We start from the raw sequence: 55969 nt of genomic DNA on the forward strand, positions 1-55969 counted from the left end.
CGCCGATTCCCCGTGCGGCACCCGTGATGGCAACGACTTTGCCCGACATCGACGTGGGCATGGGGCCTCCCTGGCTCGGCGAGCTGGCTACGGCGATGACCGGCCGGAAAGCCGACCGGCTAAGTTACCCATAGTAGGTTACTGTGCCGTAAAGTAAAGAGGGTCGAGCCGAGGAGATGAGCCGCTCGCCGCAGCGGCCACGTGGGCGGCGGAGTCGGATTCCCGGGAGGCGGGGAAACCGGAACGGCGAGCTCGGCTCACCGTGGCTCACCGAGGTTCGCCGTGGTTGTCGGTGGTTGCTGCGGCACCTCGGGCCAGCGGCGCAACGACACCTTGCCTACCGGTGCCGGGGCAGGACCCGCACAGCAACCACCCGACCGAACCGGGCGGGAAGTACTGCTCAGAGCTGCTCGCGCAGCTGCTTCAACTCGTCCAGCTCCTCCTGCCTGGAGTCGAGAATCCGCTGCGCGACGGACTTCACCCGCTCGTCCGACCCCTGGTCGAGCTCGGTCTCGGCCATCTCCACGACCGATTCGTGGTGCTCGATCATGGCCTTGACCCACAGACCGGGGAACTGGCCGCGCTGCGCCTCCTCCAGCTCGGTGATCTCACCGGAGACGTCGGCGCTCGGCATTCGGGTGTTCTGGCCCGCTTCGAGGTCCTCGGCCGTGACCTCGCCCTCACCGCGCTCGGACAGCCAGCTCTCGAGCTGTTCGACGTTCTCGCCGTGCTGCTGCTCGAGCCGCTCGGCGAGATCCGTCACGTTCTGCCTGCTGGCGTTGTTCAGCGCGACCTCGAGCAGCTCCTGCTCGGCCCGGTGGTGGGCCACCATCTGCTGGGCGAACTCCAGGTCGGTGTTGCCGCTGGTCGCCTCGGCGCCCTCGGAGGAGCTCTCCTCCACGGGGGCGATCGCGCTCGCCGGCGGTGGTGTCCCCGCGGCGGGCTTCTGCTCGCTGGCCTGCTCGTAGTTGGGTGAGCAGCCGGTCAGTGCCAGGACCGCAGCGGCCCCCAGGATGCCGATGATCGTGCTGTTGCGCACCGTAGCTTCGCCTCCGGACATGCTGATCCACCCCGAGCGAGCCGAGTGCCGGGCACGTCGACACGCCTGCGGAGCCCTTCGTACCGCTGAAGTTCCGTCCCACCTGCGCGGGTGGTCCACCGTCAGCTTAAGGGGTCCTCTCGGGACGAGTCGCGTAGGTGGTGGGACCCCGGGCGTGTGCGCCCCGCGCTCCAGCGGGGGAGGCGGCGGGCAACCGTCCCGTGCGCAGCGGGTGGAGGCGCCCGAGCAGTGAGCGCGCGGGACTCGTGGCGGGCTCGTGCCTGCTCCGCTCGGCGGAACCGGTCGAAGTGGACGAAAACTCCCCGCGAGCTCCGCGCGCGTGGAGTTCGGGGTGGACCCGTCCGCGCTCGCGTGTTGGCTGGATCTCAGCCCGGGTGCTTCGGGAGAGGACGATGAATAGGGTGACTACGGCCCGGACGCAGCGGAGTTGAGCCTCAGCGCTAATATCCGCAGATGACAGTAACCCAACCGAGCACCGGCAGGCCAAGCTCACCGACGCCGGTTGCGGCGCTGTCATCAGGGTTAGCCGGCCCGTACGGGTCGGGCGGTCCCGTGGTCGGGGCCGACAACGTCTTCGAGGCAGTGCAGGAGGCACCGTGACGGCCGTCGCGCCAGAGCCGATCACTTCGCGCCCCTATCCGGTGCGAAAGACGTCCAAGGGATCCACACTGCTGGGGCTGCTGCGCACCACCGATCCCAAGCAGCTCGGCATTCTGTACCTAGTCACCTCGATGGGCTTCTTCCTGGTCGGCGGTCTGATGGCCATGCTGATCCGTGGTGAGCTCGCGGTGCCGGGGATGCAGTTCCTGTCGCAGGAGCAGTACAACCAGCTGTTCACCATGCACGGCACCATCATGCTGCTGCTGTACGCGACCCCGATCCTGTTCGGGTTCGCCAACTACATCCTGCCGCTGCAGATCGGTGCCCCGGATGTGGCCTTCCCCCGGCTGAACTCGTTCTCCTACTGGCTCTACCTGTTCGGCGGGCTGACCGTGGTGAGCGGCTTCCTCGCTCCCGGTGGCGCCGCCGACTTCGGCTGGTTCGCCTACACGCCGCTGTCCAACGCGCTGCACTCCCCCGGGATCGGCGCGGACCTGTGGATCTCCGGGCTGGTCGTCTCCGGCCTCGGCACGATCCTCGGCGGTGTCAACATGATCACCACCGTCGTGTGCATGCGCGCGCCGGGCATGACCATGTGGCGGATGCCGATCTTCACCTGGAACATCCTGGTCACCAGCGTGCTGATCCTGATGGCCTTCCCCATCCTGACCGCGGCTCTGATGGGGCTGCTGGCCGACCGCCAGTTCGGTGCGCACGTCTTCGACCCCGCCAACGGCGGTGTGATCCTCTGGCAGCACCTGTTCTGGTTCTTCGGCCACCCCGAGGTCTACATCGTCGCGCTGCCGTTCTTCGGCATCGTCACCGAGATCTTCCCGGTGTTCTCCCGCAAGCCGCTGTTCGGCTACACCGGCCTCATCTACGCCACCCTCGGCATCGCCGCGCTGTCCGTGGTGGTCTGGGCCCACCACATGTACGCCACCGGTGCGGTGCTGCTGCCGTTCTTCGCCTTCACCACGTTCCTGATCGCCGTGCCCACCGGTATGAAGTTCTTCAACTGGATCGGCACCATGTGGCGCGGTCAGATCACCTTCGAATCCCCGATGATCTTCTCCGTCGGGTTCCTGGTGACCTTCCTGTTCGGCGGGCTGACCGGCGTGCTGCTCGCCGCCCCGCCGATCGACTTCCACGTCTCGGACACCTACTTCGTGGTGGCGCACTTCCACTACGTGCTCTACGGCACGATCGTGTTCGCCACCTTCGCCGGGATCTACTTCTGGTTCCCCAAGATGACCGGCCGGATGATGGACGAGCGGCTGGGCAAGGTGCACTTCTGGCTGACCTTCATCGGCTTCCACGCCACCTTCCTGGTACAGCACTGGCTGGGCAACGAGGGGATGCCGCGGCGCTACGCCGACTACCTGCCCAGCGACGGGTTCACCACGCTGAACACCATCTCCACCGCGGGAGCCTTCCTGCTCGGCGCCTCGATGCTTCCGTTCCTGTGGAACGTGTTCAAGAGCTACCGCTACGGTGAGATCGCCGATGTGGACGATCCGTGGGGCTACGGGAACTCGCTGGAGTGGGCGACCTCCTGCCCGCCCCCGCGGCACAACTTCACCGAGCTGCCCAGGATCCGCTCCGAGCGCCCGGCCTTCGAGCTGCACTACCCGCACATGAGCGACCGGATGAGGCTGGAGAACCACGTCGGCCTCTCCGGCAAGCCGGTGGCCCACGCGAGCTCGGGAGAGTCCGCCCAGGGGAGCGGTGCTTCCGAGGAGCGCAAGCTCGACGGGAAGTGATATTCGACCTAACGACCCCCTTCACGGGTGTGTCACGGTAAAACCGCTCGACGGGGAGCCCCGGCCGGTCGGACCTTCCGATCGGTCCGGGGCTCTTGTTGTTCGGAAGCTGTTTTCCGAACCCGTAGGGTGGACCGTAGCCGAATATCGAGGGAGTGCCGTCAGTCGTGACCACGTCGAATCCCACCACCGTGCTGATGACCGTTACCGGGACGGACAGACCGGGGGTCACCTCGGTGTTGTTCGCGGCGCTGACCAGGCACGGGGTGGACGTGCTCGATGTCGAGCAGGTCGTGATCCGCGGAAGACTGGTACTCGGTGTGCTCGTCTCCACCGAGTACGACCCCGAGCAGCTGCAGGAGTCGGTCGAGCAGGCCATGGCGACCGTCGGGATGACGGTCGAGGTCGACATCGACGCGGAGGACGGTCAGGCCGACAAGCTCGGCTCGACCCACGTGGTGACCGTGCTGGGACAACCCGTCACCGCGCGCAGCTTCTCGGAGGTCGCCCGCAAACTGGCCGAGACCGACGTCAACATCGATTCCATCCAGCGGGTCGCCGACTACCCGGTGACCGGGCTCCAACTGCACGTGACGGCGGCCGAGACCGGTGAACACACCGACGAGCTGCTCACCGCCGAGATGGCTCAGCTGTCGGAGGGCAGCGGGGTCGATGTCGCGGTGGAGCGCACCGGGCTGTCCCGCAGGGCCAAGCGGTTGGTCGTGTTCGACGTCGACTCGACCCTGGTCCAGGGCGAGGTCATCGAGATGCTCGCGGCGAAGACGGGCCGCGAGGAGGAGGTCCGCAGGGTCACCGAGCAGGCCATGCGCGGAGAGGTCGACTTCGCCGAGTCCCTGCGCCGCAGGGTGGCCGTGTTGGAGGGGCTGCCCGCCTCAGTGCTGGACGAGGTGGGCGCGGAGCTCCAGCTGACCCCGGGCGCCAGGACCACGGTGCGCACGTTGCGGCGGCTCGGTTACCACACCGGCGTCGTCTCCGGAGGTTTCACCAGGATCATCGACCACCTGGTCGACGATCTCGGCCTCGACTTCAGTGCGGCCAACGACCTCGAAGTCGTCGACGGTAAACTCACGGGCCGTGTCGTCGGTGAGATCGTCGACCGCGGGGGCAAGGCGCGTGCGCTGCGGCGCTTCGCCGAGTCCTACGACGTTCCGCTCTCGCAGTGCGTCGCGGTCGGGGACGGGGCCAACGACATGGACATGCTCGCCACGGCCGGGCTGGGTGTGGCGTTCAACGCCAAGCCCGCGCTGCGGGAGATAGCCGACACCGCGCTGTCGCACCCCTTCCTGGATGCGGTGCTGTTCGTCCTGGGCGTGACCAGGGGCGAGGTCGAGGCCGCCGACGCGGAGGACGGGTTCGTCGCGCGCGTGCCGCTGGAAACGTGAGGTGGCTGGGAGATGCTGTCCAGCGGGGCGTGGATCGTGCGCCTGGCGCGGATGTTGCTCGGAGCTCTGGCGGTCGTCGCCGTCGGTAGACAGTTCTTCGCCGAAGTGGGGCTTGCCGACTTCTCGCCGGTGAACTTCTTCAGCTACTTCACGATCCTCAGCAACATAGCCGCCGGGCTGCTGCTGTTCCGGCTCGGGGCCGCGCCCGGCCTGGGTAACCGTGCTGTTCTGGAGTGGCTGCGCGGAGGAATGACCGTCTACATGGCCACCACGGGGGTCGTGTTCGCGCTGCTGCTCGACGACGGGGACCTCGGGCTGACGTTGCCCTGGGTGAACACGGTGATGCACCGGGTGATCCCGCTGGTGATGCTGGTCGACTGGCTGCTGGTCCGGCCCCGTGCGCGGGTGCCCTACGGCCGTGCGGTGATCTGGTTGACCGTTCCGCTGGTGTACGTGGTCTACGCCCTGGGAAGGGGTGCGGTGACCGGCTGGTTCCCGTACCCCTTCCTGCGGCCGGAGCAGGTCGGCGGTGTGGGCGGGGTGCTGTTGCACCTGGTCGCGATGGCCGTGGGCATAGCCGCCGTTTCGCTGCTGGTCGCGTGGTTGGGCAACGTCAGGTTGCGGCGGGAGCGCCCCGAGGTCGGCGTCCCGGCTTAGTCAATGTTCGGCGGTGCGGGTTGCTTGACGGTGCCGGTGGGCAGGGCGGGTGTGAGTACCCGCACTCCCGAGTGAGGTGCACGCGGTGCGCGCGGGACAATCGGCCTCGTGAGTGATCCCGCCGCAGTTCTCCGGCCGCTGACCGATCGTTACGCCTCGTGGCTGTCCCTGCCGGATCATTCGACAGCCGACACCTCGGACGAGGACCCCGAGGACGTGGTGCTGATGCCGATGGTGCTGCGTATCGAGCGCGGCGAACCCCCGGCTCGTACCGAGCTGCTCGAGGCGGCCGCCTCGGCTGCGGTGGCGTTGTGCCTGGACGAGCGGGCCTCGGTGGGCGGCCCCTGGCACGAGGCGGTTTCCGAGTGGGTGAGCGGACGCATCCGCAAGGTCACCCGACGCGCGCGCGGCTCCCACTGGCGCGCCGCGCTGGACCTGCCCGGCGTCACCTTCTCCGTCGGCGGGGCGGAGGTGCGCGCGCTGCTGCCCACGCGCCTGTCCGAGATGCCGCGCGAGCTGACCAGGTTGCAGATCTCCGGTAGCGAACTTCCCCCGGACGAGCCGGGGCCCGCTCCCTCCGATGCTCCCGTGCTGTGGTTGAACCCCGAGGTCGACATGAGCGCGGGCAAGGCGGCCGCCCAGGTGGGGCACGCGACGATGATCCTGGCGGCCCTGCTGCACGGGGACGCGTGTTCCGGAGGCGAGCGGGGAGCCGCGGCCGAGCGGCTTCTCCACGACTGGAAGGAGCACGGCTTCCGCTGTGCGGTGCGCACTCCCGAGGTGGCGCGGTGGAACGAGCTGCTTGCCGGGCGAGACCCGGCCGGTGCGTGGCGGGAGCGAGGCGTCGCGGCCGTCCGGGACGCCGGGTTCACCGAGATAGATCCGGGCACCGTCACCGTGCTGGCCCAGTGGCCCACCGGCGGGGGCCCGGACTGAGTCACGACGAGCAGCGCGGTCCGGTACACGTGTCGGTCGCCCGCGCGGTGGAACACGCTTCACCCGCGGATGAGGTATGTCGTGCCGGTTCTTCCTACCGTCTTCCCCGCGTGGGGAGCGGACGAAGTTCGGGTCGGATTCGGCGGCGGACCGGGTTCGGGACGGACCGCCGCCGAAACCGTTCGTCACGAGTGGCGCGAGCCTACTCCGCGATTCCTCGGCAAGAGGAGATCAGAGTCCCAGACCACCGGTGACGTCGTCGACCATACCGGTGGCGCCACTGGCCGTGTCGGCGACGGTGCCGACGGGGCCCTGCGAACCGACGAGCTCGTTCTGTCCACTCAGCTCCTGCGCCGGTTCGACGTCGCCGGTGGAGGAGGTGACATCGCCCAGGTCCGATGTCACACCGCCGAGGTCGCCGGAAAGCCCGCCGGTGACGTCTTCGACGCTGCCCATGACGTCGCCTCCTTGGACGCCGCCGACGACGTCGGTCACACCGTTGCCGGTGAGGTTGCCCGTGTTCACGTCGCCCGAGTTCGACGCACCGGTGACGTCACCGGCCAGGCCCGTCACATCGACGTCGCCGACCAGGCTGTTCGGACCGATCTGGTTGTCTGAATCGACCGACTCCACGGACTCGTTGCCGCTGTTTTCGGCCGAGGCGTCGATGTTGGTGGCCGAACCGCGCTCGTCTCCGGAACCGAGCAGCTCGTCGACGTCACCGGTGGAGGAAAAGATCTCGGGGTTGGTCATGTTCTGCTCCGTAGAGTTGTAGTGGGAAAGGGACGGTCGTCCTGCGAGTCACCGATCAAGCAGCGGCGATGCGTTCGCCACGGAGCGCGTGTGCCGCCGATCAACTTCTCCACGCCCGGCTGCATCGCCCGGACCAGCGAGTCGACCTCGTCCGCCCGTGCGTACTGGAGCACGAGAGAAGTGGAGTGCAGCACGTCCGTATCGCTCATCGCGCCGAGACCGGCCTGCTCGAGCGAGCCGCGTGGATCGGTGCCGAACCTCGAACGTGCGGACGCGTCGGTAGCCAGCAGGTTCAGGAACTCGTGCACCGTCAGCATGGCCGCAGCTCACCTTCGCGCAGGAACGAACGAATCACAGTGTGATCATGCCCCGAAGAGCGGCCACGCGAACAGGTGAACCAATTCGAGATGTCGGCCCATCGGAACGAGTGGTGCTTTTCGGTAGCACCACGGACGGTATTACATCGTTCGAGTTTTCATCCACTCGTGGTGTCTTTCAAAAGGGATAGCTCGTAGTGGGGCTCGCCGGGAGAGTGCTTCGCGAGGAGGAAAAAAGCAGGTCAAAGCGTTGTTTTTGTGTGAACTTTCTTTTTTGTGGAAAAATATTTGTCGAATATATCACAGTGACCAATCCGGAGCTGCCCGGTGACATTTCCGATTTTTTTGGGGATTTTCATGATCGGACCAATCCTTCGTCCGGTTCGCTACGAATGTCGGAGAAAAGTGAAACCATGGCGTTTCGAATTTTGATGTTTCGTGAGTGGCGCATCGTCTTCCGATCGCTGCCTTCAGCCCCGTGCCCCGTATCGACTCCGGGTGTCTCCGTTCGCTCGTCGACCGGCTCCGACGAGAAGTCGTCTTCGGAGGTCGGAGTCCGAACCACTCCGAACCTCTCGCGGGCCCGCACCTCGTGGGAGGTGGTTTCCCGTGGCACGAAGCAGGTCTCTGGTGTTCGTACGGAGAGCTCGACCAATCGGTGCAGGCGCCGGCGACGAATAGAACACGACAAGACGAAGTGATCGCGTGGAGGTTTCGCTAGTGACCAGGATTCACCGACGTTCCGGACTGGCGGTGGTCGCCGCTTTCGGGATGGTGCTGACCGGATCGGCTGCCGCATCGGCTCAACCGCAGCAGGAGGAACGGCACGATCAGCAGCGCAGGAGTGTCAGCGTCGTCGAGCTCGACGAACTCAACGACAGCGGCGTGCACGGATTCGGGACCATCCGCCTGGACGGCAACGAAGCGTCCGTCCGGCTGTACACGTACGGAGCGCTGGAGGACCAACCGCACGCCCAACACGTCCACATCGGAGGCGAGGGAAAGTGCCCGACCAGGGCGGACGACGCCGACGGTGACGGCATCGTGAGCACCGCGGAGGGAGCACAGGACTACGGTGGAATCGGCGTGTCGCTGACCACCGAAGGTGATACCAGCCCGGACAGCGGACTCGCCGTGGACCGATTCCCCACGGCGCCGAACGGCTTCGTGCGGTACTCACGTACGGTCACCGTCAACGACGAGGTCGCCGCGAACATCCGTACCGGCGACGCGGTGCTCGTGCAGCACGGCATCGACATCAACGGCAGCGGCGCCTACGACGGGGACGCGCCCAGCTCCCTCGACCCCTCCCTGCCGTTGGAGGCCACAGCTCCAGCCGCCTGCGGCAGCCAGAACGTGCGCCTGAGCGGTTCCGCCGACCGCGGTCTGGGACTCGGTGTGGACCTGAACAGCTGAACCGGACTCGGACCGTCCTGCTCGACTCCGCCCGGTGGAGGGTGAGGCGCGGCACCACGGGTTGGTGTCGCCCTCGTCCCCTCGGAGATGCTGTCCTGTTCATGCTGCAGCGGTCGGTGTTCTTCCGTACGGAAGGTCCGGATGCCGGACGCGTGCTCCCCACCACGCGTCCGGACGGCCGGGACCGCGGTCCTCCGGGCCGGTCTGCCGTGGCGGTGTCCGCTCGTTACCCCCGGTCGTCGGACTCGCCGCCGTCGAGCAGTACCCGCCGGAACTCGGCGACCAGGGGCCGCAGGTCGATGTGGTGCCAGGCCGCCCACAGGCGCACCGAGGAGGGGAACCAGGGGATCTCGCGCAGGGTGACCTCGGCGGGAGTGCTGTCGCGCATGCTGCGCTGGATCAGCGCCAGCCCCAGCCCGGAGGCGACCAGGCCCAGGGCGGCGAGCGGTTCCGGGGCGCTGGTGCGCACGGCGGGAGTGAACCCGGCCTCCACGCACGAGGCCAGGAACCTCTCGGAGTCGTTGCCCCCCGCGGCGCCGTCGGCCACGGTGATCCAGGGCTGCCCGTCCACATCGGCGGGAAGGATGCCGGTCCGCTCGGCGAGCGGGTGCTGGGCGGGAACGGCCAGCATGAGCGGCTCCTCGAGCACGAGCGCCGACTCCAGCAGCGGGTCCTGCTCGTCCGGCGGCGCGTCCACCAGCGCCATGTCGAGACTGCGCCTGCGCAGTCCCTCCAGCTGCTCCGCGGCCGACTGGTCGTACAGCGCGATGTGCACGTCCGGCCGGTCCCTGCGGATCGAGCGCAGCGCGCTGGGCAGCACCCCGGCGTGCAGGGCGTGGCCCACGTAGCCGAGGCAGAGCCCGCCCGTCTCACCCCTGCCGAGCCGTTGGCCGAGGGACTCGAGCCGCTCGGCGTGCCGCAGCAGTGCCCGCGCCTCGCTGAGGAACACCTCGCCGTCGGCTGTGAGTCGGATGCGCTGCCGATCGCGCTCGAACAGCGCGCAGCCGAGGCGCTTCTCCAGCTCGGCGATCTGACGGCTCAACGGGGACTGCGAGACGTGCAGCGCTTCGGCCGCACGCCCCACGTGCTCGGTCTCGGCGACCGTGACGAAGTAGCGCAGTTGACGCAGATCCAGCATTCCTCGGGGTTTTCCGTTTCCGGTCGGTTCGGCGGTTCGGTCGGCGGAGCGTTCCGCTGTCCCCGGGGCGGGTCGCTCGTCGGCGGTGGCCCCGCGGAATCAGCGTTCAAGACATTTGCGGAATCAAGTTTCGCTTACTGAGTCTTAGACAGTCTTACCGGCCGAGTCTAGCGTCGTGGTGGAAGGCACGAGGGTGGTTGACCCGTACTCACGCTGACAACGAGGAGCGAGCATGAGCATTCGGTCGTTACTGACCGACAGGACACTCGGGTTCGGGGCGGCCCCGCTGGGCAACATGTTCCGCGCAGTCTCCGAGGAGGACGCGCTGTCCACGGTCGAGACGGCGTGGAACGAGGGCATCCGCTACTACGACACGGCACCGATCTACGGTGCGGGCCTGTCCGAGATCCGGCTAGGACAGGTGCTGGCCCAGCACCCCCGCTCCGAGTACGTGCTCAGCACGAAGGTCGGCCGGACGGTCGAGGACGAGATCGAGGAACCGACCGAGCGGGATCTGGGGGAGAAGGGCGGCCTGTTCGAGCACGGCCGCAAGAACAAGGTCCGGGACGACTACACCTACGACGGCACCATGCGTGCGATCGAGCAGAGCCTGGAGCGGCTGCGCACCGATCGCATCGACATCGCGTGGGTGCACGACGTCTCCCCCGACTTCCACGGTGACGACTGGATCGACGCCTTCGCCGCCTCGCGCACCGGTGCGTTCCGGGCGCTGACGAGCCTGCGGGAGCAGGGCGTCATCGGAGCCTGGGGGCTGGGCGTGAACACGGTCGAACCGTGCGAGCTGATCCTGGGGCTGGACGAGCCGAAGCCCGACGGATTCCTGCTGGCCGGGCGCTACACCCTGTTCGACCACGCGCACGCGGTGCAGCGGTTGCTGCCCACCTGCCTCGAGCGCGGCGTCGACCTCGTCGTCGGCGGCCCCTTCAACTCCGGTGTGCTGGCGGGCGGCCAGCACTTCGAGTACCAGGAGGCCTCGTCCGAGGTGCTCGAGCAGGTCGACCGGCTGCGCGGTGTCGCGGAAGGCCACGGGGTGGACCTCAAGGCGGCAGCGCTGCAGTTCCCGCTGGCTCACCCGGCCGTGGCCGCCACCATCCCGGGGATGTCCCGCCCCGAGCGCGTGAGCCAGAACCTCGAACTGCTGCGCGCGCCGATTCCCGGGCAGTTCTGGCGGACGCTGCGCGAGGAGAAGCTGGTCGCGCCGGAGGTTCCGCTGCCCACCGGCGAGTGAGTCGACCGAGGCCGCGCCCGTGAGCCCGTGAGCACGGCGTCGTCGGGCACGTGATCCGGCTGCCCCGCCGCTCCGGTGGGGCAGCCGGGTGAGGAGCCGGCCCGGGGGAACGGAGAAGTTGCCCCGCTCGCCGGAACGGTGAGCGAACCGCTGCCTCCCCGGAGGAGCGCGGACTCAGTCGCCGCCGCCTCGGGCGGGACCGTGCTCGGCCCCCTCCGGCCGGTTCGGTTCCTCCGGGGCGGTGTCGCCCACTCCGCGCGCGGCCAGCGCCTCCCCGAGCTCGTCGGCGTGGCGCAGCGTGCGCACCAGGAACGGTACGGCGAACGCCGAGACCGAGCGGGTCGCGTTCCGCGCCCGCTGGGCCTGCCGGGTCTGCTCGGCGATGGTCGACAACGCGCCCACCGCCTGCACGGTCAACCCGACCAGCAGCCCGAGGAGCTCCGGGCGGACACCCAGCCTGCGGGTGGGGGCCAACCCGCGCTCGATCGCGGAGACGAGATCGCCGATCCTGGTGGTCAGGGTGAACAGGTTGGCCGCGCTGATCGCGACGAGCAGTCGCAGGCACACCACGATCGCGCTCTCCGGGCCGATCAACCACCACTGCAACGCGAGCACGGCAGCCAGCAGCACGAGCAGCAGCCGCATCATCCGGAGCACCCTGCCCGGTCCGATGCGCGCCACCACGAAACCGACCAGCACGGCCACGCCTCCCAGCGCGAGCGGAACGGGCTCGTCGAACACGACGAGCACGGTGGCGAAGGCGATCAGCCCGAGGAACTTCCACCCGGCCGGAGCTCGGTGCAGCGGGCTGTCGCCGGGTTGGTAGAGGCCCAGCGGGGTACTCACGTCACCAGCTCCCTGTAGTGGCGCAGCGCCGCAGCGGGTTCGTCGTCGGCGACGACTCCGCCCTGATCGAGGACCACCACGCGTTCGAAGTCGTCCAGCAGCTCCAGGTCGTGGGTGACCAGCACGACGCGCTGCTGCAGGGTGTGCAGTCGTTCGACGAAGAGCCGCTTGTTGCGCAGGTCCAGCAGCGTGGTCGGTTCGTCGCAGACCAGCACGTCCGGTTCGAGCACCAGCATGGAGCACAGCGCGAGCAGCTGCTTCTGCCCACCGGAGAGCTGCTGCGCCGGGTGGTCGGCGTAGCCCTCCAGACCGTGCTCGGCCAGCGCGGCAGCGGCCCGGTCCCGCCGCTCCCCCTTGGACAGTCCCTTGCCGCGCAGCGAGAAGGCGACGTCCTCACCGGCCGTCGGCATGACGATCTGGGAGTCCGGATTGGTGAACACGAAACCGACCCGCGAGCGGACGCGTTTTCCGTCCCGCACCGTGTCGAGGCCGTCCACCAGCACCCGACCCCGCGTGGGGTGCACCAGCCCGTTGATCATGCGGGCCAGTGTGGACTTGCCGGAGCCGTTTGCCCCGACGAAAGCCACCCTGCGCTCGGTGATTTGCAAATCGATCCCGGAAAGCACCGGGTGCTCGCCGTAGGTGTGGCCCACTCCGTCGAACTCGATCAATCGTTCTCTCCCCTCGGGGACGTGCGCAAGCGGGAAACTTCCGGGGTGCGGGCGCACCGCGCGGTGGCGGCGCTCAGGGGACCAGCTCCCAGACGGTGGCCACTCCGATGCCACCTCCCGAGGACAGCGCGGCCATCCCCACCCGGTTCCCGCGGGTGGTCATCCGGTGGAACAGCCGGACGAGCAGCATCGCCCCGGAGGCTCCCCACGGATGACCGAGGGCGATGGCCCCTCCGTCGGGGCTGACCGCGCGCTCCTCGACGCCCACCGCGTCCGCGCAGGCCAGCACCTGCCCGGCGAAGGCCTCGGTGAACTCGACCACCTCGGGAGTGCGCCCAGCGGTTTCCAGCGCGGAGCGCATGGCGGGAACGGCGGCCAGCCCGAGCCGGTTGGGGTCGACGCCGCTGGTTTCCCGGGCCAGCAGCCGGATCCCCGGTGCGCCCAGCTCGCGCCGTTCGCGTTCCGCGGTGACCGCCACCACCGCCGCGCCGTCGCTGATGCCGCACGAGTTCGCCGCCGTGACGGTACCCCCTGCGGTGAACGCGGGAGGGAACCTGGCCAGCCTCCGCTCGTCGAAACCCGCGCGTGGCCGCTCGTCGGTGCGGACCCCGTTGACCTCGACGATCTCCTCGTCGAAGACCCCCGAGCGCTGCGCCTCCACGGCACGTCGGTGGCTGCGCTCGGCGAAGCGGTCCTGCCGCTGCCGGGAGATCCCGGCCTCGGCGGCCACCAGGTCGGCGGCAGGCCCCATGTCGGGGTCACCGACCTCGGCGGGGGCGAACGGGGCCCGGGAGTAGAAGACCGGAGGTTCGGCCGCGTCCCGCGGGCGGCGGGCCCGCCACGGGGCAGTCGACGCGCTCTCCGCGCCCCCGGCCAGGTAGAACTTCCCCGCGCCCGCGGTCACCAGGTCGGCGGCGGTGACGATCGCGCTCAGCCCGCTCGCGCACTGGCGGTCCACGGTGGTGCCCGGCGTGCCGTGGCCGAGACCGGCGCGCAGCGCGGCCACCCGCGCCGGGTTCCCGCCGGGCCCGCGCGTGTTGCCCAGCAGCACGTCGTCGACCCGCTGGAAGCCGCTGTCGGCCAGCGCGGCCTCCAGCGCGCTCGCGGCGAGCCGGTCGACTGCCACCTCGCGGAGCGAGCCGCCCGCGGTGCCGACCGGGGTGCGCCGCGCGGCGATGATCACTGGGGTGTGCGGGGCAACGTCGTCTTCGGTCATCGCAGTGTCCAGGTGGGGAGCTCTCCCGAACCGAGCTGGTCCTCGATCCGGCGCCGGGCCGGTTTGCCCGCCGGGGTGCGGGGAAGCGCTCGCGCGGACAGCCAGCGACGCGGGCGCTGCGCGCTGCTCAGCGACTCCCGGGCCACCCGGCGGAGCTCGGTCACGGGTGGCGGGGTGGAGGGGTCGACCTCGAGCACCGCGGTGACCAGGGAGCCGAACCTGGGGTGCGGGGTGCCCACGACCACCGCGTCGACCACCCCCGGAACCGAGCGCAGCACCCCCTCGACCCGCTCGGCCGGTACCAGCTCGGCCCCGCTGCCGATGGTGGCGGAATCGCGGCCCAGCACGGTGAATCCGCCGCCGACGTGGGCGGAGGCGAGGTCGCCCACGCTGTGGAAACCGGGTTCCACGGGGGTCAACTCCCCCGACTCCATCCGCCCGGAGAACCCCAGCGGGGAACGCACCCACAGGGTGCCCGTCCCGCCGGGGGCGACCGCGTGCGCTCCGTCGCGGATCTCGGTCTCCACGTGGCGGGCCGGGTGCAGCAGCCCGTCCGCACGACGCAGGGCCACGAGCGAGTGCTCGGCCGATCCGTAGTACTCCACCAGCTCGCAGCCGGGCAGCGTTTCCGCCAGCCGTTCCCGGAGCCGCGCGTCCGGCTCGGCCCCGCCGCAGACGAAGCGGCGCACCCGGCACCGCGCACGCGCCCGCGGGTCGCGCTCGAGCACCGCGAGCAGCGCCGCGAGCATGGACGGCACGAGGTGCACCACGTCGGCCCTGGAGCAGGCCTCGGCCGCCTCCTCTGCCGACCAGCGTTCGAGCAGCTCCACCTCGGCGCCGAGGTGCATGGCGTGCAGAGCTCCGAACAGGAACAGCGAGGAGCTCAGCGGGCCGGGGATCAGCACCGCGTCCTCCGCGGTGATGCCGACCTCGAAGGCGGCGAAGCTGCACCACCAGGAGGAGCGGGTGCGGGCGAGGACCTTGGGGCGGCTGGTGCTGCCCGAGGTGGTGGGGAAGTGGAACAGGCTTCGCCCCGAGCCGCGCGCGGTGAACCGGGTTCCAGGGGGTCCTGGACGTCCGCAGGCCCGCACGTCCGGAGCGGCGTCCTCGAGGACGGCGGATCGCTCGGCCGGGCTCCAGCCCGGATCGAGCAGCAGCGCACCCGCGCCGAGCAGGTCGGCGCCGAGCAGGTGGGCGAGCCTGCTCGGGGCGGTGCCGTCACCTTCGACGGCTATCCGGCTTCCCCCGACCGCGCCGGAGGAGCGGAGTTCCACGGCGGCGGCGTGCGCCGAGTCGAGCAGCTCGACGGCGGTGAAGCGGTGGGGACCGTGGTGCAGCGCGCGGGGCAGCCCCCCGGCCAGGATCGGGGGGAGCTCCGCCGGCGGGACGTCCGCCCCCGCGGTCCCCCGGCTCGGCCGCTGGTTCGTCACCGGGCTCATGACTTCGCCGCCTTCCTGCGGGGGAGGGAATGGGGGAAGGCGCGGTGCACGGCTGCCGCGACCAGCGAGACCAGCACGACCTTGGTCAGATCGCCGGGGAGGTAGCCGAGGGCGGCCACGCCTGCCGCGCGGAGATCGCCGATCGCCTGGGCCATGAAGGGGACGCCGAACAGGTAGTCCACGGCGATGCCGGCCAGGTTGGCTGGCAGCAGCACCGCGAGGGTGGGCTTGCGCGCCGCGGACACGATCAGCCCCACCACCAGCGCCGAGGCGATCCAGCCCACCAGGAACCCGCCGCTGGGGCCGAAGAACGGGGCGATGCCACCGCGCCCCCCGGACAGCAGCGGCAGTCCGAGCGCGACCAGCACGAGCAGCAGCAGCACCGAAGCGGCACCGCGGCGGGCCCCGAGCAGGCTCCCCGCCAGCAGCGGCCCGGTGTTCTGCAGCACGATCGGCACCGCCGCGCCCGCCAGGTAGATGCCGGGGAAGGTGCCCAGCACGGCGGTGAACGCGGCGAAGACCACGACGCGGGCCAGGTCGGCGGCAGGCCGGGCACCACCCGACCGTCCGTCCGAGGGTTGGGGGGAATCGGTCGTCACGCTGTTCTCCTGCGGAAACGTTCGGGAGAGGTCCGGAGGGCGTGGACGGGGACGCCGGTTCGACGCCGTCCCGTCCCGCCGCGGGCGGAAACAGCGGACAACCTAACCGCGATCACCGGCATTACAGAAAAAACCGGGCGCTGTTGTGGGGACTCCACAACAGGGGGGCCGCTGCGTGGAGTCCGGGTCCGCTCTTGTCGATGACCGGCGAGTTCCGGTAACTGGCCGTCGCGTGCCGGCGCCTCGGAAGAACCACTCGGGACACAGCACGAGGTCGGGGCACCCGTCGGTGGGGTTGCGGGTTTACCAGGGCTCAGAAAGGAAATCCCAGGGGTGTCCAAGAAGTGCCCGCTGGCCGATTGTGGAGTGGGCGTGACCGGAGAGGTGCCACCATGCTTTCGATGTTGCGCAAATACGGATTGGATTCGGACAAGATGATCGGTGCGGGGATCGCCTCGGTATTCCTCTCGTTCGCCTCCTGGGCGGCTTCCCGCGGTCTGCAGGGGGAGAGCCTGGCTCGTGCGGACAGGTGGGGCATCTTCGTCGGGGAGTGGGCCCCGACATTCCTCGCACTCGGCGTGGCCATGCGGATGGAGGAGTACACGCACCCGGAGATGCCCGAGCAGTCCGACCGTCAGCGCGAGCGCGACACGAGCACTTCCGGGATCGGCCGGTGAACGAGCTCGCGGACGGGGCGCGGGTGCGGGACGTGACTCCGCGGAGGGGCGAGCCCGGCCGGCCGCGGAGCACGCCCCGCCCGCTCACCGGTCCGTCGTCGCCGAGTCCAGCCGCCGCAGCGCACCCCGGACCACCTCGGGATCGTGGGTGCTCCAGAACGGGGGCAGCGAGGCGCGGAGGAAACTCCCGTAGCGAGCGGTGGCCAGCCTGGGGTCGAGCACGGCGACCACCCCGCGGTCGGAGGCCGAGCGCAGCAGCCTGCCCGCGCCCTGGGCCAGCAGCAGCGCGGCGTGGGTCCCCGCGACCGTGATGAACCCGTTGCCCCCGTTCGCCGAGATGGCCTTCTGACGAGCCGAGGCAAGCGGGTCGTCCGGCCGGGGGAACGGAATGCGGTCCATCACGACCAGTTGCAGCGACTCACCGGGCACATCCACCCCCTGCCACAGCGACAGGGTGCCGAACAGGCTCGTGGCCGGATCCTTGGCGAAGGAGTCCACCAGCAGCCCGGTGCTGTCCTCCCCCTGGCACAGCACCGGAGTGGACAGTCGTTCCCGCAGCTCGTCGCAGGCCTGCCGCGCCGCCCGCATGGAGGAGAACAGGCCGAGGGTGCGGCCCCCCGCCGCCGTGACCAGCTCGGCGAGCTCGTCCAGGTAGGACTCCGGGAGTCCGTCCCTGCCGGGGGAGGGCAGGTGTCGGGCGACGTAGAGGATGCCGCTGCGCTGGTAGTCGAAGGGCGATCCCACGTCGAGGCCGACCCAGCTGGGTTCCGACGCGTCGGAGGGGGGCTCTGCCGCGGTGGCGGTGTCCGCAGCAGGCCGGGCCGCCCGCTGCGGAGGCAGTCCCCACTGCCCGGCCAGGGTGTCGAAGGAACCGCCCAGCGCCAGCGTCGCGGAGGTGAGCACGGTCGTGCGCTGCTCGAACAATCGCTGGCGCAGCAGCCCGCCCACCCCGAGCGGAGCCACCTTCAGCGCGGGGGCGCGCCCGTTCTCCGCGCTGAGCCACACCACGTCGTGCCGTTCCCCCTCCGGGGCGTCGAACCCGTCGAGCAACCGCATCGCCGTGTCGTGGACCTCCTGGGTGGGCGCCAGGGCGAGCTTGCGCACGCTGCCCGTCTCCGCGTCCTCGCGCTGCTCGGTGCCCAGCGCGGTGACGCAGGCAGCGGCCGCGTCCCGCACCCCGGACAGCGCGGAGGACAACTCCCGCGGCAGCTCCTCCAACCGCCCGGGAGCCGACTCCCCGAGCACGAACTCGAGCCCCTCACCTGCCTCGTTCAGCCGGTCGGCGATCTCCTCGTCCACCGCGCGCCCGCACCTCTTGGCGGCCTGCTTCACGGCGGAACCGGAGAGTTCTCCGCCCGCTGCCGAAGTGACCCGGTCCACCAGGTCGTGCGCCTCGTCGACCACGACCATGTCGTGCTCCGGTAGCACCGGCTTGTCGTCCAGCGCGTCGATCGCCAGCAGGGCGTGGTTGGTGACCACGATGTCGGCCCGCCCGGCCTCGTTGCGGGCGTGCTCGGCGAAGCAGTCCGCTCCCACCGGACAGCGGTGCGCCCCGAGGCACTCGTTGGCCGTGACCGACATCTGACGCCACGCGCGCTCCGAGACCCCCGGAACCAGCTCGTCGCGATCCCCCGTCTCGGTCTCCGAGGACCACTCGCGCAACCTGCGCACATCGCGTTCCAGGGCGGAGGTGGCCGCGGGATCGAACAGCGCGGCCTCCTCCGGTTCCTCGGGGGCGTTGCCGTGAACCCTGTTCAGACACAGGTAGTTGCGCCTGCCCTTGAGGATCGCGAACGTCGGCCGCCGACCGAGCGCCTCGGAAAGAGCGGTGGCCAACCGGGGAAGGTCGCGCTCCACCAGCTGCCGCTGCAGCGCGATGGTCGCGGTGGAAACGACCACGGTCGTGTTCGCGGCCACGGCGTGCCGGATCGCCGGGACCAGGTAGGCCAGCGACTTCCCGGTTCCGGTCCCGGCCTGGACGGCCAGGTGCTCACCGGACTCGATGGCGTTGTCCACCGCCTTCGCCATGGCGGTCTGGCCCTCCCGCGGTGTTCCGGAAACGGCTTCGACCGCGACCGAGAGCAGCGTGTCCAGATCGGCGGGCTCCGCGCGTTCCGCGCGCTCGGTGCGTTCCGCCGTGCTCGGGGTGCTCGGCCCGGGAGGTGCACCGGCCCCGGCGGAGACCGGCTCCGGTTCGGGAGCGCTCTGCTCCACGAGCTCGGGAGGAAGTTGTTCGGTCCCGTCGGGCTCGAAGACGTCGGAAACTGACCAGTTCGGAACGGAAGCGGGCACGTTCGCCGACGTTACCGCAGCGTCCTTCGATGCCCTCCGCTACCCGAGATCGAGGCGCCGCGGAACGCGCGCGAGGGGAGAGGGCGCTCGGCGAGCGTCCACAACCACCGAAGGAGGCCTCCGCGCGGGGCGACCGAGCGCCGGGCCCGCCGTCAGCCGCGAACCACCGGCTCACCGGAGAGGGTCACCCCCGCGGCGCGCAGCTGCTCCAGGGCGCGGTCCACGGTCTCCTCCGCGACCCCGGCCGTGAGGTCGAGCAGCACCCTGGTGGCGAAACCGGAGCGGACGGAGTCCAGCGCGGTGGCGCGCACGCAGTGGTCGGTGGCCAGCCCGACGACGTCGACCGAGTCCACCCCCCGCTCGGCCAGCCACTCGGCCAGCCCGTTGCCCTCGAAGCCCGAGTAGCCGTGGCTGTACTGCCCCTTGGAGAAGACGGCCTGCACCGGTGCCACGTCCAGCTCGGGGTGGAAAGCGGCCCCTGCGGTTCCGGCCACGCAGTGCACCGGCCAGGAAGTCACGAAATCGGGGTTCTCGGCGAAGTGGTCACCGGGGTCCACGTGGTAATCCCTGGTCGCGACCACGTGGTCGTGCTCGGTCGTGGTGAGGTAGCGCGAGATCGCCGAGGCGGTTCCCGCCCCTCCGCTCACGGCCAGCGCGCCGCCCTCGCAGAAGTCGTTCTGCACGTCGACGACGATCAACGCCCTGGTCATCTTCGTCCCTCCAACCTTCCCGACGGCCCTGCCCGGCGGACTCCTCCGACGGGGCGGTGCCCGCCCCGCGGTGCTTTCAGCGGTTCTCGAACACCGTGGGGATGGCGGGCTCCCCGGAGGACAGCTTGAGCCCCTCCCAGGGAAGGCTCACCAGCGCGTGCCGGAGTCGCTGCCGATTGTCCTCCAGCCCGGGCAGATTCTCGACCCTGCGGCCTCCGCGGATCAACGGCGTCTGCACGAACCTGTCGTGCGGTCCGGCCGCGGGCGGCTCGTGCCCCGCGCCGTTGCGGTAGACGACCTCCTCCAGCGCGGTGCCGGTCGGTTTGTGCCTGCGCAGCGCGGCCTTGCTCCCGCCGCGCGACTCCTTGTGCGAGCTGCGCTTGGCCACGGGGCGTCCGTCCACCTCGGCCAGTTTGTAGACCATCCCCGCGGTGGGAGCCCCGGAACCGACCACCAGGGAGGTGCCCACGCCGTAGACGTCCACCGGCTCCGCGCGCAGCGAGGCGATCGCGAACTCGTCCAGGTCCCCGGAGATCACGATCCGCGTGCCCGTGGCCCCGAGCGAGTCGAGCTGCTCCCGCGCCTGCCTGGCCAGCACACCGACGTCACCGGAGTCGATGCGCACCGCCCCCAGCTCGGTGCCTGCCACCTCAACGGCGGTGCGGATGCCCTCGGTGATGTCGTAGGTGTCGACCAGCAGGGACGTGCCCGCTCCCAGCGCGTCGACCTGGGCGCGGAACGCCTCCCGCTCGTTGTCGTGCAGCAGGGTGAACGAGTGGGCGGAGGTCCCGGCCGTGGGGATCCCGTAGCGCGCCCCGGCCTCCAGGTTCGAGGTGGCCGTGAAACCGGACAGGTAGGAGATGCGGGCGCAGGCCACGGCCGAGTCCTCGTGCGTGCGGCGGGAGCCCATCTCGATGAGGCGCCTGCCGTTGGCGGCCGAGGACATCCTGGTCGCGGCCGCCGCCACGGCGCTGTCGTGGTTGAGGATGGACAGGATCACCGTCTCCAGCAGCACGGCCTCGGCGAAGGTGCCCCGCACCGTCAGCACGGGCGACCCGGGGAAGTACAGCTCGCCCTCGGGGTAGCCGTCCACGTCACCGGTGAAGCGGTACTCGCGCAGCCAGTCGAGCGTCCGCTCGTCGCAGACCCGGTCGCGTTCGAGGGCCTCCAGCGTCCGCTGGTCGAAGCGGAAGTTCTCCACCGCGTCCAACACCCGCTCGATGCCGCCCACCACTCCGTAGCGGCGCCCGCCCGGCAGGCTCCTGGTGAAGACCTCGAACACGCAGTCGCGCTGGGCCGTGCCGTCACGCAACGCGCTGCTGAGCATGGTCAGTTCGTAGTGGTCGGTGCGCAGCGCGGTACTGGCTGGATCGGTCATATGCGCGAGATTACGTGCCGTGGGAAGGCGCGTGGGCACCAGCCGTCGGGCGCGAACGTGTGAGAATGGGGATATGACCACCCCAGCCGAAGCGGAGAGTACGCAGGTCGAGCCGGAGGAGACCGGAGCGTCGGAGCGGCCTTGGGTGACCATCGTGTGGAACGATCCGGTCAATCTGATGTCGTACGTGACCTACGTCCTGCAGAAGGTCTTCGGTTACAGCGAGGAGCACGCCACCAAGCTCATGCTGGACGTGCACAACAAGGGCAGGGCCGTGGTCTCCTCGGGATCCAAGGAAAAGGTGGAGGGCGACGTGGCGAAACTTCACGCCGCGGGCCTCTGGGCAACCATGCAGCACGACTCGTGAACGGACAGCGAACCCAGTGCAGGATTGGACACGCGACAACGGCCGCCTGGTGAGCGAGCTCGAAGCCAACGAGGCAGCGGTGATCCGGGGCCTCGTCGGCGAGATCAAGGACATGCTCACCGCCCGTGCGCAGCAGGCCCCGCAGGACGAGCTGGCCGAGTTGACCGGGATGCGCACCGGTCCGAACACGCCGCCGCAGGAGAGCGTGCTGGCGAGGTTGCTGCCGGACTTCATCCGGCCGGACAGGGACAGCTTCGAACCCGAGACCGAGGAGGCCGACACGGCGGGAGCGCTGCGCTCGCTACACGAACCCGAGCTGATCGACCACAAGAGCGGAGTGGCCGAGACCGTGCTGGAGACCTGCCCGGAGCAGGGCGGTGAAGTCTCGCTGACCGAGGACCAGGCCGACAGCTGGCTGTCGGCGATCAACGACGTGCGCCTCGCGCTCGGCACGGCGCTGGACATCTCGGAGGAAACCCCGGAGGAGCCGCCGGAGGACCAGCTGCAGCGCGAGCACTACTACGTCTACCAGTGGCTGACCTGGGTGCAGGACAGTATGATTCGGGCCCTGACTTCTTGACCCCTTGTGACGGTACTTTGCTTGGGTGGTTGGTTAGCCGGCACGTGAGTCGGCGCCTTGGGAGCGTTGGGCACGCTCTTGAGTAGCGACCTACGCGGCGAGCGGCCCGGCCTTGCAATGCATCCGACTCACGCACCGGATCTTCTCGTCCTGGTCAGGCTGAAGCACTCGCGTTGGGGTGCGGCCGCGCACCGGAAGTGCGCAGAGCGCCTGGATCGGCACTCCCGACCAAGGGGCGCTGTCCAGCGGAGCGCTTACGAGCCTGAGCAGTCGGCACCGCCGCGCAACCACCCGCGCAAACCGCGCCGGGAAACCTTCCAGGAGGCCTGATGGTGGAGAGCTTCGGGCGGGGCAGTGGGGCGAACAACGCGATCACCGATGTCGCCGGGGTGTCCGTGGGACACCGCCACCGCCTCGACGAGCGCTGGGCGACCGGGAGCACGGTGGTGCTCACTCCGGAGGGAGCCGCCGCGGGGGTGGACGTCCGGGGCGCGGGCCCCGGAACGCGGGAAACCGACGTGCTCGACCCCGACCACCTGGCCCAGCTGGTGCACGGGGTGCTGCTCGGTGGGGGCAGCGCCTTCGGGCTCTCCGCGGCGGACGGGGCGATGCGCTGGCTGGCCGAGCGCGGACACGGGCTGCGCGTGGGGAGCACTCCGCACGAGGTGGTGCCGATCGTGCCCGCGGCAGTGCTGTTCGACCTGCCGATGAGCGACTGGGGCAGACGGCCGGACGCGACCTTCGGCTACGCGGCCTGCGAGGGGCGGAGCCGCGGAGTTCCCGCGACGGGCAACGTCGGCGCGGGGACCGGGGCCGTGGCCGGGGCGCTCAAGGGCGGCGTGGGCACCGCCAGCGCGGTGCTGGAGGACGGGACCACGGTCGGCGCGCTGATCGCGGTCAACTCCTCGGGAGCGGTGGTCGACCCGAGCACGGGACTGCCGTGGGCGCTGTCCAGCGGTCTGGAGGGGGAGTTCGACGTCCCGGCGCCCTCCGCCGAGGCGATCGCGGCGGCGCGGGCGCGCAACGCGCGCACGGACCGCTCCGGCGCGGAGATCGCCCCGCTGAACACCACGATCGGAGTGGTGGCCACCGACGCGGGATTCGGAAAGCCCGAGTGCCGCAGGGTCGCGGTGGCCGCGCACGACGGTGTGGCCCGCGCGGTTCGCCCCGCCCACGGGATGACCGACGGGGACACCGTGTTCGCGCTGGCCACGGGGGAGCGCTCCGGCGCCCCGGCTGCGGGTGAGCCTGGCTGGGTGGCCGCGCTCGACGCGGTCTGCGCGGCGGCGGCCGAGGTGACGGCACGGGCGATCGTGCACGCGGTGCTCGCGGCCGAGTCGGTGGCGGAAGTGCCCGGTTACACATCCCTTTACCATCCCGAGCGGGAATGAATCACGGGCGAACGACGTTTCGCCCCAGGAACGATCCGCCGCCGGGTTCACATGATGGGAGCCCGGTGACTCACCCCGTAGGATGGTGGCTGTGCTGGTGATCCGACGCGACCTCGTGGATGCGATGGTTGCGCATGCTCGACGGGACCACCCGGATGAGGCGTGTGGTGTGGTAGCTGGCCCGGAAGGGTCAGATCGCCCCGAGCGGGTGATCGAGATGATCAACGCCGAACGTTCGCCGACGTTCTATCGGTTCGACTCCACCGAGCAACTGCAGGTCTGGCGGGCCATGGACGCCGCGGACGAGGAGCCGGTGGTCATCTACCACTCGCACACCGCCACCGAGGCGTACCCCTCGCGGACCGACGTGTCCTACGCCTCGGAACCCAACGCGCACTACGTGCTCGTGTCCACCAGGGACCCGCAGGAATACGAGCTGCGCTCCTACAGCATCGTCGACGGCGTCGTCACCGAGGAGCCGGTGGAGGTCGTCGAGTCCTACATGTTCGCCCACACCGGCAGCGACGACATCCCCGACCGAGGCTGAGCCCCCACGTCGCGCGGACGTGCGCGGCGTGGCTGTCGGGTGGATTTGCGAAATTACGTGTGGTTCACAGGAGGTTGCGCCATGGCAGTCAATGTTTCGATCCCGACCATTCTGCGCACTTACACCGGTGGGCAGAAGTCGGTTGAGGCCGACGGCAGCACCGTGGCCGAGGTGATCAACGATCTCGACTCGCGGCACACGGGGCTCAAGGACCGACTGGTCAAGGACGGTGCGCTGCACCGTTTCGTGAACGTCTACGTCAACGACGAGGACGTCCGGTTCGTCGGTGGCCTCGAGGCCTCGATCTCGGACGGGGACAGCCTGACGATCCTGCCTGCCGTCGCAGGCGGCATGCGCTGAAGCGTTCCCTCGCGGGGAGGAGATTGACGTGGCCCGCTACGACTCGTTGCTGGACACCCTCGGAGACACTCCGCTGGTCGGACTGCCGCGGCTCTCGCCGTCTTCCGACGTGCGGTTGTGGGCGAAGCTGGAGGACCGTAACCCGACCGGTTCGGTCAAGGACCGGCCCGCGCTGGCCATGATCGAGGCGGCCGAGAAGGAGGGCACCCTCACCCAGGGGTGCACGATCCTGGAGCCCACCTCGGGAAACACCGGTATCTCCCTGGCCATGGCCGCTTCGCTGAAGGGGTACGGCCTCGTTTGCGTGATGCCGGAGAACACTTCCGAGGAACGCAGGCAGATCCTGCAGGCTTACGGAGCGCGCATCGTCTCCTCCCCGGCCGAGGGAGGTTCGAACCAGGCCGTGGTCGTTGCCAAGCAGCTGGCCGAGCAGAACCCGGACTGGGTGATGCTGTACCAGTACGGCAACTCGGCCAACGCCGAGGCGCACTACCGGGGGACCGGTCCGGAGATCCTGAAGGACCTCCCGAACGTGACGCACTTCGTCGCCGGTCTCGGAACGACGGGAACACTGGTGGGTGTGGGGCGTTACCTGCACGAGCAGAAGCCGGGCACCCAGATCGTGGCCTCCGAGCCGCGTTACGGGGAGCTGGTCTACGGACTGCGGAACCTGGACGAGGGCTTCGTCCCGGAGCTCTACGACGCCGACGTGCTCAACCGGCGGTTCTCCGTCGGCTCCTACGACGCGTTGCGGCGGACCCGCCAGCTGCTGGAGTGCGAGGGCATCTTCGCCGGCATCTCCACCGGGGCCGTGCTGCACGCCGCGCTGACGGTGGGCGAACGCGCCGCCGCGGCCGGGGAGTCCGCCGAGATCGTCTTCCTGGTGGCCGATGCGGGCTGGAAGTACCTGTCCACGGGCGCCTACGGGGGCACGCTGGACGAGGCCGCGCAGCAGCTGGACGGCCAGCTCTGGGCCTGATTCCCTCCGGGGCGGGACCGTTCGGCGAGTTCCCGCGGCGGCGTGAATCAGCACCGCCGCGGGAGCGCACCGGAGGTCCCGCCACGACGGGGAATCTTGCTGCGTTCGACGCTCCCGTCCGCGACGTCGCGTGGGCGGTGTCACCGGCCAACGGCCCGCTCCGCGTCCACCCGCGTGTGGTCGCGCCTGCCGCGATCAGCGTAAGCTCGGCGGTGTGAGTTCGGCCTCCACAGGATCCGGTCCGCGGCGCAAACCCCGAGTGCTGCCACCGCAGCCGGGGAGGGCGGCGGCGGTGTCGCTGGCTTTCGTGGCCCTGCTGTACGTGCTGGAACTGATCGACCAGCTGTTCTTCCAGGCGGGGGCGACCACTCCCGGAAGAGTGCACGGGCTCGACGTCAACGGCATCCAGCCGCGTGAGGTGGAGGGACTGGACGGCATCGTCTGGGCACCGCTGCTGCACGCGGGCTGGGAACACCTCATGGGCAACACCCTGCCGCTGCTGGTGCTCGGGTGGCTGTGCATGGCGGGAGGGATGGGCCGCTTCGTCGTGGTCACCGCCGTGGTCTGGGTGATCGGCGGACTGGGGACCTGGTTGGTAGCCGGGGAGTCGACCACCCACCTCGGCGCCTCGGGCCTCGCCTTCGGCTGGCTGATGTTCTTGCTGGTGCGCGGCTTCTTCACCGGGAGCATGGCGCAGATCCTGGTGGCCGTGGTGCTGGTCGTCTACTGGGGCGGAATGCTGTGGGGCGTCCTGCCCGGGCAGCACGGGGTCTCGTGGCAGGCTCACCTGTTCGGAGCGCTGGGGGGCGTGCTCGCTGCCTGGCTGGTGACTCGGAGTGACCGTCCGCACAGGGGCGGGTCCGCGCGTTCCGGTGAGCTGCCGGGCAGACTGGGGTCGTGACCCAAGCACCGATCGGGATCTTCGATTCCGGCGTGGGCGGCCTCACGGTGGCCCGCGCGATCATGGACCAGCTTCCCGGAGAACGGCTGCGCTACGTGGGCGACACCGCCAACGGCCCCTACGGGCCGCAGCCGATAGCGCGGGTGCGCGAGCACGCCCTGGCGGTGGCGGACTCCCTCGTCGAAGAGGGGGTGAAGATGCTGGTCGTGGCCTGCAACACCGCTTCGGCCGCCTGTCTGCGGGACGCGCGGGAGCGCTACGATATTCCCGTGGTGGAGGTCGTGCTGCCCGCCGCGCGCCGCGCGGCTGCCACCACCCGCAACGGCAGGGTGGGGGTGATCGGCACCAGCGCGACAGTTCGCTCCCGCGCCTACGAGGACGCGTTCGCCGCCGCCCCCGGGGTGACCCCGCACACCGTGGCCTGTCCCAGGTTCGTGAACTTCGTCGAACGCGGGACGACCTCCGGCAGGCAGATCCTCGGGCTGGTGCAGGCCTATCTGGATCCGCTGCAGCGGGCCGACGTGGACACCCTGGTGCTCGGGTGCACCCACTACCCGCTGCTGAGCGGGGTGCTGCAGATCGTCATGGGCGATCAGGTGACGCTGGTCTCCAGCGCGGAGGAGACGGCGAAGGACGTGGTGCGGGTGCTCACCGAGCGCGACCTGCTCGCGGAGCGGGACGCCTCTGGCGACCCGCCGAAGCACGAGTTCCGCGCCACGGGCTCGGCCGAGCCGTTCGCCAAGCTGGCCCGACGTTTTCTCGGGCCTTCCGTCACATCCGATGTTGCGTTGCCGCCCGACGTGTCACGCTCGGTCGTGTGAAGCTGACGATCCTCGGTTGCTCCGGCAGCATCCCGGGCTCCGCCACGCCCGCTTCGGGGTACCTGGTGGAGTCGGGCGGCGTCCGGATCCTGCTCGATCTGGGCAACGGCACGTTGGGAACCCTGCAGCGCTTCGCCGATCCGTTCGCCGCGGACGCCCTGCTGCTTTCACACCTGCACCCCGACCACTGCGCGGACTTCGGCGCGCTGACCGTGCTGCGCCGGTACCACCCCGACCCGCCGTACGCCCCCGGCGAGCGCAGGCTGAGCGTGTTCGGCCCGGAGGAGGCGCCGGACCGGCTGGCCGCGCTGTACGCCCCCAGCTCAGCCGAGCGCGCCGCGACCGACCTCTCCGACGTGTTCGACTTCCGCTCCGTGCCCGAGAGCCCCGTGCGGATCGGCCCGTTCGAGATCACGGCTTTCCCCGTGGAGCACATCTGCCCCAGCTGGGGGTTCCGGGTGGCCGCCGAGGGCAGGGTGCTGGCCTACACCGGTGACACCGGTCCCTGCGGCGGGCTCACCGAGCTCGCCGCCGACGTCGACGTGCTGCTGTCCGAGGCCTCCTGGCAGGACTCCCCGGACCGTCCGGACGGGCTGCACCTCTCGGGCAGGCAGGCCGCCGAGGTGGCCGAGAGCGGTTCGGTGGGCAGGCTGCTGCTGACGCACCTGCAACCCTGGGCCGACAGCGCCGCGATCCTCGCCGAGGCGCGCGCGAGCACCTCGGCCCCCGTGGAGCTGGTCTCCGCGGGCGAGACCTACGAAGTTTGACGGCGGTCTTCGCGGGGCGGTCGACGTGGCCGCCCGGTCCTGCGGCTGCGTGCCCCGGTGGTGCGCTTCGGCCGCGCTTCGCGGGTGGGATACTGCCCCGGTCGGAGATGGCGCCGTCGAGATGGAGTGCTGACATGACTGTCACCGCCGTTTGGCCGATCGACTCGCCGGATGCCCCGAACGGCGGCGACGGTGTGACGTTGACCGACCCGTCCGAGGTGAGCGGGCTGCTCAGCAGGCTGGCCGAGCCGGGCGCCGGGGTGGCCACCGTCTGGCACGAGCACCGCGAACCGGCCGACGAGGAAACCGGGATGCTCGACCACGACGTCTGCGTGGCAGTGCGGGACGGCTACGGCTACCTGAGCTACATCGACGTCGAGCACGACCTCGCCGTCCCGCGGGGCGATCCGGAATCGCCCGCGCTGGTCGGGGAGGACGTGGAGTTCCCCGCGGGCAGCGGGGTGGAGCTCGGCGTGCTGGCCGAGGCGCTGAGCGAGTTCCTGCGCACCGGGCGTCGTCCCGAGTCCGTCGACTGGAGCACCGTCGAGGAGTGAGCCCGGGTGCGGCCGGAAAACTCCGGCGGTTTTCCGGCCGTCCACGGCGACGTTCTAGGGTGGTGCGCGTGGCAAGAGCTGATGGCAGGAGCGACGACGCGCTCAGGGACGTACGGATCACCCGTGGTTACCAGGACTGGCCGGCCGGGTCGGTGATGGTGGAATTCGGTCGCACACGGGTGCTGTGTGCGGCCAGCGTGCAGGAGGGAGTTCCGCGCTGGCGCTCCGGTTCCGGCCTGGGCTGGGTGACGGCCGAGTACGCGATGCTGCCCTCGGCGACGAACACGCGCGGGGCGCGCGAGTCGGTCAAGGGCAAGATCGGCGGGCGCACGCACGAGATCAGCAGGCTGGTGGGGCGTTCGCTGCGCAGCTGCATCGACATGAGCGCGCTGGGGGAGAACACGATCACGCTGGACTGCGACGTGATCCAGGCCGACGGTGGGACGCGCACCGCGGCGATCACCGGGGCCTACGTGGCGCTGGCCGACGCGGTCACCTGGCTGCGGGCCTCCAAGCGGCTCTCCGATCCCAAGCCGCTGTCCTGCGCCGTCTCCGCGGTCAGCGTCGGTGTGGTGGACGGCAGGGTCCGGTTGGACCTGCCGTACGAGGAGGACTCCCGCGCCGAGGTGGACATGAACGTGGTGGCCACCGACCACGGGACCTTCGTGGAGGTGCAGGGCACCGGGGAGGGCGCGACCTTCCCGCGTTCCACCCTGGACGAGATGCTGGACAAGGCGCTGGCCGGTTCGGCCCGGCTGTGCGAGCTGCAGGCCGAAGCGCTGGCCGAGCCCTACCCGGGGCAGCTTCCGGGGAGCAAGGCATGAGCAGGTTGTTGCTGGCCACGCGCAACTCGAAGAAGCTCGTCGAGCTGCGCCGCATCCTCGCCGACGCCGGGGTGGCCGGTGTCGAGGTGGTCGGGCTGGACGACGTGCCGGAGTTCCCGGAGGCCCCCGAGACGGGGGCTACCTTCGAGGAGAACGCGCTGGCCAAGGCCGCCGACGCGGCTCGGGCCAGCGGGCTTCCGGCCGTGGCCGACGACTCGGGGTTGAGCGTGGACGCGCTCAACGGGATGCCCGGAGTGCTGTCGGCGCGCTGGGCGGGCAGGCACGGCGACGACCAGGCCAACCTGGATCTGGTGCTGGCCCAGTTGGGCGACGTGCCCGCGGAGCGGCGCGGGGCCGCTTTCGTGGCCGCCGCCGCGCTGGTGACCCCGGACGGCGCGGAGACCGTGGTGCGCGGCAGCTGGCCGGGTCGCATCGTGCGCGAGCCGCGCGGGACCAACGGTTTCGGCTACGACCCGATCTTCGTTCCCGAAGGGGAGAGCCGCACTTCGGCGGAGCTGTCCTCGGCGGAGAAGGACGCGGACTCTCACCGGGGGCGGGCGCTGCGCGAGCTGCTGCCGCACCTGCGGGCGCTGGCGGGGTGAGCTGGGGCGTTCCCCTGCGAGGCCGAGCCCGTGGGTTTTCCAGTTTTGCTTATAACTGGGACTTTTCCCAGGGGGTTCTCAGTTATAGGCAAAACTGGAGTCCCTGTGCTCCGGAGCGGGGGTCGCTGGAGAGCCGAGCAGTGCCCCGCCGTCCGGAGAGGCGCGGCCGCCCGAACACCGCGCCGTCGGAGGACTGTGAAAAGTCCCTCCCCGGTGTGGGAAGCCCCCGGACGGGTAGCTAGGTTTCCGCCGTGCTTGGCGAATGGCTGGAACCGGTACTGCTCGCCGTGGCCGGATTCGTGTCCGGTTGCGTCAACGCCGTCGCGGGCGGTGGCTCGCTGCTGGTGTTTCCCGCGCTGCTCGGCACGGGACTTCCGCCGCTGGCGGCCAACGTGACGAACTCGGTGGCCCAGGCCCCCGGTTTCGTCGGCGCGGCGCTGAGCCAGCGCCGGGACCTCATCGCCAACGGACGCAGGCTGCTGTCGATATCGATCGCGGCCGTGCTCGGCTCCGCAGGGGGCTGCGCCCTGCTGCTCATCCTCCCGGGTGAGGTGTTCGACGCGGTGGTTCCCGCTCTCGTGGGGCTCTCGGCCGTGCTGATGGCCTTCCAGAACCGCATCCGGAAATGGCTCGGCAACCCGGACCAGCACGGCCCGGACAGCACGGTGCTGCTCACCGGGGGGATCTTGTTGGCCTCGGTCTACGGGGGCTACTTCGGCGGGGCGCGCAGCGTCATCTTCGTGGTGATCCTGGTGCTGACGGCCAATGCGACGATGCGCACGCTCAACGCCGCGAAGAACTGGCTGAGCCTGCTCGGCAGCGCGGTCACCGTCGTGATCTACGCGCTGCTCGCGCCGGTGGACTGGGTGGCAGTGGCCGCGCTGGTGCCCACCACGCTTCTCGGGGGCGTGGTCGGCGGAAAGGTGGCGCAACGGCTGCCCGCCGCGGGCTTGCGCTGGGCCGTCGTGGTGATCGCGGCCGTGGTCGCGATCTACATGGCCGTGGACTGAGGAGATCTCGCGGAAACGGTGCACGCGGATGATCCGCTCGGCGGACGTCGTCGTGGGGCGCCGCCGCGATTCCGCAGCGGAAACGGGTGGAAACGGGCGGAACCGGTGGGGCAGCGTCGGGCCCGCGCCGGGAACGGGCCCCGCCGACACCGGATTCGACTCCGGTCAGACCCCGATCTCGCGGCGCAGCCGGTCGACGTGGCCGGTCGCCTTGACGTTGTACTTCGCCTGCTGGATCTTGCCCTCCGCGTCCACCACGAACGTGGAACGGATCACGCCCTGGACGATCTTGCCGTAGTTGTTCTTCTCACCGTAGGCGCCCCACTGGCTCATGACCGCGCGGTCCGGGTCCGACAGCAGCGGGAAGGTGAGTCCTTCGGAATCGCGGAACTCGGCGAGCTTGCCGGGCTTGTCCGGCGAGATGCCGAGAACCGCGAAGCCTGCCCCTTCCAGATCGGCGAGGTTGTCCCTGAAGTCGCAGGCCTCCTTGGTGCAGCCGGGAGTGCCCGCGGCCGGGTAGAAGTACACGACCACGGGGCTTCCCCGGTACTCCGACAGCGTGACGGAACCGCCGTCGGCGTCGGGCAGCGTGAAATCGGGGGCGACATCGCCGGGGGAGAGTTGTTCGGTCATGCCTCGACGCTAGCCGATGACGCTTCGCTCACGGACGCGATCCCGCGGTGCCGGAGACCACCACCGCTCCGGAGTCCGCCGTGGAGCCGGCGCTTTCCGCGTCGAGATCGCTCGTGGCGATCATCATCCCGAACAGGAGCCCGGCCACGGCCGAGACGGTCACCGCTATGGCGGACAGAGTGTAAACGCGGACGCTCACCGCCGTACCCCTCACAAGGTCGTTTTGCCTGCAGTCGATCAGTAGATCGCGAAGCAGGGCTGAATCGTTACGCTACGTCCCTCGACAGGGGGAGATTTCTGCTGGTTTCCGCGTGATCGCTCTCTCGAGTTGCGGGGGCGGATCACTGCGGAGACGGTCACGAGCGGAGCCCGTGCCCGACGGCTCCACCGGGGGCGCTTCCCCCTCGCCCAGCAGTGGACACTCTTCGTTGGAGCAGCGATGCCGACAGTGGCCGACCAGTTCATCGAGGTGCTCGTCGAAGCGGGCGTGGAGCGGATCTACGGCATCGTGGGGGACAGTCTGAACCCGATAGTCGACGCCGTCCGACGCACTCCCGGCATCGAGTGGGTCTACGTGCGGCACGAGGAGGCCGGGGCCTTCGCCGCGGCGGCCGAGGCCCAGATCACCGGGCGGTTGGCCGTGTGCGCGGGCAGCTCGGGCCCGGGCAACCTGCACCTGATAAACGGCCTGTTCGACGCGCACCGCAGCGGTGCCCCGGTGCTCGCGCTGGCCTCCCAGATCCCCTCCGAGCAGATCGGCACCGCCTTCTTCCAGGAAACGCACCCGGAGCGGATGTTCAACGAGTGCAGCCACCTCTGCGAGGTGCTCTCGCACCCGGAGCAGATGCCGCGACTGCTGCGCAGCGCGCTGCAGACGGCGGTGGGACGGCGCGGGGTATCGGTGCTGGTGATGCCGGGCGACATCGCGGAGCGCACCACGGTCAACCCCACCGGGCGGGGAAAGGTGCACAGCGATCCCCCGACCGTGGTGCCTCCCGACTCCCAGGTGCGCGCGCTGGCCGAGTCCCTCAACTCCGCGGAGCGGGTCATGCTGTTCTGCGGTGCGGGGACGCGACAGGCGCACGACGAGGTGATGCAGCTGGCCGACACCCTCAAGGCGCCGGTCGGCCACGCGCTGCGCGGCAAGGAGTGGATCCAGTACGACAACCCCTTCGACGTCGGGATGAGCGGACTGCTCGGCTACGGGGCCTGCCACGAGGCGATGCACAAGGCCGACCTGGTCGTGCTGCTGGGCACGGACTTCCCCTATGACAACTTCCTGCCCCAGGCCAACACGGTCCAGGTCGACATCGAACCGTCCCACCTGGGGCGGCGCACCGCGCTGGACTTCGCGGTCCAGGGCGACGTGGCCGAGACGATCCGGGCCGTGCTGCCGCACCTGACGACGCGGACGGACCGGGACTTCCTGGACAGGATGCTGCGGGAGCACGCCGACACCCTGGAGCGGGTGGTGGAGGCCTACACCCGCGACGTGGACAAGCAGGTTCCCATCCACCCGGAGTACGTCGCCGACGTCCTCGACGACGTCGCGGACGAGGACGCGGTGTTCACCGTGGACACGGGGATGTGCAACGTCTGGTCCGCGCGCTACGTCACCCCGAACGGAAGCAGGAGGGTGATCGGGTCGTTCATCCACGGTTCGATGGCCAACGCCCTTCCGCACGGGATCGGGGCGCAGTTCGCCGACCCGGACCGCCAGGTGGTGGCGATGGCAGGTGACGGCGGGCTCTCCATGCTGCTGGGTGAGCTGCTGACGCTGCGCACGCAGAACCTGCCGGTCAAGGTGGTGCTGTTCAACAACGCCTCGCTGGGCATGGTCAAGATGGAGATGCTCGTGGACGGCAAGCCCGATCACGGGACCGACCACGAGCCCGTGGACTTCGCCGCGCTGGCCGGAGCCATGGGGCTGTACGCGGTGCGCGTGCAGCGGCCGGAGGAGGTGCGGGTGGGGTTGCACGACGCGCTCTCCCACCCCGGCCCCGCGGTGATCGACGTGGTGACAGATCCCAACGCGCTGTCCCTGCCCCCGCAGATAACCGGTGCTCAGGTCAAGGGATTCGCGCTGGCTGTGAGTCGGACGGTGCTGAGCGGCGGAGTGGGCAAGATGGTCCGGCTGGCCCGCAGCAACCTGCGCAACATCCCGGGACGTTGACCCCGCGCACCGCAGCGGTGGTGCCCGCTCCGTTCGGTGCGGGCGATCCGCTCGAGGCAGCGGGCGGGCCGTTCCACCCCGTGGAAGCGGCGAGCTGGTTGTCCGCTGGGTAACACTCCGGTTACTTTCCGATTGCCGGATGAGCAGACTGGGATCATGACAGTGAGCCCGACGGTCCGGCGGCGCAGACTCGCGGCTGAGCTGCGGAGGTTGCGCGCTGCCAGCGAAGTCACCCAGCAGCAGGCAGCGCGGTACCTCGGCTGCACCCAGGCCAAGATCGGTCGGTTCGAGACGGCGAAGCGCTCGCCGACGGTCGGCGACGTAGCGGCGCTGCTGGAATTCTACGAGGTGGACGGAACCACCAAGCACCGGATTCTCGAACTCGCCAGGGAAGCCAGGAAACGGGCGTGGTGGCATTCCTACGGAGATGTCCTGACCGAGTGGTACGCGACCTACGTCGGGCTGGAGTCCGAGGCGTCTTCAATGCGCACTTTCGAGCCGGAAGCGGTTCCGGGATTGTTGCAGACGGAGGAATACGCCCGCGCGATCACGCGGGAGACCCTTGTCGCGGCGTCCGAGTCGGAGATCAGTCGCAGGGCGGAACTGCGAATGCGGCGCCAGCACAGGGTCACCGGCCGGGATCCGCTCGAATTGTGGGCGGTGATCGGCGAGGCCGCGCTGCACAGCAGGGTGGGCGGAACGCAAGTGCTGCGGGAGCAGCTGCGCCACCTGCTGGAACTGGCGCGGCAACCGCACATCACGCTGCAGGTCATGCCGCTGGAGGCCCGGGCCCACCCGGCGCGGATGGGGCCGTTCGTGATTCTGCGTTACGCGGAGGATGTCGACCCGGACATTGTCCACCTGGAGACGCACGCCGGGGGTTTGTCCCTCGAAGGGGAGAACGAGCTGTCGAACTACGACGCCATGATGGAGCATCTGGGTGCGCACGCCCACGAACCGCGGAAATCGCTGGACGTGATAAGCGCACGGATAGGAGAACTCTAGATGTCTGAATTCTTTTCATGGCGGCGGAGCAGTCGCACCCAGGGGCAGGGTCAGTGCGTCGAAGTCGGTTTCGCGGAAAACGCGGTCGGGATCCGGGACAGCAAGAACCCGCTCGCAGGTTTGCTGACCGTGGAACGCGCGCAGTGGCGGGCCTTCCTGGAAAGGATCCGGAAAGGCAACACCCAGCGCTGAGCCGGACGTCTCCGACGGTGCGGGGCGGAGCGGGCTCCGCCCCCCCACCGGAAGTGCCTCGCGGTGCGCGGGTGCCTCAACGTTCGGCGGGTGTCCCGCCCGCGGCAGGCGGTTCCCGTCCGGTCCCCTCGCCGGTGGCCCCGTCGTCGGTGGCCCCGTCGACGGTGGACCCCTCGCCGGTGGACCCCTCGCCGGTGGGCCCGGCGGGATCAGCGCGCAGGAACGGGGTCAGCAGACCGGGAACCGCCTCGTCCGCGAGAGCCACCCCGGCGGAGGGCTCCACGTCGTGGACCGAGTACTGACCATCTCCCGCGGCGGTGGTGGCGCTCATGGTCACCAGCCCGGCCAGCCGCTGGAACGGGGACTGCCGGACGCGCCACCCGATGATCGCGTTGCGCTGGAGCTGCACCGTCCTCCGGACGGCGGTTCCGTGGCGGGTGACGAGGAAGTCGCCGCGGAGCTCGTGCCCCAGGTTGCGGTAGGCGTCCCACGCGAACAGCGCGGCGGGCAGCGCGGTCAGCACCGCCCCGAGCGGACTCCACCACGGGAGCGGACCGAGCAGCCGCGCCACGACCGTCGCGCCGACCAGCACCAGGACGACGAGCACCGCCCGCGTCATCCTCCTGCGCAGCGCCGCGCGCGGATGCCCTCGCAGGTTCCCCGACCGCCCGGTGCCGTCGGCGCGTTCCAGGACCTCGGCGCCGATCCGTTCCGCGACGTGACGCGGGGCGGGCGGCAGCAGCGCCTTGTTGTCGGCCCGGCCGGAGCTCTCGCTGCCCAAGCCGGTGGCCACGGCGGTGAGCCTGCTGCCGCCCGCCAGCCGGAGCAGCAGCGGTTCGGCCAGCTCGATCCCGCGGAGCCTGCGCTTCTCGAGGGACACGGCCCGCGTGGTCAACAACCCGCGTCTGACGTGCAGCGCTTCCCCGCTCTCCGTCGAGAGGCGATATCCCCACCACATCTCCAACGAGATCATCAGGGCGCCGACCCAGCCGCCGACCAGCAGCACCAGCAGGACCAGCAGCACCCCGATCCACAGCGAGGGCCCGGTCAGCACCGAGTCCGCGCTGCCGGGCAACCGCTCCACCAGCCAGGAGGTGACTCCGAGCGCCCGCAGCAGATCACCGAGGGTGTTCAGCACCGAGCCGAGGCCCGCCCAGGTGACGAGAAGCAGCGAGGCGGTCAGCGTGCTGTACAGGTACCAGCTCGGGCGCATCCTGGCCAGTTCTGCGCCCCTCGAGGTGGCACCGCCGACCTGTGCGGGGGACGACTCGTCCGCGGGAGCGCTGCGCCGTCGGCGGAGAAGTTGCTCGCGCAGTCGCTCGGCGCGGTCGGTGGGCAGGGCGTCCAGCCTGAGCTCGGAGGCCTTCGTGGACTGCCTGCCGGTTCCGATCCTGATCACCGAGATGCCGAGCAACCGATGGGGAAGCGGTGCTGTCAGGTCGACGCTCCGGATGCGCTCGCGCGGGATCGAGTGGAAGCTGCGGGAGAAGTTGCCCTGGCGCAGCTCGAAGCGTTCCGGGGTCACCCGGAAGCGGGTGAAGAACCACCTCCACCAGGCGGCCCCGATCACGAACACCCCCATGGCCAGCGCCACGCCTGCCTTCGGGAGCGTGTTCGAGTCGTCCGAGGGGAACAGCACCAGCGCCACCACGGGCAGCATCGGCACGACGAGCAGCCCCATCGAGGCGAACACGCTCCTGAGGTCCAGGCGCTGCCACTCGGCGAAGGACTCCTCGGACCGCTGCTCTCCTTGCTCGGCGGCTGGTTCCGCGTGCGGGTCGTTCAAGTGGCGTCTCCCGGAACGGCCTGGGTGGTCATCGTGAGTCGTTCCGCGAGGTCGGAGGCCACCTCGTGGTCGAGCCCGGCTATGCTGAGCGGCCCGGCGGCCGAGGCGGTGGTCACGGTCACGGTGGACAGGCCGAACATCCGTTGCAGCGGTCCGCGGGCCGTGTCCACGGTCTGGATGCGGGACATCGGGGCCACGCGCCACTCCCTGCTGAGCCAACCGCTGGCGGTGTAGACGGCCGAATCGGTGGTCTCCCAGCGGTGCACCCGGTAGCGCCACCAGGGCATCACCACAGCGTAGCCCGTTCCGAACGCCCCGACGAGCAGCATCCCCACCAGCAGGAACTCCCGCGCCGAGGCGAACCACCACGCGGCCGGCGCCAACGCGGCCAGCAGCACGACCACCACAGCGCCCGCCCGGCAGCCCCACCAGAGGACGGCACGTCGATCGACGCGGTGCTGTGGTGGTCGCAACCGCACACCGCCGGGCGTTTCGCCGGTGTCGATCATGGGTCACCTCCGAGTCCGCGAGCCCGCGGCACATTTTGGCAGTCGGGAGCGGATGAGCGCGCCCGTGCGGTCCGGATCACGGCCGCTGCTCGTCCCGGCACCCGGTTCCGCGGCGGGGCGTGAGGAGGTCCGCCGCGGGAGCACCCGTGAGGAGGGCGAACGGAACGCCTCAGTCGTCAGCGGGAACGTCGTCCAGGAAGCGGGCGATCTCGCGCACCGCCGAGGCGTTGCGCGGCCCCTCCACCAGGGAGGCGTAGGGCAGGGTGAGGAAACGTCCCCGCCGGACGGCCTCGAGCTCGGAGACGGCGGGGTGCCCGCGCAGGAAGTCGATCTTCTCCGCGGCGCTCCTTCCTCCGTAGTCGTTGATCAGCACGACGTCCGGGTCGGCGCGCAGCACGGTTTCCCAGCTGACCGTGGTCCAGCTGTCGTCGAGATCGCGGAAGATGTTCTCCCCACCAGCCTTGTGGATGATCTGGTCGGCGGCCCCGCCGTTTCCCGAGGTGACGGGTTCACTCCTGCCCGAGTCGTAGAGGAAGACGCTGGGAGTGTCCCCTCCGGCGTTCCTCTCGCGCGCCTGCGCGATGGTGCTCCGGTACTCGGAGACCAGCCGCTCGGCCCGCTGCCGCACCCCGAACAGCTCGCCGAGGTTGCGGATGTCGGTGTACAGCGCCCGCAGCGGGGGCATGATGCCGCGCGCGTCCCGGGCACCGCTCCGACGGCAGGACTCGCTGAGCACGTAGGAGTCGATGCCGGCCTTCTCCAGGCGTTCGGGGGTGAAGCGCTCCGTCTCGCCGAACCCGTAGTTCCAGCCCGCGAAGACCATGTCCGCCCCGGCGGCCCGGACCCCCTCCATGCCGATCTCCTCGCCGAGGTGCGGTGTCCGTTCGAACTTCGCGGACCAGGGCGAGCTCCGCACCCCGTTGCGCTGTCCGTCGGACAGGAAGTAGCCGGCCATCCTGTCCTCGAGCCCGAGCGCGAACATGATCTCGGTGATCCCGATGTCGTTGGTGACCACCCTCCGCGGTGGCCGGTCGAAAGTGCGCTGCCGCTCGCAGTTGTCCAACCTCACCGGGAAGCGTTCCGGGGGCTCGCCCGAGGACGTGGTGGCCACCCTGGCGCCGCACCCCCCGAGCAGCAGGACACCGGACATCAGCAGGGAAACGCCTGCGAGTGCTTTCCGCCGGATGCGCACTGTGGATCTCATCCTTTCGGTGGTTCGGCCGTGCCGGAGCCGGTGGCCGGGGCGAACAGCAGCTGGGGGACGTCGCTGTCGGGGTGGCGGACGACGTGCGCGCGCACCCCGAAGACGTCGCCGACGACTTCGGGGGTCAGCACCTGCCCGGGAGGGCCACCGGCCACCACGTGCCCGCCGCTGAGCACGTAGACCTGGTCGCACCAGGCCGCGGCCAGGTTGAGGTCGTGCAGCGCGGTCAGCGTGGTCATGCCCAGCCGGCGCACCAGGGACAGCACCTCCAGCTGGTGCCGGATGTCGAGGTGGTTCGTGGGTTCGTCCAGCACGAGCAGCTCCGGTCGCTGCACGAGCGCTCGCGCGATGAGCACCCGCTGCTTCTCACCGCCCGAAAGCGACAGCACGCTCCGCTCCGCCAGGTGCGCGCAGCCCACGGCGCGCAGCGCCTCCGCGTGGGCGCGGTCGCGTTCCTCCCGCCCCGTTCCGCGGTGCGGGGTGCGGCCCATCTCGACGACCTCGGTGACCGTGAAGTCGAATTCGGACTGGGACTCCTGGGTCAGCGCGGCCATCAGGCGGGCGCTCTCCCGCAGGGACATCGCGGAGACGTCCGAGCCGCCGAGCCGGACCTCGCCCCGGTCGGGGCGCAGGGTCCGGTACACGCAGCGCAGCGTGGTCGACTTGCCGCTCCCGTTGGGCCCGACCAGCCCCACGAGCGCGCCCGAAGCGACGTGCACGTCCACGTCCCGGACGAGTCGCACGCCCGCCGCGGACACGTCGACACCTTCCACGTCCAGGTCCATCAGTTACCTCCCAGCGCGTTTCCGCGGCGGCGCATCAGCAGCAGGAAGCACGGAACACCGATCGCCGCGGTGATCACACCGAGCGGGAGCTGTTCGGGGGCGGCGACGGTCCGCGCGAGCAGGTCCGTCCACACCAGGAACACCGCACCGGCGAGGGGAGCCAGCAGCAGCACCCGGCGGTGGTCGGCCCCGACGAGCAGCCGCGCCAGGTGCGGCAGCATCAGCCCGACGAAGCCGACGGCTCCGCTGACCGCCACGAGCACACCGGTCACCGCGGCGGCCACCACGAACAGCTCGCGGCGGAAACGCGCCGGGCTCACCCCCAGCGTGGTGGCGGTTTCATCGCCCATGGCCAGGGCGTTGAGCCTGCGGGCCGACAGCAGCAGGTAGCAGAGTCCGCAGGCGACCACCACCGTGGCCACCGGCAGCGAGTTCCAAGTGACGCCGCCCAGGCTGCCGAGCAGCCAGAACATGGTGGACTTGGCCGCGTTGCCGTTCGGAGCCTGGAAGATCAGCAGCGTGGTGACGGCGGAGAACCCGTAGGACATCGCCGTTCCGGTCAGCACCAGCCGCAGCGGGGCGAGCCCGTTCGAGGTGCGGGCGATGGCGTAGACGAGCGCGGTGGCGCACAGCGCGCCGAGGAAGGCGGCCGTGGACAGGGCGTACAACCCCAGCGCACCGAGGATCCCGTACAGCGCGACCGCGCTGGCTCCCACCGAGGCTCCGGAGGAGATGCCGAGCACGAACGGGTCGGCCAGGGCGTTGCGCACCATGGCCTGGGTGGCGACCCCAACAGCGCTCAACCCGGCTCCGACCACCGCGGCCAGCAGCACCCTGGGCAACCGGACGTCCCGGATTATGTAGTAGATGCCGGCGTCCTCGGCCGGGATCACTCCGCCGCGCACTGCTTCGCGGAGCAGTGCGACGGTCTTGCCGAGGGGAATGCCGGTGGGGCCCAGCGCGACTCCGCACACGACGGAGCCGAGCAGCGCGACCCCCAGCAGCAGGCACAGCAGCGGAAGGCGGAGCCTGCCGGGACGTTGCCCGCGCGGTGCCGCTCGAAGCTGAGCCGTATCGCACAACCCGGGGACCTTTCTGCGTTGCAGACCACGCGAAGGCACCCGGCGCGCACGTGTCCACCCGGGACGGGTGTCGTGCTCGGGCTCCCTCCCCGCAGTCCTCGACGGTGGTGGAGCTTTCCGCGCCCTCACCGGGTCCGCTTCCGGGAGGGCGCCGCGACGACGTCGGGCTCTCGGGCTTGCTCACGCGAGCTCACCGTTGCGGGTCAGCGCCGGATTCGCACCGGACTTCCCCCGAGCGCCGTCGTTGTGGTTTTCCTGCGGGCGGATCTTCTGCCAAATGTTGGCGATTGTCCATGCTTTGTGCGGCTGGCCACAGCCGAGCGCGCTCGGCACCGGGGAGGTGACCGGGGAGAAGCCCGTGGAACGGGAGTTGTCCGATGTGGCGGGAACTTTCCGGTGCGTTCCACCCGGTGCGGGGCGCGCCGCGCGCACCGCGCCGTCGTGGTGCCGGGCGTCGTGGTGCTGTTCGAGGGGCGGGCAAGCCCCGCGACAGCGGGCGGTGAACCAACCGTTCGCCGGGAAAACCGGTGGAGAGGGTGAGGCCGGCGGGATTCGAACCCGCACTGGCTAGGACGTAGTCACAAGGGGCGAATTGGAGGGAGCGACATATGTCGAAAACGACCGTTTCTCGGCGTGGACGCGGCACGAACCAGCGCCGAAGCCGCTCACCTCGAAGGCGAGACCGCGAAAGTTGAGGAGTAAACCGCGAAGTCGGAGGCGCGGGCGGCGAAGTCAGCGGCCGGAGGATCGCAGCGATGAGCGAGCACCGAGCCGAGTGTGCCGAGCTGCGAGCCGAACGTCCTCGCCGAGTTCGTGCGTCAGCTCTCGTCGAGTGCGCGCTCCGCATAGGTGATCAAGTTCTGACAGATGTGGCAGTGCGTCGGGACCTCCACGCTGGCCATGTCGAGCTTGTAGAGCCAGAACGGCGGGAAGCTCTCGCCGTCCTCACCGGCCTCGAAGGCTGCCCGTCCCTCCTCGGTCAGACGCTCGATCTCAGCGAGGTACTGGTCAGTCATGTGGTAGAATTCCTCGAAGCCGTGCTCGCGCACGTACTCGAAGTTGAATCGGATCGACTCGAGTGCGATCGGGAACGGATGCAGTCCGAAGTGACCCCGCATACCCTCGACCAGCTCGTCGACGTCTGCCGATCGGACCACCGCGTCCAACCGCGCCCAACGCCCCGACTCGCGGTAGTCGGTAAGTTGGGTAGCGATCAACTGTCGGGCAGCGGCGAGGTTGTCCCGTTTTTCGTCGAACAGGCGCAGCGCCGCGTCCCGCGCCTCGGAGCTTCCTGTTTCGTGGGCCTCCTTCACGGCCGCCACCAAGTGCGTCACGATCGCACCGTCGGCGGACATCTGCGCGCCGAACTGTCCCCACTTCGCGGGTATACCCTGCTCGGCGATGCTGTCGAGGAACCGAGTACCACTGAAAGTCACGATCGGACCTCCGCGTGCTGACCAATGATCCTGTCCGGCACACGCTAGACAGGAATACGATTTGATCACGCCGCCGAACGGGTACCGCTTGTTGACTCATTCGGGTGGCGTGGTCAGCACCCCGCGAACAGTCGCGCTCACATCGTCCAGCGGTACCGTTTGCTGAGCTCCCGTGGTCAGGTCACGCACGGTCACACGCTCACTGGCCCAATCGTCGGCGCCGATGATGACCACGGCTTGTGCTCCGGCTTTCGCTGCGCGGGAGAGTTCCTTGCCGAGCTTGCGTACCTCCAACGGCGTGGTTGTGCGCAGTCCGGCCGAGCGCAGCGAGCGCGCCGCACGACGGGCAGGCTCGAACAGAGTCCCTTGAGTGGGGATGACGACGACATCGACGTCGCTGCGCGGTTGCGGCAACAGACCGTGAGTGTCCAGGAAGTCGATGATGGTGACATCGCCCATGCCGAACCCGAAGCCGGGAATCTCCTTCGAGGAGTACAACCCGACCAGGTTGTCATAGCGTCCCCCACCGAACAGAGAGCGCCGGTTCGTCGGGTCCGTGTCGAACACCTCGAACACCGTCGATGTGTAATAGTCGAACCCGCGGACGATCAGTGGATCGAATTCCACGAGATCCGCGGCGTCGGTATCGAGCACCTGCAGCAACCGCGACTCGTCGCGCACCTCCTGCGGCAGCTCCCGCACGGCGGCGGGACCATCCTTGACGATCTGACCGAGGCGGGCGAATTGCTCGTCCGACAATCCGATTTCGGCCGCGTCGGCCGCGAGCGCATCGTGGGTGACCTTCTCCCAGCGGTCAAGCAGGTTCGCGGTGGCGCGGATCTGCTCGTCCGGCACCTCGACGATGTGGCGTAGCAGTGCGTCCAGCAGCACCCGGTCACTGACGCGCAACCGGTACATGTCCGTGGTAGCTCCCAAAGCGGCCATCATGTCGTGGATCAGCTCGAAGAACTCCACTTCGACGGCTGTGCTCGTCGAGCCGAACAGGTCAACGTTGATCTGCCAGTGCTCGCGCACCCGGCCGCGCTGCGGACGTTCGTAGCGGTGACAGTTCGGGTGCGAGTACCAGCGCACGGGGAACGTCAGTTTGCCCGCGTTGCCCGCGATCATGCGCGCTACCGACGGTGTCATCTCCGGGCGCAGCGCCAGTCGCCGTCCTCCCTGATCCGTCAGCGTGTAGAGCTGCTGTGAGACGATCTCTTGCGAGGATTTTGCCTCGTAGATCTCGACCGGTTCCAACTGCGGACCGTCGTAGCGCTGGTATCCGTACCGTTCGAGCACGTCGTAGAGCCGATGGAACACCTGCGTGCGGATCGACATCTCGTCGGGCAGGAAGTCGCGAGTTCCGCGATACGGCTCGGTCGGCAGGTACTCGGCCACGGTTGTCCCTCGTTGCAGATCGACAGTGGTAAGGCAGTACTCAGGGTAACCGAGGCCGATTGCCACCGTTGCGGCGCTCGCAGCACCGTCAATCGAGTGCCGCCGTCAGGAAGCACCACGGCCGGACGCGCGAACCCCCGATATCCCGCGTATCTTGCTCGTCTCGCGGGAGCATCGGGGTGTTGTGTTTCGGGCCAGGTCTCGACTGCTGTGGCTGAGTCCGGCGCGGAGCAGCTGTGGAACTTCGTCTTCACTGGTAAGTGAGGCCGGCGGGATTCGAACCCGCACTGGCTAGGACCTAAACCTAGTGCCTCTGCCTGTTGGGCTACGGCCCCCTGCGGCACAGAGTACCGATAGGATCCGACTCGGCCCGGGACGGCCCCGATTCGGGCGAGTCCACGACACGGCCAGCGTGGCCGCCCGTTGGTGCCGTGGTGTGATCTACGCTGTGCACAGCCGGGTGCCGAATCGGGGATGTGGTGCCCCCGGCCGCGTACCTTCGATCACCGCAACCAGGCCGACCACGACCCCAGAAGTACGAGGAGGACAGGTGGCCCGCGATCCCGACGCCATCCAGCGCGACATCGAGAAGGCACGCGAGTCGCTCGCTGCCTCGTTGGACGAGCTGGAGACCAAGGCCAACCCGACGCGCGCCGTGGAAGCAGGCAAAGCCGGTTTGCAGGAGAAGCTGGAGGACCCGCGGGTCCGCTACGCGTTGATCGGCGTCGGCACCCTGGCAGCGGTGCTCGTGCTGCGCAAACTGCTGCGCTGACTCCTCCCCGCCGTTTCCTCCCTGCCGCGTCCGGTGGCGAAACCGGTCGAGCCCCACCGGATCGCGGGGCCGCGGGACACGTTCCCGCGCGGACGGCTCCGCCAGGACGGGAACACGCCTGAAGGCGGGCCGCCCGCGGTGCTGGGCGAAACGGCAGCCCCGCGTTCCGCTAGCGTCGCGGCGAGCAGCGGAAGTCGGCAGCGCGGGCAGCGGCGGCAAACCTCGTCCGAGCTCGCTCAGCGCAGCAGGGGCAGCAGCGCCTCGTGCAGCACGCGGTCCACGAACCGCTGGTCGAGCGGTTCGCCGGTCAGCATGAGCCGGTGGATCAGGGCCGCCCCCGCGAGCTCGACGACGGTGTCCACCGGAGCGTTCTCGCGGACCTCGCCGCGCTCGCTGCCCCGGTCGATGATGCGGCGCAGCACGTCCCGCTGCGGCAGCAGGAAGGACTCCCGAAACGCCTCGGCCAGCTCCGGCTCGTGGGGCAGCTCCCCCACGAGGGCCTGCGCGGCCTTGCCCACCGGTCCGTCGAGGAACTCGGCGAAAGCGCTGAGGAACTCGCCGAGGTCCGTTTCCAGCGCCCCGTTGTCCGGCTGGGGGACGTTGCGCTGCACCAGCTGGGTGCAGGTGTCGATGACCAGCTCCAGCTTGGACTCCCAGCGGCGGTAGATGGTCGCCTTGCCCGCCCGCGCCTGCGCGGCGACGGCGTCCATGGTCAGCGCGCGGTAGCCCACCTCGGCCAGCACTTCCAGGGCCGCGGTCCGCAGCGCGGCGTCCCTGGTGGAGTCCCTGGGGCGTCCGCGGGCCGCTGACGCGCCCTCGGGCCTGCCGCGGGTGCTGCTCGTGGGGTGGGGGGCTTGCCAATCGCTGCCGAGCGGTGCGTTCACGGTGGACATACTAGTAGTGCCCCACCGGATGTGTTCGTTCGAAAGGGGGCGGGACCGTCCTGCGAAGCGGTGGTACCGCGGGATCCCCGAACGGACCGGCTTCGCGTGCTCGGCGATCCCGTCCGGATCCGGGAGGGTCCGGAACCGGGGAGCTGGCGGCTTCAGCGGAGCTGGCTTCCCGGGTTCTGCTGCGCGGCCGCGGCCGCGGCGGCCTGCCGGGCCGCTGCCCTGGTGGCCTCGTCGGAGAGTCCGTGGCGGGCCTGGAGGTAGGCGGTGCTGAACGCGAAACCGTCCCCGTCGAGTAAGTGGATGACGACCCGCCCCGCGGAGTTCGGCGCGAGTTGCTCGATCAGCTGTTCCGCCTGGTCCCTGGCCGAGATCAGACCGGGAGCGTGCGCCACGCGGCTTTCCGCTCCCATCGTGACGGTGACCGTCCAGTCGTCGCCATCGGGAAGATAGTTGGCTGTGATGTGCCCCTGAGCCATGATGCCTCCGCGTCCAGCATGCTCGATCTTCGCCGTGAACTCGCGCGTTCCGGCCGAAAGGCGGCCGCATTGGGCGTGGATCGGCGCGGTCGCTCACGCGTGGTCAACGACTCTACGGGTTACTCCCCGGTCAGGTCTTCGGGGCGGTCCACATCGAAGCCGGAGGCGACGTCCTCGCAGGCCACGAGAGCGACCCCGTGCGTGCGCAGGTAGTCGCGCGCCCCGCGGTCGCCCGCGGCGAGCTCGGACACCCCCTCCCAGTGCCGCCTGCCCAGCAGCACCGGGTGACCACGCTCACCCTCGTAGCAGGCCGCGGCCAGCGCGTGCGGTTCCGCGTGACCGGCGATCCGCCGCGCCGCCTCGGCCGTGACTCCGGGCATGTCCACCGGCAGCACCAGCGCCCCGGTGGCCTCCCGCGCGGACTCGGCCGTGGCCAGCCTCCCCAGCCCCGCGCGGAGGGAGGACCCCATCCCCGTGGGCCAGTCCGCGTTGCGCACGACCTCCGCGGCGGAGAGGTCGGCCCGCTCGGCGACGGTCGCGGCGGACGCGCCGAGCACGACGACCACGGGTGAGCACCCGGCCAGCCGCAGCACGCGCACCGCCCGCTCCACGAACAGCTCACCCCGGGTGCGCAGCAGCGCCTTGGGCGCCCCCATGCGCTGCCCCCGCCCCGCGGCGAGCACCAGACCGGCCACCGGCTCAGGCATGGGAGTGGATCGGGCCGCTGGTGTGCGTGAGCGGGGCGGCGCTGGCTTCGTTGCGCAGCGCGACGATCTCGGCGGCGATGGACACGGCCGTCTCCTCGGGGGTGTGACCACCGATGTCGAGCCCGATCGGGGCGCGGAGCCGTTCCAGCTCCGCTTCGGTCACCCCGGCCGAGAGCAGGCGCTGCCTCCGGTCGGCGTGGGTGCGGCGCGAGCCCAGCGCGCCGATGTAGGCGGCCGGGCCGCGCAGCGCCTCCTTCAGCACGGGGACGTCGAACTTCGCGTCGTGGGTGAGCACGCACACGACCGTGCGCTCGTCCCGCTCCGCGGAGGCCAGGTAGTCGTGCGGCCAGCGCACGACCACTTCGTCGGCGGCGGGAAAACGTTGCTCGGTGGCGAACACGGCCCTGGCGTCGCACACGGTGACGCGGTAGCCGAGGAACTTGCCCATCCTGGCCAGCGCGGCGGCGTGGTCCACGGCGCCGAAGACCAGCATGCGCGCCGGGCTGACCCAGGCCTCGAGGAAAACGGCGTGCTCCCTGCCGCGTTCCCCGGGAACGCACAGGTTGCGCAGTTCCGAACCGCCCCGCTCGAGCATCGCCCTGGCCTCGGCGAGCACCACCCCGTCGAGTTCCGGATCGCCGGTGCCGCCCGCGTGCTCGTCCGGCCACACGGCCAGCGTGGCCCCGGAGTCGAGCACGCGGGCCACGGAGACCGGTCTGCCCGCCTTCGTCGAACGCAGCGCCCGGGACAGCACCTCTGCCGTCCCCCCGGAGCCGTGCACGTCGGCGTCGGCCCCCGCCGAGGGGTGGACGGGGTGCAGGTGAACCTCCAGGTCGCCGCCGCAGGTCAGCCCCACCGCGAACGGATCGTCCGGGTCGTACTCGAAAGTGGTCCGGCGCGGGCGCCCCTCGGAGAGCGCCTCGAGGGCCAGGGCGTGGACCGAGCCCTCGACGCATCCCCCGGACAGGCTTCCCGCTACGGCCCCGTCCCGCCGTATCGCCGCGGCGGAACCGACCCCTCGGGGGGCGCTGCCGCGTATCTCGACGATCGAGGCGACGACGAAGGCCTCGCCCGCTTCGGTCCAGCTCAGCAGATCATCGGCGATGTCACGCATGAGTGCCTCCTTCGACTGGCGAACCGAGCGGGAAACCGTTCCCGATGTCGCTTCCCGGGCCACCGCGGCGCCGTCGCCCCGGCGGTGAGGTTCACGAGACGCCGAACACGGCCTTGATCCCCTCGATCCCGAAGTAGAGCGCGAACACCAGGGACAGGATGCTCAGCAACCAGCCCAGTTCCCTTGTCCGTCCCTTGCAGATCTTGATCGCACAGTAGGAGATCAGTCCCGCACCGACACCGTTGGTGATCGAATAGGTGAACGGGATGATCGCCACGGTCAGGAACACCGGGATCACGAAGTCCTCGTCGCTCCACGGAATGTTGCGCACCTGTGCCATCATCATGCCCCCGACCAGCACCAGAGCGGGAGCCGCCGCCTGCGCGGGCACCACGGCCGCCAGCGGGGTGAACAGCATGGTCGCGGCGAACAGGGCCCCGGTCACCACGCTCGCCAGGCCGGTGCGCGCCCCCTCGGCCACGCCCGCCGCCGATTCGAGGAAGACCGTGTTCGGCGAGGAACCGGTCACACCGCCGGCCACGGCGCCTGCGCCGTCCACGAGCAGGATGCGCCCCATCCCCTGGACCTTGCCCTCGGAGCTGGTCAGCCCGGCCTCGTTGCCGACGCTGGTGATCGTGCCCATGGCGTCGAAGAATCCGGACAGCACCAGGGTGAACAGGAAGACGGTGGCCGCGAGCACGCCCGCGTTCACGAACCCGCCGAACAGGTCGATGTTGCCGAACAGCCCGAAATCGGGTGTGGCCACCAGGCTCGACGGCAGCTCCGGAGTGGTGCGGCCCCACTGCTCGGCCGGTATGTCGAACACGGCGTTGGCCACGATCGACAGCACCGTCCCGGACGCGATGCTGATCAGAATCGCTCCGGGGACCTTCCGGGCCATGAGGACGATCATCAACAGCAGGGTGAAGCAGAACAGGCCGAGCGGCCACCCGAGCAGGTGGCCGTTCGGGCCGAGCTGCACCGGCACGTCGGTGTCGGCCGCGTCGGGCTGCCTGCTCACGAATCCGGCGCTGACCATCCCGACCAGCGCGATGTAGAGGCCGATCCCCACGGTCAGCGCGGTCTTGAGCGGAAGCGGGATCGCGTTGATGATCCGCTCCCGTATCCCGCTGACCGCCATCACCACGATGCACAGGCCCTCGAGGACCACCAGCCCCATGGCCTGGGCCCAGGTCATCTCGGGGGCCACGGTGAAGGCGACGACCGGGATCACGCCGAGCCCTGCCGCCATCGCCAGCGGTGCGTTGCCCACCACCCCCATGAGCACGGTCATCACCCCGGCGCACAGGGCCGTGGCCGTGGTGATCTCGGCGTTGCCGAGGCTGGCCCCGGTGACGTCCTCGGACGAGCCGAGCATGAGGGGGTTGAGCAGCACGATGTAGGCCATCGCCACGAAGGTGGTGATTCCGCCCCGCAGCTCACGGCCCACCGTCGAGCCGCGTTGGGTGATGCGGAAAAAGCGGTCCAACGAGGAGCGGGGCCCCTCGGATTCGGCTGCCGGATCTTCCTCGCCGGAGTCCTGGCGCAGCTGGGTCATGCGTCCTCCCCTGCCGGTGGGCGCCCCCGGCCCGCACCGCCGCGCGGAACGAACCGGACTTCTCCTCGGGCGCGGGACGGCACGATGCCGCCGGCCCGATTAGGGGCGTTTGAAGAATCTGCTGAGTTTCCGAGCACGGCGGTTTCCGCCCCGCTCCGCGTGGGGAGGAGCTCCTCGTCGCTCCACCCCGCACCCGCGGCGCCGCCGACCCGGTCGTCGTGACCGGCGCCGCTGAAAAGGCACTGACAGACTAGGAGACGCTCCGCCGGCCCGGTTCGGTGGCTCCGGGGAAGCCGGAGGTCGGCGGACTCGTCCCGCCGCTCGAGCGGTCAGTACTCGACGCGGTCGCTCTTGGCCAACCAGGCGTCGAAGGGGGCGGTGCGGTTCTCGGTGCCGAGGCGCCGCACCGGGGTCGGCCACACCGCGTCCGGATCGGTGAACAGCTCGTAGAACGCGCGGTCGTCGAAACCGGCCCCCGCGGCGTCGTTCCGGTCCGCGGAGTAGAGGACGCGGTCCAGCCGGGCCCACAGGGCCGAGGCCATGCACATGGGGCACGGTTCGCACGAGGTGACGAGCACGCAGCCGTCCAGCTTGAAGTCTCCCAGCGCACGACACGCGTTGCGGATGGCGGTCACCTCGGCGTGGCCGGTCGGGTCGAGGCTCGTGGTGACCGTGTTCGTGCCGGTGGCGACGATCTCGGAACCGCGGCCGACCACCGCCCCGAACGGACCGCCTCCGGCGGCCACGCTCTCGGTGGCCAGACGTATCGCCTCCTGCATCCAGGAGGTCTCCGGCCGCTGGTGCGCGGAAGCCGTTTCCGGTCGTGTGGACACGGGTTTTCCTTTCGTGGTGGGTGCGGGGCGGGCGCTGTCGGTGCGCCCGCGACCGCTTCGATGCGCGGATGGGTGGGAAGGCTCACTCGACGATGTGGTCCGGGCCCACCGGGACGTGGTTCAGCGCCTTGCCGGTGGCCGCGCGGATCGCGGCCACGATGGCCGGGGTGGAGGAGATGGTCGGGGGCTCGCCGACCCCGCGCACCCCGTAGGGGGCGTTCGGGTCCCCGCGTTCGATGACGTCGACGTTCATCGGCGGCATGTCGAGGATCGTCGGGATGAGGTAGTCGGTGAAGGAGGGGTTGGCTATCCGACCGTCGTTCACCTGGATCTCCTCCATGACGGCGAGCCCGAGCCCCTGGGCGGAACCGCCCTGGATCTGGCCGACCACGGAGTCCGGGTTCACCGCCTTGCCCACGTCCTGCGAGCAGTCCAGCTGCACGACCTTGACGAGGCCGAGCCCGGTGTCCACGTCCACCACGGCGCGGTGCGCCGAGAAGGCGTGCTGCACCTGCGCGCGCTCGCTGGCGCCCCGCTCGTCCAGCGGGAACGTCTCGCGGTGGTGGTACTCCCTGGTCTCCTCGATCACCTCGTCGCCGAGCACCTCGGTCACGTCGGCCAGCACCCCCGAGGTCTCCGAGACCACCTTGCCCCCGGACAGGTGGAGCCCCGCGGCGGGTTCGTCGAGCGCCTCCGCGGTCAGGTCCAGCAGTTTCGCGCGCACCGCCCTGCAGGCCACCTGCACGGCCCCTCCCGTCACGTAGGTCTGCCTGGAGGCCGAGCTGGACCCGGCGGGTCCCACCGAGGTGTCGTTCGGATGGATGTTGACCCGTTCCACCCCGAGCTCGCTGCGCGCGATCTGCTGCTGGACGGTGACCAGGCCCTGGCCCACCTCGGCCGCGGCCGTGTGCACCACCGCGATCGGCTCTCCCGCGATGACCTGCAGCCGCACCCGCGCGGTCGAGAAGTCGTCCGCGCCCTCGGCGTAGCAGACGTTCTTGATGCACACGCCGTAGCCGATTCCGCGCACCACGTCCTCGCCGTGGGTGGTGTTGGACGCACCGCCGGGCAGGTCGCGGATGTCGGGCTCGGCGGACTCCGCCGCCGAGGGCTCGGGGAGGGGCAGCTCCCGCACCCGTCGCAGCAGCTCCTCCACGGGAGCCGGGTAGTCCAGCACCTGGCCGGAGGGGGTGGACTCCCCGCGGCTGATCGCGTTGCGCACGCGCAGGTCCACGGGATCCATGCCGAGCCGCTCGGCCAACCGGTCCATCTGGGACTCGTAGGCGAAGGCGGGCTGCACCGCACCGAGCCCGCGCATGGCCCCGCACGGCGGGTTGTTGGTGTACATGCCCCAGCCCTCGATCCGGACGTTGGGAACGACGTACGGGCCCACCCCGAGGGTGGTCCCGTTGCCCACCACGACCGGCGTCTTGGACGAGTACGCGCCGCCGTCGAAGTACAACCGCGCCCGGACGAAGACCAGATCCCCCTCGCTGGTGGCCCCGTGCTCGTAGTACATGGTCGCCGGGTGCCGGTGCACGTGCCCGAAGAAGGACTCCGCCCGGTCGTAGACCATCTTGACCGGCCGTCCGGTGCGCAGGGCGAGCATGCACACGTGCACCTGCACGGACAGGTCCTCGCGACCGCCGAAGGCCCCGCCGACGCCGGACATCGTCATCCGCACCAGCTCGGGGTCCAGCCCGAGGGCAGCCGCGGTCTGCTTGCGATCGGTGTGCAGGTCCTGGGTGGCCAGGTACAGGTCGACGCCGCCGTCCTCGCCCGGGATGGCCAGCCCCGCCTCGGGGCCGAGGAACGCCTGATCCTGCATCCCCACCGTGTAGGTCCCGGACACGACCACGTCCGCCGCGGCGTCCGGGTCGCCCTTGACGATCGGCTGGTAGCGGACCGTGTTGCCGCCCGGGTGCACGGCGGGAACCGACTCGTCGTGAGCGGCCCGCTCCGCGTCGACGACCGGTTCGAGCACCTCGTAGTCGACCTCGATCAGCTCCAGCGCCCTCCGCGCGGTCTCCGGGTGGTCGGCCGCCACCAGCGCCACCGCCTCACCGCGGTAGCGGACCACATCGGAGGCCAGCACCGGCTGGTCGACGTCCTTGAGCCCGTACAGGTTGCGGCCGGGAACGTCCTCGGCGGTCAGTACCGTGCGGACCCCGGGGGTGCGCAGCGCCGGGCCGATGTCGACCGAGCGGATCCGCGCCGAGGGGTGCGGGCTGCGCAGCGTCGCGCCCCAGAGCATGTTCTCGGCCCACAGGTCGGAGGCGTAGGCGAAGTCGCCGCGTACCTTCAGCGCCGCGTCCGGGCGCTGCGGGGACTCCCCCACACCGCCCGCGATCTCCTCTTCCAGGTCCTGGGGACGGTGGGCGGGGGTGTGCGTGTTGCTCATCGGGCCACCTCTTCGCGCGGGTGCGTGCGTGTTCGCCGTGGACGTGCGTGCTCGGGCGGGGCGGTTCCGGCGGTGGGCCGGTGCGGTTGGTTCATCCGCCCCTCCCGGTTCCGAGCCGGGCGCAGGCGCGGCGCAGCTCCGCGGTCAGGTCCCGTTCCGACTCCCGGACCAGCCGGGAGTCCTCGACCAGCGCTTCGCCGCCGCGCCACGACCTGCGCAGTGGTGGGAGCGGGCCGAGCGCCAGGGCGGCCACCGGATCCCCGATCCCGGCGTGTCCGAGACCGCTCAGGTCCCACAGGGCGACGTCGGCCAACTTGCCCGGTTCGAGCGAGCCGAGTTCGGCCTCCCTGCCCAGGCAGCGCGCCCCGCCCCTGGTGCCCATCCACAGCGCATCGCGCACCGACAGCGCGTCCGGGCCGTGCTCGGCGCGGCCGAGCAGCAGCGCCTGCCGCAACTCGTCCCCGAGCCGCCCGGACTCGTTGGAGGCCACTCCGTCGATCCCCAGCCCGACCGGGGCGCGCGCGTCCAGCAGGGGACGCACCGGAGCGGTGCCCGCGCCCAACCGCCCGTTCGAGCTGGGGCAGTGGGCCACCCCGGTGCCCGTCTCGCCCAGCCTGCGGATCGCCCCGTCGGACAGGTGCACGCCGTGCGCCAGCCACACGTCCTCTCCGAGCCAGCCGACCCGCTCGGCGTACTCGACCGGGTCGCAGCCGAACTCCGCGGCGCACCTGTCCAGCTCGTCGGTGGTCTCGGCCAGGTGCGTGTGCAACCGAACCCCGTGCTCGCGGGCCAGCTCCGCCGAGCGGCTCATCAGCTCCGCGCTGACGGAGAACGGTGAGCACGGGCCCACGGCCACGCGCAGCCGGGAGTCGAACCCCGGGTCGTGGAACCGCTCCACGGCAGCGGCCGTGCCCTCCAGCGCGGAATCGATGTCCTCCACGGCGGAGTCCGGGGGCAGTCCCCCGGCGGACCGCCCCCGGTCCATGGAGCCGCGCACCGCGTGCAGCCGCACACCGATGCGCTCGGCCCCGGACACCACGCCACCGAGCACGTCCCCACCCGTGCGAGGGAACACGTAGTGGTGATCGGCGACCGTGGTGCACCCGGACAACGCCGTCCAGCCCAAGCCGGCGGCGGCTGCCGAGCGGGTGAGGTCCTCGTCGATGCCTGCCCACACCGGGTAGAGCTCGGTGAGCCAGTCGAACAGCGTCGAGTCGACCGCGCAGCCGCGCGTCGCCCACTGGTAGAGGTGGTGGTGGGTGTTCACGAGCCCGGGGGTCGCCAGGCAGCCGGTGCCGTCGACGCGCCGCTCCGGCCCGTTCCGGGGCGGAGCCGGTCCCGGACCGACCGAGCGGACGAGCCCGTCCTCCAGCACCACGTGCCCCTCGGTGTACTCGTTGCCGATCCCCGAGCCGTCGGGGGCCGCTCCGTCGACGGTGACCACCGCGGCCCCTTCGATCACGGTTCGTCGGGGAAGTCCCCGCTGCTCGACGTCGCTCATGTCCGTCGCTCCTCGGGCGAATCGTCCGAGGAGCCTGACGGGGAAGCGCTCGCGGCGGCGCGCACCGCCTCCATGATCTTCTCGTAGCCGGTGCACCTGCACAGGTTTCCCGCCAGGGCCTCCCGGATCTCGGCGTCCGAGGGATTCGGTACGCGGTTGACCAGGTCGTCCGCGGCGACCAGCAGCCCAGGGGTGCAGAAGCCGCACTGGACGGCCCCGGTCTCCACGAAAGCCCGCTGCACCTCCGAGAGCTCGTCCTGCTCGGCGAGTCCCTCGACGGTTCCGACCTCCCGCCCCTCGGCCTGGCCCGCCGCGACCAGGCAGGCGCAGACGGGCACGCGGTCCAGGTACACGGTGCAGGAGCCGCACTCGCCCTGCTCGCAGGCGTTCTTCGACCCGGGCAGGCCGAGTCGCTCCCGCAGCACGTACAGCAGGCTCTCGCCCTCCCACACGTCGTCGGCGGTGGTGGCGCGGCCGTTGACGGTCAAAATCAGGCGCATCCTTGCCTCCCGGCGGTTGCGGTGCCGTTGCGGTACTCGTCCCAGGCCCACCCCAGGGTTCGCCTGGCGAGCACGCCCAGCGCGTGCGTGCGGTAGCGGGCAGTGCCGCGCACGTCGTCGATCGGGATCGCCGCCCGAGCCACCAGCTCGCCGAAGCGTCCGACCACCGATTCGGGCAGTGGATCGGGACGCTCCCAGCGGCGGCTCTCGGTCAGTTCCCCGGCGAGGAACTCCTCGGCCTCGGTGGCGGCCCGCGGTGTCGGGGCCGCGGCGCCCATTCCGGTTCCCACAGTTCCCCGCCGGGGGTGCAGTGCCACGGCGAAGGTGCACACGGCGATGACCATCGCGTTGCGGGGGCCGATCTTGGAGAACTGCTGGGGACCGGTGGCTTCGGGCACGTGCACGGCGGAGACGAGCTCGTCCGCGGCGAGGGCGGTTCGCTTGACCCCGGTGAAGAACTCGGAGACGGGCAGCGTTCGGGTTCCGCGCACCGACTCGAGCTCGACCTCGGCCTCCGCGGCGATCAGCGGAGGGTGGCCGTCCCCGGCGGGAGAGGCCGAGGCCAGGTTCCCGCCGAGCGTGCCGCGGTTGCGGATTTGCGGGGATCCGACCGTGCGCGCTGCCACGGCCAGACCCGGCAGGCTCGTGCCCAGCTCCTCGATCAGGCGGGAGTAGGGCACGCCCGCCCCGACGCGCAGCACGGCGCCTCCCGGGCGCGGGTCGCGGGACCACTGCGCGAGCCGCTCGACGCGCGTCAGGTCGAGCAACGTGCCGGGGCGGCTCCGGTCGAAGTTCAGCTCGACCATGACGTCGGTGCCACCCGCGATCGGCGTCGCGTCCGGGTGGTTGGCCTTTGTCTCGAGAGCTTCGCTCCAGCTGGCCGGTCGAAGGAAGTCCACTTACTTGCCCCTCCAGATCACAACCCGGGACAGGTCGTTGGTTGTGACCAAGTACACAGCCCGCTCGCCCGTGCTGACTAGCGGTGGAAAACATGAATCAACCCATCGGTGAACGAGAGGTGTTCGTGGTTTCCTACAACTGCGGTCCGGGAGGGGGAGGCGGCTCGGTCCGCGGTGTTTCCCCGGAATGACGTTTGAGTGCGATTCGCGTTTCGCGGGGGAGGTTTCCCTTGTCGCCGTCCCCGGAGTGCTGACTAAGGTGCGCGCGTGCTTCTCGGCGATCTGCTCGACGACCCCCGGCTCGGTTTGAGCCTGCTCACCGGGCGGGACCGACTCGACAGGCCGGTTCGCGGCGTCTACATCACCGACCTGATCGATCCGCGGCGCTACCTCCAGGGCGGTGAACTGGTGCTCAGCGGGCTGGTCTGGCACCGCGACGCGAGCGACTCGGAAGCCTTCGCAGCCGCCCTGGCCGAGTCGGGGGTTGCCGGGTTGGTCGCGGGCACGGCACGCCTGGGCAAGACTCCGCCCGATCTGGTCGATGCCTGCGCGCGGCACGGGGTGCTGCTGTTCGAGGTCCCGGTGACGGTCAGCTTCAACACCCTGTTCGAACGGGTGCTCGGCGCGGTTCGCGACGAGCCCGCTCCGCGGCGGGACCTGGTCGCCGACGTGGCCGCGGGAGCGGATCTGACCAAGGTGCTCGCCGCTGCCGCCGCCGAACTCGGCACGGACTGCTGGGTGTGCTCGGCCGTGGGGTCCGTCGTGGCCGGGCGCGGGGAGCTGCCCGTGGAGGTGCTGCGCGCGCTGGTGCGGGAGTTCCTGCGGGCGGAACGCCTCCCGAGGACGGTGTCCACGGGGGCGGGGGAGAGCTACGTGCTCCGGCCGATCGGGTCCGGGACGGAGTCCCGCCCCGCGCGGTGGTTCCTCGTGCTGCCCGGGCGCCCGGAGGAGGGGGAGCAGGAGCGCGGTTCGGTCTGCGACGAACTCGCGACCGCGGTGGCTCTGCTGCGCACCCGGCTGGAGGAGGGGCGGCGCGCCGCGAGCCGCCCGTTCGGCGCGGCCGTGCGGGGGCTGCTCGACGGTTCGGTGGACTCGCGCGAGGCGGCGGCCCGACTGCGGGAGGCCGGGGTTCCGCCGGAGGGCTCGCTGCGCGTCGTGTCGCTGGATTCGTGCGGAGCCGCCGCGACCTCGGTCGAGCTGATGCGCGAGATCGCGGCGGCGACCGGGTTGCCCGCGGTGACGGTGGAGACGGACGCGGGGGCGCTGGCCGTGTTCGCCGCGGGGGAGCGGTC

At 70.4% G+C, this 55969-nt stretch carries 57 protein-coding genes, 1 tRNA gene and 1 riboswitch (2 of these 59 only partly in view); of the genes, 25 read left to right on the forward strand and 33 right to left on the reverse strand.

The window, feature by feature from the left end:
* Positions 1–61, reverse strand: the 5' portion of a protein-coding gene (locus tag G9Q41_RS13435; RefSeq protein WP_165633957.1) for an SDR family oxidoreductase. 821 nt of this gene lie to the left of the window's left edge; the window shows 61 of its 882 coding nt (coding positions 1–61); the start codon lies at positions 59–61; its stop codon lies beyond the left edge, outside the window.
* A 339-nt stretch (positions 62–400) separates the two neighbouring features.
* Positions 401–1060, reverse strand: a complete 660-nt coding sequence (locus G9Q41_RS13440; RefSeq protein WP_092527060.1) for a DUF305 domain-containing protein — start codon at positions 1058–1060, stop codon at positions 401–403.
* Positions 1061–1656: 596 nt separating this feature from the next.
* On the opposite strand from G9Q41_RS13440, the gene ctaD reads away from it, so the two are divergent.
* The 4 genes from ctaD (at position 1657) to G9Q41_RS13460 (ending at position 6416) form a co-directional block, all read left to right on the forward strand.
* Positions 1657–3420 (forward strand): cytochrome c oxidase subunit I, encoded by a 1764-nt coding sequence (gene ctaD, locus G9Q41_RS13445; protein WP_165633956.1) that lies wholly within the window; start codon positions 1657–1659, stop codon positions 3418–3420.
* A 167-nt stretch (positions 3421–3587) separates the two neighbouring features.
* Positions 3588–4823 carry a phosphoserine phosphatase SerB gene (gene serB / locus G9Q41_RS13450; RefSeq protein WP_165633955.1) on the forward strand — a complete coding sequence of 412 codons (1236 nt, stop codon included), beginning with the start codon at positions 3588–3590 and terminating at the stop codon, positions 4821–4823.
* Between the two features lie 12 nt (positions 4824–4835).
* The gene (locus G9Q41_RS13455; RefSeq protein WP_165633954.1) at positions 4836–5480 is read left to right on the forward strand and encodes a Pr6Pr family membrane protein; all 645 of its coding nucleotides are present in this window, start codon (positions 4836–4838) and stop codon (positions 5478–5480) included.
* A 108-nt stretch (positions 5481–5588) separates the two neighbouring features.
* Positions 5589–6416 carry a peptidyl-tRNA hydrolase gene (locus tag G9Q41_RS13460; protein WP_165633953.1) on the forward strand — a complete coding sequence of 276 codons (828 nt, stop codon included), beginning with the start codon at positions 5589–5591 and terminating at the stop codon, positions 6414–6416.
* 231 nt (positions 6417–6647) lie between these two features.
* Here the strand turns inward: G9Q41_RS13460 and G9Q41_RS13465 are convergent, their stop codons facing one another.
* Together G9Q41_RS13465 and G9Q41_RS13470 are read right to left on the reverse strand one after the other, a co-directional pair.
* Positions 6648–7169, reverse strand: coding sequence for a hypothetical protein (locus G9Q41_RS13465; protein ID WP_165633952.1), 522 nt, complete (start codon positions 7167–7169; stop codon positions 6648–6650).
* Positions 7166–7486, reverse strand: coding sequence for a hypothetical protein (locus G9Q41_RS13470; protein WP_165633951.1), 321 nt, complete (start codon positions 7484–7486; stop codon positions 7166–7168). The genes G9Q41_RS13465 and G9Q41_RS13470 overlap by 4 nt, the downstream gene beginning before the upstream one ends.
* 720 nt (positions 7487–8206) lie before the next feature.
* Here G9Q41_RS13470 and G9Q41_RS13475 point away from each other — a divergent pair.
* Positions 8207–8902 carry a hypothetical protein gene (locus G9Q41_RS13475; protein WP_165633950.1) on the forward strand — a complete coding sequence of 232 codons (696 nt, stop codon included), beginning with the start codon at positions 8207–8209 and terminating at the stop codon, positions 8900–8902.
* 226 nt (positions 8903–9128) lie between these two features.
* Here G9Q41_RS13475 and G9Q41_RS13480 read toward each other — a convergent pair whose 3' ends face one another.
* Entirely contained in the window at positions 9129–10040 is a 912-nt protein-coding gene (locus tag G9Q41_RS13480; RefSeq protein WP_165633948.1) for a LysR substrate-binding domain-containing protein, read from the reverse strand.
* Positions 10041–10272: 232 nt separating this feature from the next.
* Here G9Q41_RS13480 and G9Q41_RS13485 point away from each other — a divergent pair, with 232 nt between their 5' ends.
* Entirely contained in the window at positions 10273–11289 is a 1017-nt protein-coding gene (locus G9Q41_RS13485) for an aldo/keto reductase (RefSeq protein WP_092527073.1), read from the forward strand.
* A gap of 174 nt (positions 11290–11463) precedes the next feature.
* Here the strand turns inward: G9Q41_RS13485 and G9Q41_RS13490 are convergent, their stop codons facing one another.
* The 5 genes from G9Q41_RS13490 to G9Q41_RS13510 form a co-directional block, all read right to left on the reverse strand.
* Positions 11464–12135 carry an energy-coupling factor transporter transmembrane protein EcfT gene (locus G9Q41_RS13490; RefSeq protein ID WP_092527076.1) on the reverse strand — a complete coding sequence of 224 codons (672 nt, stop codon included), beginning with the start codon at positions 12133–12135 and terminating at the stop codon, positions 11464–11466.
* Positions 12132–12806, reverse strand: a complete 675-nt coding sequence (locus G9Q41_RS13495) for an ABC transporter ATP-binding protein (protein ID WP_165633946.1) — start codon at positions 12804–12806, stop codon at positions 12132–12134. Before G9Q41_RS13495 ends, G9Q41_RS13490 begins: the two co-directional genes overlap by 4 nt.
* 73 nt (positions 12807–12879) lie before the next feature.
* Entirely contained in the window at positions 12880–14022 is a 1143-nt protein-coding gene (locus G9Q41_RS13500; RefSeq protein ID WP_165633944.1) for a thiolase family protein, read from the reverse strand.
* The gene (locus G9Q41_RS13505; protein ID WP_165633942.1) at positions 14019–15461 is read right to left on the reverse strand and encodes an AMP-binding protein; all 1443 of its coding nucleotides are present in this window, start codon (positions 15459–15461) and stop codon (positions 14019–14021) included. Before G9Q41_RS13505 ends, G9Q41_RS13500 begins: the two co-directional genes overlap by 4 nt.
* Positions 15458–16060 carry a biotin transporter BioY gene (locus tag G9Q41_RS13510; RefSeq protein ID WP_165633940.1) on the reverse strand — a complete coding sequence of 201 codons (603 nt, stop codon included), beginning with the start codon at positions 16058–16060 and terminating at the stop codon, positions 15458–15460. The genes G9Q41_RS13505 and G9Q41_RS13510 overlap by 4 nt, the downstream gene beginning before the upstream one ends.
* A gap of 401 nt (positions 16061–16461) precedes the next feature.
* Between G9Q41_RS13510 and G9Q41_RS13515 the strand changes: the two genes are divergently transcribed.
* Positions 16462–16737, forward strand: coding sequence for a hypothetical protein (locus tag G9Q41_RS13515; RefSeq protein ID WP_242687416.1), 276 nt, complete (start codon positions 16462–16464; stop codon positions 16735–16737).
* 84 nt (positions 16738–16821) lie between these two features.
* On the opposite strand, the gene G9Q41_RS13520 is transcribed toward G9Q41_RS13515, so the two are convergent.
* From G9Q41_RS13520 to G9Q41_RS13530, 3 genes are all read right to left on the reverse strand, one after another.
* The gene (locus G9Q41_RS13520) at positions 16822–19029 is read right to left on the reverse strand and encodes an ATP-dependent DNA helicase (protein ID WP_092527086.1); all 2208 of its coding nucleotides are present in this window, start codon (positions 19027–19029) and stop codon (positions 16822–16824) included.
* A 152-nt stretch (positions 19030–19181) separates the two neighbouring features.
* Positions 19182–19739, reverse strand: coding sequence for a nicotinamidase (locus tag G9Q41_RS13525; RefSeq protein WP_092527089.1), 558 nt, complete (start codon positions 19737–19739; stop codon positions 19182–19184).
* Positions 19740–19815: 76 nt separating this feature from the next.
* Complete coding sequence (locus tag G9Q41_RS13530) at positions 19816–21117, reverse strand: nicotinate phosphoribosyltransferase (protein WP_092527092.1); 1302 nt, start codon at positions 21115–21117, stop codon at positions 19816–19818.
* A 73-nt stretch (positions 21118–21190) separates the two neighbouring features.
* Here G9Q41_RS13530 and clpS point away from each other — a divergent pair, with 73 nt between their 5' ends.
* From clpS to G9Q41_RS13595, 13 genes are all read left to right on the forward strand, one after another.
* Complete coding sequence (clpS, locus tag G9Q41_RS13535) at positions 21191–21484, forward strand: ATP-dependent Clp protease adapter ClpS (protein WP_092527094.1); 294 nt, start codon at positions 21191–21193, stop codon at positions 21482–21484.
* A gap of 16 nt (positions 21485–21500) precedes the next feature.
* Positions 21501–22064 carry a DUF2017 domain-containing protein gene (locus G9Q41_RS13540; RefSeq protein ID WP_092527096.1) on the forward strand — a complete coding sequence of 188 codons (564 nt, stop codon included), beginning with the start codon at positions 21501–21503 and terminating at the stop codon, positions 22062–22064.
* Positions 22065–22393: 329 nt separating this feature from the next.
* A complete protein-coding gene (locus tag G9Q41_RS13545; protein WP_165633936.1) occupies positions 22394–23455 on the forward strand; it encodes a P1 family peptidase in 1062 nt (353 codons plus the stop codon).
* 91 nt (positions 23456–23546) lie between these two features.
* A complete protein-coding gene (locus G9Q41_RS13550) occupies positions 23547–24002 on the forward strand; it encodes a M67 family metallopeptidase (RefSeq protein ID WP_092528109.1) in 456 nt (151 codons plus the stop codon).
* Between the two features lie 81 nt (positions 24003–24083).
* Positions 24084–24362, forward strand: coding sequence for a MoaD family protein (locus G9Q41_RS13555; protein WP_092527104.1), 279 nt, complete (start codon positions 24084–24086; stop codon positions 24360–24362).
* Between the two features lie 28 nt (positions 24363–24390).
* Positions 24391–25341: a cysteine synthase gene (locus G9Q41_RS13560; protein WP_165633933.1), complete on the forward strand. Its 951-nt coding sequence runs from the start codon at positions 24391–24393 to the stop codon at positions 25339–25341.
* A gap of 259 nt (positions 25342–25600) precedes the next feature.
* Entirely contained in the window at positions 25601–26242 is a 642-nt protein-coding gene (locus tag G9Q41_RS13565) for a rhomboid family intramembrane serine protease (protein ID WP_092528112.1), read from the forward strand.
* Positions 26239–27063 (forward strand): glutamate racemase, encoded by an 825-nt coding sequence (gene murI, locus G9Q41_RS13570; protein ID WP_092527110.1) that lies wholly within the window; start codon positions 26239–26241, stop codon positions 27061–27063. The genes G9Q41_RS13565 and murI overlap by 4 nt, the downstream gene beginning before the upstream one ends.
* Positions 27060–27830: an MBL fold metallo-hydrolase gene (locus tag G9Q41_RS13575; protein ID WP_165633932.1), complete on the forward strand. Its 771-nt coding sequence runs from the start codon at positions 27060–27062 to the stop codon at positions 27828–27830. Before murI ends, G9Q41_RS13575 begins: the two co-directional genes overlap by 4 nt.
* A gap of 134 nt (positions 27831–27964) precedes the next feature.
* A complete protein-coding gene (locus tag G9Q41_RS13580; RefSeq protein ID WP_165633931.1) occupies positions 27965–28384 on the forward strand; it encodes an Imm1 family immunity protein in 420 nt (139 codons plus the stop codon).
* A gap of 68 nt (positions 28385–28452) precedes the next feature.
* Positions 28453–29208 carry a ribonuclease PH gene (gene rph / locus G9Q41_RS13585; protein WP_092528115.1) on the forward strand — a complete coding sequence of 252 codons (756 nt, stop codon included), beginning with the start codon at positions 28453–28455 and terminating at the stop codon, positions 29206–29208.
* Positions 29205–29810, forward strand: a complete 606-nt coding sequence (gene rdgB, locus G9Q41_RS13590; RefSeq protein ID WP_092527128.1) for an RdgB/HAM1 family non-canonical purine NTP pyrophosphatase — start codon at positions 29205–29207, stop codon at positions 29808–29810. The genes rph and rdgB overlap by 4 nt, the downstream gene beginning before the upstream one ends.
* A 251-nt stretch (positions 29811–30061) precedes the next feature.
* On the forward strand, positions 30062–30820 hold the full coding sequence (locus tag G9Q41_RS13595; RefSeq protein WP_092527131.1) for a sulfite exporter TauE/SafE family protein: 759 nt from the start codon (positions 30062–30064) through the stop codon (positions 30818–30820).
* Positions 30821–30985: 165 nt separating this feature from the next.
* Here G9Q41_RS13595 and bcp read toward each other — a convergent pair whose 3' ends face one another.
* Both bcp and G9Q41_RS13605 read right to left on the reverse strand, forming a co-directional pair.
* On the reverse strand, positions 30986–31453 hold the full coding sequence (gene bcp, locus G9Q41_RS13600; RefSeq protein ID WP_092527134.1) for a thioredoxin-dependent thiol peroxidase: 468 nt from the start codon (positions 31451–31453) through the stop codon (positions 30986–30988).
* 28 nt (positions 31454–31481) lie between these two features.
* Entirely contained in the window at positions 31482–31652 is a 171-nt protein-coding gene (locus tag G9Q41_RS13605) for a hypothetical protein (protein WP_165633906.1), read from the reverse strand.
* 240 nt (positions 31653–31892) lie between these two features.
* Here G9Q41_RS13605 and G9Q41_RS13610 point away from each other — a divergent pair, with 240 nt between their 5' ends.
* The 3 genes from G9Q41_RS13610 (at position 31893) to G9Q41_RS13620 (ending at position 34823) form a co-directional block, all read left to right on the forward strand.
* On the forward strand, positions 31893–33626 hold the full coding sequence (locus G9Q41_RS13610; protein WP_092527137.1) for a pyruvate dehydrogenase: 1734 nt from the start codon (positions 31893–31895) through the stop codon (positions 33624–33626).
* A gap of 156 nt (positions 33627–33782) precedes the next feature.
* Entirely contained in the window at positions 33783–34631 is an 849-nt protein-coding gene (locus tag G9Q41_RS13615) for a helix-turn-helix transcriptional regulator (protein WP_165633930.1), read from the forward strand.
* Positions 34632–34823 carry a DUF397 domain-containing protein gene (locus tag G9Q41_RS13620; protein ID WP_165633928.1) on the forward strand — a complete coding sequence of 64 codons (192 nt, stop codon included), beginning with the start codon at positions 34632–34634 and terminating at the stop codon, positions 34821–34823.
* 76 nt (positions 34824–34899) lie between these two features.
* Here the strand turns inward: G9Q41_RS13620 and G9Q41_RS13625 are convergent, their stop codons facing one another.
* The 8 genes from G9Q41_RS13625 to G9Q41_RS13660 all read right to left on the reverse strand — a co-directional run bounded on the left by G9Q41_RS13625 (position 34900) and on the right by G9Q41_RS13660 (position 43358).
* Positions 34900–36609, reverse strand: a complete 1710-nt coding sequence (locus G9Q41_RS13625; protein WP_165633927.1) for a PH domain-containing protein — start codon at positions 36607–36609, stop codon at positions 34900–34902.
* A complete protein-coding gene (locus G9Q41_RS13630) occupies positions 36606–37118 on the reverse strand; it encodes a PH domain-containing protein (protein ID WP_165633926.1) in 513 nt (170 codons plus the stop codon). The genes G9Q41_RS13625 and G9Q41_RS13630 overlap by 4 nt, the downstream gene beginning before the upstream one ends.
* 169 nt (positions 37119–37287) lie before the next feature.
* Complete coding sequence (locus tag G9Q41_RS13635; protein WP_165633925.1) at positions 37288–38322, reverse strand: ABC transporter substrate-binding protein; 1035 nt, start codon at positions 38320–38322, stop codon at positions 37288–37290.
* The gene (locus tag G9Q41_RS13640) at positions 38319–39107 is read right to left on the reverse strand and encodes an ABC transporter ATP-binding protein (RefSeq protein WP_165633924.1); all 789 of its coding nucleotides are present in this window, start codon (positions 39105–39107) and stop codon (positions 38319–38321) included. Before G9Q41_RS13640 ends, G9Q41_RS13635 begins: the two co-directional genes overlap by 4 nt.
* Positions 39107–40123: an iron ABC transporter permease gene (locus G9Q41_RS13645; RefSeq protein WP_207631639.1), complete on the reverse strand. Its 1017-nt coding sequence runs from the start codon at positions 40121–40123 to the stop codon at positions 39107–39109. Before G9Q41_RS13645 ends, G9Q41_RS13640 begins: the two co-directional genes overlap by 1 nt.
* A gap of 209 nt (positions 40124–40332) precedes the next feature.
* Positions 40333–40475, reverse strand: a riboswitch (cobalamin riboswitch).
* 532 nt (positions 40476–41007) lie between these two features.
* The gene (locus tag G9Q41_RS13650; RefSeq protein WP_165633920.1) at positions 41008–41625 is read right to left on the reverse strand and encodes a hypothetical protein; all 618 of its coding nucleotides are present in this window, start codon (positions 41623–41625) and stop codon (positions 41008–41010) included.
* A gap of 96 nt (positions 41626–41721) precedes the next feature.
* Complete coding sequence (gene hisS / locus G9Q41_RS13655; RefSeq protein ID WP_165633919.1) at positions 41722–43023, reverse strand: histidine--tRNA ligase; 1302 nt, start codon at positions 43021–43023, stop codon at positions 41722–41724.
* Between the two features lie 261 nt (positions 43024–43284).
* Positions 43285–43358, reverse strand: a tRNA-Leu gene (locus tag G9Q41_RS13660).
* Between the two features lie 215 nt (positions 43359–43573).
* Between G9Q41_RS13660 and G9Q41_RS22720 the strand changes: the two genes are divergently transcribed.
* Positions 43574–43795, forward strand: coding sequence for a DUF3618 domain-containing protein (locus G9Q41_RS22720; RefSeq protein ID WP_092527153.1), 222 nt, complete (start codon positions 43574–43576; stop codon positions 43793–43795).
* A 236-nt stretch (positions 43796–44031) separates the two neighbouring features.
* Here G9Q41_RS22720 and G9Q41_RS13670 read toward each other — a convergent pair whose 3' ends face one another.
* The 10 genes from G9Q41_RS13670 to G9Q41_RS22380 form a co-directional block, all read right to left on the reverse strand.
* Positions 44032–44688, reverse strand: coding sequence for a TetR/AcrR family transcriptional regulator (locus G9Q41_RS13670; protein ID WP_165633918.1), 657 nt, complete (start codon positions 44686–44688; stop codon positions 44032–44034).
* Between the two features lie 152 nt (positions 44689–44840).
* On the reverse strand, positions 44841–45164 hold the full coding sequence (locus G9Q41_RS13675; RefSeq protein WP_092527158.1) for a hypothetical protein: 324 nt from the start codon (positions 45162–45164) through the stop codon (positions 44841–44843).
* Between the two features lie 119 nt (positions 45165–45283).
* Positions 45284–45871 carry a nucleotidyltransferase family protein gene (locus G9Q41_RS13680; RefSeq protein ID WP_165633917.1) on the reverse strand — a complete coding sequence of 196 codons (588 nt, stop codon included), beginning with the start codon at positions 45869–45871 and terminating at the stop codon, positions 45284–45286.
* Complete coding sequence (locus G9Q41_RS13685; RefSeq protein ID WP_165633916.1) at positions 45864–46985, reverse strand: XdhC/CoxI family protein; 1122 nt, start codon at positions 46983–46985, stop codon at positions 45864–45866. Before G9Q41_RS13685 ends, G9Q41_RS13680 begins: the two co-directional genes overlap by 8 nt.
* 91 nt (positions 46986–47076) lie before the next feature.
* Positions 47077–48543, reverse strand: a complete 1467-nt coding sequence (locus G9Q41_RS13690; protein WP_165633915.1) for an NCS2 family permease — start codon at positions 48541–48543, stop codon at positions 47077–47079.
* Between the two features lie 329 nt (positions 48544–48872).
* A complete protein-coding gene (locus tag G9Q41_RS13695) occupies positions 48873–49322 on the reverse strand; it encodes a nucleoside deaminase (RefSeq protein WP_092528121.1) in 450 nt (149 codons plus the stop codon).
* Between the two features lie 136 nt (positions 49323–49458).
* Positions 49459–51777, reverse strand: a complete 2319-nt coding sequence (pucD, locus tag G9Q41_RS13700; protein ID WP_165633914.1) for a xanthine dehydrogenase subunit D — start codon at positions 51775–51777, stop codon at positions 49459–49461.
* A 91-nt stretch (positions 51778–51868) separates the two neighbouring features.
* Complete coding sequence (locus G9Q41_RS13705; RefSeq protein WP_092527165.1) at positions 51869–53278, reverse strand: 8-oxoguanine deaminase; 1410 nt, start codon at positions 53276–53278, stop codon at positions 51869–51871.
* Positions 53275–53778, reverse strand: coding sequence for a (2Fe-2S)-binding protein (locus G9Q41_RS13710; RefSeq protein ID WP_165633913.1), 504 nt, complete (start codon positions 53776–53778; stop codon positions 53275–53277). Before G9Q41_RS13710 ends, G9Q41_RS13705 begins: the two co-directional genes overlap by 4 nt.
* Positions 53769–54677, reverse strand: coding sequence for an FAD binding domain-containing protein (locus tag G9Q41_RS22380; RefSeq protein ID WP_165633912.1), 909 nt, complete (start codon positions 54675–54677; stop codon positions 53769–53771). The genes G9Q41_RS13710 and G9Q41_RS22380 overlap by 10 nt, the downstream gene beginning before the upstream one ends.
* 267 nt (positions 54678–54944) lie before the next feature.
* Here G9Q41_RS22380 and G9Q41_RS13720 point away from each other — a divergent pair, with 267 nt between their 5' ends.
* On the forward strand, positions 54945–55969 hold the 5' portion of the coding sequence (locus tag G9Q41_RS13720) for a PucR family transcriptional regulator (RefSeq protein ID WP_165633911.1). It continues 502 nt past the right edge of the window; the window shows 1025 of its 1527 coding nt (coding positions 1–1025); the start codon lies at positions 54945–54947; its stop codon lies beyond the right edge, outside the window.

The organism is Actinopolyspora sp. BKK2, assembly GCF_011291845.1.
Lineage (GTDB): Bacteria > Actinomycetota > Actinomycetes > Mycobacteriales > Pseudonocardiaceae > Actinopolyspora > Actinopolyspora saharensis.

Coding starts and splice junctions, on each gene's coding strand:
- G9Q41_RS13670 (WP_165633918.1), bottom strand. CDS start 44,688: ATGTCCACCGTGAACGCACCGCTCGGCAGCGATTGGCAAGCCCCCCAC.
- G9Q41_RS13505 (WP_165633942.1), bottom strand. CDS start 15,461: ATGAGCCCGGTGACGAACCAGCGGCCGAGCCGGGGGACCGCGGGGGCG.
- G9Q41_RS13500 (WP_165633944.1), bottom strand. CDS start 14,022: ATGACCGAAGACGACGTTGCCCCGCACACCCCAGTGATCATCGCCGCG.
- G9Q41_RS13630 (WP_165633926.1), bottom strand. CDS start 37,118: ATGATCGACACCGGCGAAACGCCCGGCGGTGTGCGGTTGCGACCACCA.
- G9Q41_RS13615 (WP_165633930.1), top strand. CDS start 33,783: ATGACAGTGAGCCCGACGGTCCGGCGGCGCAGACTCGCGGCTGAGCTG.
- G9Q41_RS13690 (WP_165633915.1), bottom strand. CDS start 48,543: ATGACCCAGCTGCGCCAGGACTCCGGCGAGGAAGATCCGGCAGCCGAA.
- G9Q41_RS13525 (WP_092527089.1), bottom strand. CDS start 19,739: ATGACCAGGGCGTTGATCGTCGTCGACGTGCAGAACGACTTCTGCGAG.
- G9Q41_RS13695 (WP_092528121.1), bottom strand. CDS start 49,322: ATGCAGGAGGCGATACGTCTGGCCACCGAGAGCGTGGCCGCCGGAGGC.
- G9Q41_RS13610 (WP_092527137.1), top strand. CDS start 31,893: ATGCCGACAGTGGCCGACCAGTTCATCGAGGTGCTCGTCGAAGCGGGC.
- G9Q41_RS13515 (WP_242687416.1), top strand. CDS start 16,462: ATGTTGCGCAAATACGGATTGGATTCGGACAAGATGATCGGTGCGGGG.
- clpS (WP_092527094.1), top strand. CDS start 21,191: ATGACCACCCCAGCCGAAGCGGAGAGTACGCAGGTCGAGCCGGAGGAG.
- G9Q41_RS13710 (WP_165633913.1), bottom strand. CDS start 53,778: ATGCGCCTGATTTTGACCGTCAACGGCCGCGCCACCACCGCCGACGAC.
- G9Q41_RS13705 (WP_092527165.1), bottom strand. CDS start 53,278: ATGAGCGACGTCGAGCAGCGGGGACTTCCCCGACGAACCGTGATCGAA.
- G9Q41_RS13440 (WP_092527060.1), bottom strand. CDS start 1,060: ATGTCCGGAGGCGAAGCTACGGTGCGCAACAGCACGATCATCGGCATC.
- G9Q41_RS13545 (WP_165633936.1), top strand. CDS start 22,394: ATGGTGGAGAGCTTCGGGCGGGGCAGTGGGGCGAACAACGCGATCACC.
- G9Q41_RS13580 (WP_165633931.1), top strand. CDS start 27,965: ATGACTGTCACCGCCGTTTGGCCGATCGACTCGCCGGATGCCCCGAAC.
- G9Q41_RS13465 (WP_165633952.1), bottom strand. CDS start 7,169: ATGACCAACCCCGAGATCTTTTCCTCCACCGGTGACGTCGACGAGCTG.
- G9Q41_RS13555 (WP_092527104.1), top strand. CDS start 24,084: ATGGCAGTCAATGTTTCGATCCCGACCATTCTGCGCACTTACACCGGT.
- G9Q41_RS13530 (WP_092527092.1), bottom strand. CDS start 21,117: ATGACCGATCCAGCCAGTACCGCGCTGCGCACCGACCACTACGAACTG.
- bcp (WP_092527134.1), bottom strand. CDS start 31,453: ATGACCGAACAACTCTCCCCCGGCGATGTCGCCCCCGATTTCACGCTG.
- G9Q41_RS13635 (WP_165633925.1), bottom strand. CDS start 38,322: ATGAGATCCACAGTGCGCATCCGGCGGAAAGCACTCGCAGGCGTTTCC.
- pucD (WP_165633914.1), bottom strand. CDS start 51,777: ATGAGCAACACGCACACCCCCGCCCACCGTCCCCAGGACCTGGAAGAG.
- G9Q41_RS13675 (WP_092527158.1), bottom strand. CDS start 45,164: ATGGCTCAGGGGCACATCACAGCCAACTATCTTCCCGATGGCGACGAC.
- G9Q41_RS13685 (WP_165633916.1), bottom strand. CDS start 46,985: ATGCGTGACATCGCCGATGATCTGCTGAGCTGGACCGAAGCGGGCGAG.
- G9Q41_RS13680 (WP_165633917.1), bottom strand. CDS start 45,871: ATGCCTGAGCCGGTGGCCGGTCTGGTGCTCGCCGCGGGGCGGGGGCAG.
- G9Q41_RS13455 (WP_165633954.1), top strand. CDS start 4,836: ATGCTGTCCAGCGGGGCGTGGATCGTGCGCCTGGCGCGGATGTTGCTC.
- G9Q41_RS13480 (WP_165633948.1), bottom strand. CDS start 10,040: ATGCTGGATCTGCGTCAACTGCGCTACTTCGTCACGGTCGCCGAGACC.
- G9Q41_RS13640 (WP_165633924.1), bottom strand. CDS start 39,107: ATGGACCTGGACGTGGAAGGTGTCGACGTGTCCGCGGCGGGCGTGCGA.
- G9Q41_RS13485 (WP_092527073.1), top strand. CDS start 10,273: ATGAGCATTCGGTCGTTACTGACCGACAGGACACTCGGGTTCGGGGCG.
- rdgB (WP_092527128.1), top strand. CDS start 29,205: ATGAGCAGGTTGTTGCTGGCCACGCGCAACTCGAAGAAGCTCGTCGAG.
- G9Q41_RS13620 (WP_165633928.1), top strand. CDS start 34,632: ATGTCTGAATTCTTTTCATGGCGGCGGAGCAGTCGCACCCAGGGGCAG.
- G9Q41_RS13470 (WP_165633951.1), bottom strand. CDS start 7,486: ATGCTGACGGTGCACGAGTTCCTGAACCTGCTGGCTACCGACGCGTCC.